The following is a 53,473-nucleotide window of genomic DNA, read 5'->3' as shown; positions in this document are numbered from 1 at the left end:
CCCCACCGGCGGCCCCCGGTCAGCCGGTCGCGTGGGGTAGGTGTCGCCGTCCATGAGGGTCAAGGACAAGGTCGTCGTCATGACCGGCGCGTCCAGCGGGATCGGCCGGGCCACGGCCGTCGCCTTCGCCGCCAAGGGCGCCGCGGTCGTGCTGGCGGCCCGCCGCCGCCTGACAGCGCCCGGCGACAAATCCGCTCGGTTCCCGCACGCCGCAAGGCACCGCCGACCGGCTCGGCGACGACCCGCTGTCATTCGAGGCTGTCCCAGCGGCCGAGCACCGTGTCGACAGGGTGGGTTTCCCGCAGCCGAGCCAGTTCCACGGCTGTCAGAGAGGTCGCACCAGGAAAAGTGCCACCCACTTTCCAGCCGGCGTGAAGCACCGCGTCTTCCAGCGCCTCCGCAGGATTCCGAGTGGCGAGCCAGCTGTGGACGAACGATGCGAACAGCGCGTCTCCGGCGCCGGCGGTGCTCACGACTCCACGCGGAGCGACAGCCGCGGCCTTGATCAGAGCGCCGTCGGCCAGCCCCATGACGCAACCTCGTCCGCCAAGGCCGACGGCGGCGACCGAGCACCCAGGGTAACGGTGGAAGATCTTCTCCACCCACCTTCTGGGAGAGCATGGCAGCCGTTCGTGGCTGCAGAAGATGATGTCGGCGACCTCCAACCATGGTCGGTTGTACGCGTCGTCCACGTCCGTGATCAGATGAACGTCGACCGCGATCGGCACACCGCGCTCACATGCATGCCTCAACAAGGGCTGGACGAAGGCGGCATTGGTGAGTACGGCCAGGTCGGCACCGTGGACGAGGCGACGGAACACCTCGACGGGATACTCGACGGTATTGACTCCGGCGACATACGGGTGGCCGGAGCGTTGCCCGTCCGAGGCCACCAGCACAACGCCGAGAGAGGATTGCGGCGCTGTCACCGCCCCTGGTCCCCACAGTCCTCGGGCACGCAGTGAGGTTCTGATCGCCTGGCCCGCCAGGTCCCTTCCCACGAGGGTGCAGAGGCGGGCCTCGTCGCCGAGGGTGTGGAGGGTGCTGGCGATATGGCAAGCAGCCCCGGAAACCTCGGCTCGCATCCATTCGGGGAACCTCTGCGATGCGTACGGCAGAGGGAAATCCATCACCGGCATGGCCATGTACAGGCTGGTCACACCGGCTACGACTATCGTGCTGCTCATTTGTGCTCCTGGAAGGCCGCGTGGTTCGGCGAGCAGGTCGGATAAGGCAGGGGGACCGGGTCTGCGGTCGGCAGAGTGAGTGGCTGTGGCAGCCGCATCAGCCGGTACATCAGGCGCCGCATGTTCCGGTCGAAGTGACCTGGTGTCGAAGTAAGGCGTGCCACAACCGCAGCATGCCGTCCCGGATGGTGGGTGGCAGCGGCCCGGCGCAACTGGGCCGGCAGAGGCTGGTCCAGTCGCATGCGGGGTGTTGTCGACGCCAGGAGTCCTCCCGCCGACGCAGAATCCACGTCGTCTCCCGCATCGCCCACCAGTAAGACGGAGGCTCCGGAGACCGTCGCGTAGACCGCAGCCGAACCGTGGTCGCCCACCACGTGATCAGCGGCCACGAGGACGCCGCGCCAATCCGCCTCTGGTGGTACCAGCTCCAGCCCTTCCCGCAAGCAGTCGGCCAGCCAGGTACGGATCTGCCAAACGCCGTGGCCGAACCAGATGTTCGGATGGAGAAGCGCGGCGACGCGATAACGGTCGCGGGGGAGTTCGGACAACATTCGCCTCAGCAGCCCTGGGTGCATGCCGAAGAGAGAACTGGGTCCCCAGGTGGAGGTCACAACGACCAGCTCCTGCTCAGCCGGAACCCGGAGGGCGTGTCGATAGGCGCGGCGCCGCGGTGAACTGGCCACCAACCGGTCGTGGGAGGCGTCACCGACGACTTCAGCGACCGCCACGGCCTCGGGGCAGCTCCGCGCCAGCCGCAGCCGCTCTGCCTCGTGAGCGAGCACAATGGCCGACGGGATCACGGTACCGTCACGCACCAGTTCCTGGGCGCTCAGCCCGTACACGCCGCGGGCCGCGACTGCTCCGCCGCCCGATCGACGGCTGACCAGTTTGGTGTAGCCGGCTCCATGCGGGATGACGACGAGTGGTGCATGGAGATTCTCGATGCCCCCATAAGCGGCGCAGATGGCGAGGTCGAACCGCTCGCGGATGGCCAGGTGCCATGGCAGCGTCACACCACCGATCCTGATGAGCAGCTCGGCCACCCCATTGCTGAAGACGTCCGGCGCCATGGTGAAGACCACCTGGATCCGGAGGTCAGCTCCAAGAAGGCGGACAACGTCCAGCAGACGTTGGCCCGATGTCACCGTGTGCACGACCACCAGCACGGTCTTCCTCCTGCGGCCCGTCACCCAGCGCGGCGCATCCGGCCCAACCGGCACGCGGTACCCCTCTGAACACGACATCAGACTTTCGAACCCCCCTGTCCTCGACGGCGTGGTTTCACATCGCCGTATTCGCCTGGCCGAAATCCCCGTCTAATGGCACGTTCCAAGAATCCACGAGACACCTGGACAAAACCTTGCAACAACCATGACGCAGACAAGTCATGTAACAGGCGGCATATGGACCATGAACCGGGTCTGCGGGAAACTGTCAGCAGGGGTCTTTGCCCATGGGAAGGACACTCGTGGAGTTCCGAATCCTCGGCTCCGTGGAGTTGCGGGCCAACGGAGAGGCACGCGAGCTCGGCTCGGTCAAGGAACGGCACATACTGGCCATCCTGCTCTTGACTCCTGGACAGCCTGTGTCCATCGAAACGATGATCAACCGCGTATGGGACGACGCCCCGCCGGCGAAAGCCCGTGGAAACGTGCACAGCTATATCGCACGCCTGCGTGGCCGGCTGAACCACGGTGAAGCTGCGCCTCGGCTGAGTTATCGTTCCGGCGCGTACGTCCTGGAGGTCGATCGCCAAAGCGTTGACCTGCATCGTTTCCGTCGGCTGAAAGCTCAGGCCCGGGCAATCTCGGACAGCGGGAACCCCGACGACGCGCTGCGCCTGCTCAGGGAGGCGGAGGAACTATGGCGTGGCGATCCACTCTCCGGGTTGTCCGGGGAATGGGTCACGAAGTTGCGGACGAGTCTCGAGAGTGAGCATCGGGCGGCCATCGGCATGCGGCTTGCCATGGAACTCGAGATGGGTGGTCACGCGGAGTTGGTCGGAGAGCTGTACGGCCTGGTCCACCAGCATCCTTATGACGAGTCATTCGTCGAACATTTGATGGTCGCGCTCTATCGCTGCGGACGGCAGGGCGAGGCATTGGAGGCCTATCATCGGGCAGGTCACCGCCTCGTGGAGGACCTTGGAGCCGACCCCGGGCCTTCCCTGCGCGGCACCTACGAGCGCATATTGCGCGGCGATGCCGGCCTGGCCACACCCCCAGCACGCCACCACGTCGCCGCGGCACCGCTCAACGACAATCTACCCCGCGATATTCCGGACTTCACGGGACGGGAAACGGAACTGGCCCGTTTGTACGACGAAGTGGAGCATTCCTCCGCCTCGGTAATGATCAGAGCGATTGACGGGATGGCAGGTGTCGGCAAGACGGCGCTCGCCATCCACATGGCTCATAAGCTGGCGGACCGCTATCCCGACGGGCGGTGGTACTTGCATCTCCGCGCCCACGATCCCCACCAACCACCGGTCGATCCCGGCCACGGACTCGAAATGCTGCTCCGGCTTCTCGGGGATGACCCTCAACGGATCCCGGATGGGCTGGAGCCGCGTGCCGCACTGTGGCGCGCACGGCTCGCCGATCGCCGGATATTGATCGTGCTCGACGACGCAGCCAGCGCTGACCAGGTCAGGCCGTTCCTCCCGGGAAAGCCGGGCTGTCTCGTGCTGGTCACGAGTCGGCGACGGCTCACCGGACTGGAGGGTGCGCGGCCACTTTCGCTGGATGCGTTGATTCCGCCCGAGGCGGCGCTCCTCTTCCGCCGGATCGTGGGCCAGGGCCGACCACTCGACGCCGGTGACGTCAACCGGCTCGTCAGCCTGTGCGGGCATCTCCCGCTGGCGGTCACGATCATGGCGAACAAGCTTCGCCACCGGCCGGCGCGAGGCGTCGGGGACCTGGTGGCGAAGCTGTCGCAGTCCAAGGGCGGGCTGGCCGAGATGCACGCGGGAGACAGCAACCTGTCCACCGCGTTCGATCTGTCGTACCGGGAATTGTCATCGGAACGGCGGAGGGCGTTCCGCCGTATTGGCCTGCATGTCGGCGCCGACCTCACTGTCGGCGCGGCCGCCGCGCTGATCGGGTGCGATCGGTATCGGGCGGAAAGCGCCCTGGAAGAATTGATCGATCGCCATCTTGTGGAAGAACCAGAATCAGGCCGGATCCGTTTTCACGACCTCCTGCGCGCATACGCCCGGGAACGCGCCGTCGAGGAAGAACCCGCAGGGGAGCCACGACGAGCCGTCCGCCGCATGCTTGATTTCTACCTGTACACCGCGGACCGGGCCGATCGCATTCTCTATCCGCACAGACGCCGCGCCGACGTGCGTGTCCCCCACCCGCCTGACCCAGCTTTCGTTGACAGCCCACGTTCCGCAGCCGAGTGGCTGCGGGACGAGTGGGCCAACGTGCTGATGTGCGTGCACTACACGGCAGAGCATGGATATCCCGTGCATGCGATCCAGCTTTCGCGGGCTGTCGCGACGTACCTGGAGCGATCAGCGCACTGGGAGGACGCTGCCCGTGCACACGAACTGACCCGCCGAGTCTGCCGGCAGATCGGCGATCGCGAGGGAGAAGCGCGCGTCGAACTCGAACTCAGCTTGGTACGGAGCCGCACGGGTCATTATGCGGCGGCCTTGGAACACGCCATCAAGGGCATCAACGCCTTCCGCGCGTTGGGAGACCGGGGCGGCGAGGCGGACACGCTGGACCATCTCGCCCGCCTTTCCTGGCTCTCCGGACGGAACCGGGAGGCCCTGGAACACGCGCGGAAAGCGATCGCGCTGTTCCGGGCCATCGGAGACCGGCACGGTGAAGGCAACGCCTTGCTGCACTCGGGGATCGCACTGTCGTATCTCGGGCTCGCCGAAGAGGCGACGGCGGCCTTCGAGTCCTGCCTTGAGATCGCGAACGGCGGGGGCGACGTCGCCACGAAGGCAATGGTTCTGAACAATTTCGGCGAATTACACTTCAGCCGCGGCGACTACCGCAGTGCGCTCAGCCTCTTCAGGCAGGCGCTCGCCATTCTGCGAGAAGCAGGATGGCGTCAGAACGAGGCGGTCGGGCTCAACAACATCGCCAACTGCCATGAGCGTGAGGGACGACGCGACGAAGCCCTGCACTTCTATCGTGAGGCGTTGGCGATATGCCGGGAAACCGGCGACCGCCGACACGAGGCCCACACCCTGAGCAATATCGGATCGACCTATCTGGGCATGGACCTCAACGCCGAGGCACTGATTCATTTCCAGAAGGCACTCTCCATTGCACGGACCATAGGAGATCCGTACGAATCCTCGCGTGCGCTTCAGAGGATCGGCGACAGCCAGCGGCACAGCGGCCAGTTCGCCTTCGCCCGGGAGACCTACGAGCGGGCGTTGGCCCTCGCCCACGAGCTGGGCGACCCGTTTCTTGAGGCAAGCTCACTTACGGGGCTGGGCGAAGCCCTTCTCCGCATGCGCGACAGGAAGGCAGCCGAGCGCCCGTGGCGACAGGCCCTCACGATCTTCGAGCGTCTCGGCGCGCCGGAAGCGAGATCCCTACGGAAACGCCTCGACACACTCGGGACGACTGGTGCATAATTTACGAAAGTCCCGCTTACCAGATAAGTTGGACGTGTCCTTCGGGATGCATTTTCATCCACAACGATCCAGAAGAGGAGCTATGCCCTTTTTCGAGTGGCTTATTATGATGGGATGACCATCCCATCATACAGGGTCATCGCCGAGCGGTGGCCCTGCCTCTCTCTCTGACGAATCTAAGCATAACGGGCAAACCCATCAAGACGCGCCTTAATTCTGATATATCCGATAGATCCGTCCTGGCCTACCATGTCCAGTGCCGCCTCATACATCCGTCTTGCGTCGTCCCGCCGGCCCGTGCGTTCCGCCAGATCCCCCAGGCCTTCCAACGCCGCAGCCTGCCCTACCGACGATCCCAGCTTGGACATCGCATCGAGGGCGGCATGCAGTTCCTGGTCCGCCTCGCCGAAATTCCCGGAACTCGCCTGCGCATGGCCGAGGAAGATGCCCACACGGGCCCTGTTGTACGAGTCGTCCACGCGTCGTAGCAGCTGACGAGCCCGCTCCAGGTGGATCACGGCGTCCGTGGCACGGCCCTGCGCGAGGAGCACGCCCGCCAGATCGATCAGAGCCAGAGCAGTCTTCCGATCGACACCGAGCGTATGGTAGGCAGCGGTCACGTCCACGAGCCGGCTGATGGCCACGTCGAAGTCACCTCGCCTGGCGGCGACCAGCCCGAGCCTGCGCAGCGAACCGATTTCCCTCTCTTTCTCGCCGAGCCGTCGCCAGATCTCGAGGGCCTCTTCGAACCGCGTTACGGCCTCATCATGACGCCCGAGGGCATCGAGACTCAGCCCCAGGCGGTTCAGCATCTTCCCTTCGGCGTGCAGGTCACCGCAGGAGCGTGCGGCGGCCAATCCTGTTTCCTCCACCTTCACACGTTCCAGGTGATGACCCATGAAGAGGAAGAGAGCCCACATGGAGTCAGCGAGCTGCCATGCGGTCGCCTCCCGTCCCCGCTCGTGTGCCAGCGTGACGGCGGCGCTCAGGTTCGCGCGCTCGGACTCCAGCCACTCGATCGCATCCTCCGGCCCACCGAAGTCGGTCACCTCGGAGGGAGGCGGTTCGGCATCTCGGGGAAGTCGAGTACGGTATGGCCTCAACCGGTTCTCCGCGCGCGCGGCAGTGGCGAGATACCAGCCGAGCAATCGCCCGACAGCGAGATCCCGGACCTCCCTCTGGTCCTCTGCCTCCGCCAACTGGCAGGCGTGCAACCGGACCAGCGCGTGATGAAAGCGATAACGCCCGTCGGCCGTGTCGGTCAGCAGGTTCGCGTCGGTCAGCTCCCCCAGCAGCCGCCGCGACTCCATCCTCGAGATGTCGGCCAGCGCGGCTGCCGCATCATCGCCGAACATGTCTCCCGGGATGAGGCTCAGAAATCTGTACAGCCGGGCCGCGTCGGAGCGGAGCACGCGGTAGGAGAGGTCCAACGCGGAACGCAACGCGACATCATCTTCGATCGTCAACGCCGCCAGGGTCCTCTGTTGCTCGGTCAACGCAATGACCATCTCCCGGAGAGGCCAGCTTGGACGCGCGGCCAGGCGGGCCGCCGCGACGCTCAGGGCCAGCGGCAGCCGCATGCACAGCTCGACCAGTTCGGAGGCTGCCTCGCGCTGTTGTTCCAGCCGGTCGCTCCCGAGGGCGTCACGGAGAAGGGCCAGGCTTGACTCGGCGTCGAACCGATCAACGTACACGCCACGTACTCCCTGCAGCAGCAGGCCGGCCAGCCGGTATCTGCTGGTCACCACGGTGGTGCTTGCCGGCGAGGCCGGGAGCAGCGGCCGCACCTGAGCGGCGGTCATCGCGTCATCGAGAAGTACGAGAACCCGCTGGTCCTGGGTCACCGTGCGGTACAGCGCCGCCCGCTGCGCCAGGTCTCCTGGAATGAGGTCCGTTGGGACGCCCAGGGAGTGCAGAAAGTCGCCCAGCACGTCGCGAGGGGACGCCGGGCCAGTGCCGGAATGTCCGCGAAGATCGGCGTACAACTGCCCATCCGCGAAATCCGAACGAATCATGTGCGCCCAAGCAACAGACAGCGCGGACTTTCCCACGCCCGCGGGTCCCGTTACCAGCACGGTAAGCGGGACATCCTTCACCTCCTCTCGCAGGACGTTGAGCTGAGCCAAGGCGGCTTCACGGTCAACCAGGCGCGGCCGTGGCGGAAGCTGGCTGGGTGCCGGCAGCGAAGCCGGAGTATGGAAATGGACGCCACCGAATACGTCACGCGCCTGAACCAGCGGACCGTGAACCACTCCAGTTACATCGTTATGTACAATTTCGGACAGGTTTCGGTTCGCTTTCACGTCGTTTGGACACCAATCTCAGGCTCCGGTAGCCCCTGTACATGTTGAAGCGACTCGGGATAAAAGACATGTGCAACAATGACCGATTTCAAAGTGCACTGCAATCCATCGAGGATTCATATGCAGCAGGCGACTACCGTCCGCACGCGGCCAGGCGCGATGCGGGCTCCGCCGGCGACGCTCTACTCTGGAGGAAACCTCTACCCCGAAAGAGGCGTGATGGACCCGAGCACGATCCCGACTCTGGCAGCGATCGTCTCCGCAATAGTGGGAGGGGCCGCCGGAGAGGCTGGAAAGCACGCCTGGACCTCGCTGACCGCGCTTGTACGCCGCCGTTTCGGCGATGGCGATGCGGCCGTGGCAGCCCTGGAACAGACCGACACAAAGTCGCCGGAGGAGGTTGCCAAGGTGCTGGTGGACCAGGCGAAGGCGGATGCCGAGTTCGAGCAGGCCCTGATCGCGTGGACGACCAACACGATGCACCTCATTCAGTACAAGCATGACGTGCACAACACCATCGGTGGCGACGCTCGCATCAGTGGGCCGGTCATTCAGACCGGCGATGTCCTGGGTTCGATCAATTTCGGCAGGTCCTGATCAGCCCTCCGTGGCCCAGGAGTCCGAAGGGCCACGATTCTGGGAACCGCTCCCGCCGCCGACCACCGGGCGATGGGAGCGGCGTTGCTCATTCCCGGGCATTGCGTCACACCCTGCGGATCCGACCACCGGTCACCTGCCGGTGGTGAGGACCATGCGGTAGCGGGCGTCGCCGGACATCATGCGGTCGTAGGCCGCCGCGACGTCGTCCAGCGGGCGGGTCTCGATCATGGGCCGGATGCCGGTCAGGGCGGCGAAGCGCAAAGTCTCCTCGACGTCGCGTGCGGTGCCGGACGGGTGGCCGTGCACGGTCCTGCTCGACGAGATGAGCTGGAAGGGGCTGACCTGGATGGGTTCGGGCGTGGCGCCGAGCACGATGAGCTCGCCGTTGTCGCCCAGCCCGTCGATGGCGGCGCCCATGGCGGCTGAGCTGGCCGCGGTGGCGAGGACGACCTTCGCCCCACCCAGGGCCTGCAGCTGCCCGGCCACGTCACCCGCGGTGCTGTCGATGTAGTGGTGGGCGCCGAAGCGCTTGGCCGCGTCGGCCTTGTCGGCGCCCCGCGCGACGGCCACGGTCTCGAAGCCGAGCTTGTTCGCGAACTGCACGCCCAGGTGGCCGAGCCCGCCGACGCCGAGCACGGCGACGAGCTCGCCAGGACCGGCCGCGCTGTGGCGCAGCGCGTTGAACGTGGTCACGCCGGCACATCCCATGGGCGCGGCCTCGGTGGCGCCGAGCTCGTCGGGGATGCGGGCCAGCGCGGACACGGGTACGACCACGGCCTCGGCGTACCCGCCGGGGTAGGCCCAGCCGGGCACCTGCATGCGCGCGCAGTGGATGAAGTCGCCGCGGCGGCAGGCGGGGCACGTGCCGCAGTTGCCGCCGAACCAGCCGACGGCCACCCGGTCGCCGACGTTCCAGTCCTCGACGTCCTCGCCCGTGGCTTCGACGCGTCCGGCGATCTCGTGGCCGGTCACCAGAGGGAACGGCACGTCGGGAAAGGCGGCGTTGACGAACGCGGCGTCGGAACGGCAGACGCCGCACGCCTCGACTGTCAGCCTGACGTGACCGCGCCGCGGCTCGGGCAGCTCGCGCTCGACCACGTCGAACGCGCCGCCGGGTTCGGTGACCTGAGCGGCTCGTACGGTCAGCGGCTTGGCGGAAGTGTCCGTGGACATGGTGAACCCCCTGGGCAGGAGACTGTGTTGTGGCGGAACCGGTCCGCACCGGACCCATACCCAGGACACCACGCCACAGCCCTCGGCAAGGGCTCTGAGCAGGCCCTTCGCGGGCAGGTACCGAGAAGGCAGGTACGAGTATTACACCCGTCTGGAGCAGGGCCGCGTGGGCACGCCGTCCCCGGAGGTCGTCGAGGCCCTGGCGCGGGCCCTCCAGCTCGACCCCGCCGAACGCGAGCACCTCATCGACCTGCTGGGGCGGCCGGCGCGCCGGGCCCCGTCGGCCCCGCAACGGGTCCGTTCTGGCCTCTATCTGACGCTGCAGACGCTGGAGCACGTGCCCGCCTTCGTCGTGGGCCGGCGTACCGACATCCTGGCCGCCAACCGCCTGGCGCGCGAGGTCCTGACCGACTTCGACGCCCTTCCAGCACCGCAGCGCAACCTCGCCCGCTACTACCTTCTGGATCCCGTCGCCCGTGACCGGGTGGGTGACTGGGAACAGATCGCCGCCGAGACGGTCGCCATGCTCCGCCTCGAGGCCGGCCGCCACCCGGACGACCGGCGGCTGGCCGAGCTCGTCGGCGAGCTCACCCTGCGCTGCCCCGAGTTCACCACCTGGTGGAACGACCACCGGGTGCTGCGCCGCACCCACGGCACGAAGTGCTATCACCACCCGGCGGTCGGGGAGCTGCACTTCTCGTACGAGTCCTTCCAGCCCTCCGGCGACCCCGACCAGACGTTGTGCGTCTACAACGTCGAGCCCGGCTCGGCCAGCGCCGACGCGATCCGGCTGCTGAGCGGCCTGGCCGCGCCCGCGACGCCCTCCGCAGAGACCAGGTGAACGGCCATCCGGAGACGATTCCCGTCGACGCCGGCATGGGGCCCGCGACACCACCGTCACGCCCCCTGTAGTTATCAGTGATACTCGTCATTGATTCCATTGATATTATCAGTGATACGATCGTCGTGTTTCCATCGGAACGGACCCACGGGAGTACGACATGATCATCGTGACCGGCGCCACCGGACTGCTCGGGCGCCAGATCGTCGAGCGGCTGCTCACCCGCGTGCCCGCGGGCCAGGTGGGCGTCAGCGTCCGCGACCCCGGCAAGGCACAGGCCTTCGCCGACCAGGGCGTGCGCGTGCGGCGCGGCGACTTCGCCGAGGCCGCCACCCTGGCCCACGCCTTCGAGGGCGCCACGCAGGTGCTCATCGTCTCGATCGACGCGCTGGGTGAGGAGGCCGTACGGCGACACCGCGCCGCGATCGACGCGGCCGTCGCGGCGGGCGCCCGCCGCGTCCTCTACACCAGCCACATGGCGGCCGGTGCCTCCTCGCACTTCCAGGCCTGCCGCGACCACGCCGCGACCGAGGAGGCGCTGCGAAAGTGCGGCGTGCCGTTCACCTCGCTGCGCAACGGCTTCTACGCCGCCAACGCGGTGCGGCTCCTCGCCCAGGCCATGCGCTCCGACCACCTCGTGCTCCCCGCGGACGGGCCGGTCAGCTGGACCTCACACGAGGACCTCGCCGACGCGGCCGCCGCCGTCCTGGCCGGCGAGGGCCGCTTCGACGGCCCCACTCCTCCGCTCACCGCGGCCGAGGCACTGACCTTCGACGACGTCGCCCGCATCGCCGGCGAGGTCACCGGACGCACCGTCACCAGGGTCGTCGCGCCCGACGACGCCTTCCGGCGGCAACTGACCGAGCACGGCGTGCCAGACGAGTACGCGGGCCACCTGCTCGGCATGTTCGCCGCCGCCCGCGCCGGCGAGTTCGCCACCGTGGACCCGACCCTGGCCACCCTGCTCGGCCACGCACCCACCCCGCTGAGCGCCGTCGTACGCAAGGACCTGGCCACCGTCTGAGGGCCGCCGGCGGCCGAGGGCTACACGTCGGCGGCCAGGCGGTCGAGCCACTCGCCGAGCAGGTGCTGCTCCGCCTCGCTGAGCGTGCTCTGCTGCGGCAGCGCGGCGCGCAGTGCCCTGGCCGCGCCTGCGGGGCCGGGGTCCTGCACGGCCGGTTCGTCCGTGGTGACGGCGGTGACCATGGACTCGCGCATGGCGGTCAGCAGGGCCGGGTCGCGCCCGTCCTCGGGGAGTGACAGCCAGGTGAGCACGGCGCCGCGGGCGGTGGCGTGGATGATGGCGGCGGCGAGCGGTTCGTCGACGCGGAGCCTGCCCGCCGCGGCGATGCGGCGGATGCGCCCGTGGAGCATCTCCATGCCGGCCCTGTGCGCGGGTGAGTCCGTGCCGCGCCTCGGCTCGCCGTACAACATCGCGTAGAGCGCCGGGTTGGCGAGCCCGAACTCGACGGCGAGGTCCCAGCCCGCCCGCAGGTCGTCGACCGGGTCGTCGGGGGTGGGGACGGCGCGCTTGGTCTCGATGAACCGGGTGTAGCCGTGCTCGGCCACCGCGTCGAGCAGACCGTCCATGTCGTCGAAGTGGCGGTAGATCGCGGGGGGCTGCACGCCGGCCGCGGCGGCTACCGCGCGGGTGGTGACCGCCTCGCGTCCCTCGCGTGCCAGAAGGCCGGCCGCGGCCTCGACCACCCGCCGGCGGGTCAGCTCGCGTCCTCCGCCCTCCGGCGTGGAGCCCGGCGAGGTGTCCGCCCTTGTCCGCATGGATGCAACGATACCGCTGCGCCCGTATCGGTGTTCACTGTCATGTCGCGAGCAGTCGGTGATCGGCCGGGCGGACGCCGAGCTGGGCTACGCGTCGAAGAGCGCGTTCAGCACCGCGTTCAAGCGGGAGTTGGGGGAATCGCCGCTCCGCCACCGCTACCGCGTGCGCGGCGCGGCGCGGCCTGGGCCTCGGCGGCGCGGGAGAGTGAGGGCTTCCCCACGCCGCCCTGAAGGTGTCTGCGCAGGCAGGCACATCGGCTGGTCCCCGCGGTGTCCTGCCGCTGCTGTGCCGCTCATGGCGACTCTGCGAGAGCTCGAAGACAGGGTGGCGGGGGCGCCGCCTGATGTCCAGCGGCCGGTTCACCCGGCCTCTTTGCGGGCTCCCACCTGGGACGACGCTTGCCGATCGGCCGCCTGCCGCTGTAGGAAGGCCGTATGTCCGTCGAAGGTGAACGCCCGGCCGTCGACCACCGCGTGGAGGATGCGCTGTGGGCGGCGAGGAAGTACTACCTGCACGGCGTCACGATGGACACGATCGCCAGGGAGCTCGGCGCCTCACGCTCGACCGTGTCCAGGCTGCTCGCCTACGCGCGTGACGTCGGCCTAGTCGAGATCCGCGTGATGCCGCCCCGCACCCGGTCGACGCGGAGTGAGGCCGAGCTCGCCGGACGGTACGCCGTGCACGCGCACGTGGTGCCGGTGCCGACGACCGCCTCGACGGTGGAGCGGCTGGAACGGTGCGCCGTCTACACGGCACGGCTGCTCACCTCGGTGTTCGACTCCGACATGATCATCGGCCTGTCGTGGGGCACGATGGTCAACGCCATCAGCCGCTGCCTGGTGCCCAAGGAGACCACCAACTGCCAGATCGTGCAGCTCAACGGCCTCGGCAACGCGCGTACGACCGGCATGCACTACGCGGGCTCCATGTTGTCCGCCTTCGGGTCGGCGTTCGGCGCCTACGTGCAGCAGTTCCCCGTACCGCTGTTCTTCGACTCACCGCGGGCCAAGGAGCTGCTGCTGCGCGAGCGCAGCGTGCGCTGGGTCGTCGAGCTGCAGCAGAGCGCCGACGCGGCGCTGTTCAGCGTAGGCACCGTGACCGACGGGATGCCCAGCAGCCCCTACCTGAGCGGCTATTTCCTCGACGAGGGCGACTTCGCCTCGCTGGCGGAGGACGGAGCCGTCGGCGACATCGCCACCTCGTTCTACCGGCTGGACGGGACGCACGACGGCGTCAGGTTCAACGCCAGGACGAGCGGGCCCGACCTCGACCAGTTCCGGCAGATCAAGCACCGGATCTGCGCCGTGTCGGGCGACCACAAGGTCGACGCCCTGCACGCGGCGCTCACCGGCGGCTACGTCACCGAGCTCGTCATCGACGAGATCACCGCCCACGTTCTGTTGGAGCGACATCCGTGAGCGCGGCCGGTGAGCCGCCGTCGGACTCCTCGCCGCCCCCGCCGAACGGTACGTTGCGGCCCTCCCTGACGCCCAGCGCGCCGGCGACCGCGACGGCGCACATGACGACCATCAGCGCCGAGATCGCCCATGTGCCCTGCGTGCGCGCGGTCAGGAAGGCCGCGATGAACGGCAGGGTGCCGCCCGCGGCCGCCGCGGCCAGCTCCCGGCTCGCCGCCACTCCCGTGAACCGCATCCGGGTCGGGAACTGCTCCGGCAACATCGACGCCTGCGAGCCCAGCATCAGGTCGTTCGCGAACGTCAGCACGAGGAGCATGGCCAGCCACACCAGCAGCACGTTGCCGGTGTCGAGCAGCCAGAAGAACGGGAACGCGGCGACGGCGCACAGCACGGCCCCCGCGATGAACACCGGCCTGCGCCCGAACCGGTCGGACAGCGCGCCGCACAGCGGCAGCGTGACGAGTTTGATCGTGTTGGCCACGAGCAGCCCACCCGTGGCGACCGCCGCGGCCAGGCCGACGTTGTCGGTGACGTACGACAGCGCGTAGACGCTCGGGATGTACGTCGCCACGTTCGGCCCGACACTGACCAGGAAACCCTTCAGCAGCGACCCCGGCGCCTCCCGCAGCACCGCGACCAGGGGCGCGGCGCTCCGGTCGCCGGCCTTGACGGTCTCGGTGAACGCCGGCGTCTCGTCCACCCGTGACCTGATGTAGAGGCCGACGGGCAGGATCAGGATGCTGACGAGGAACGGCACCCGCCAGCCCCAGCCGAGGAACGCGTCCTGGGCCAGCCACGTGAACGGGGTGAACACGAGGGTGGCGAGGATGACACCGAGCGCGTTGCCCGTGGGCGGGATCGCGGCGAACAACCCGCGACGGCCGGGAGGCGCGTGCTCGGCGGCCATCAGCGCGCCGCCCGCGTACTCCGCTCCCGCGCCGAGACCCTGCGTGATCCGCAGCAGGACGAGGATCACCGGGGCGGCGACGCCTATCGACGCGTAGTCGGGGATCAGGCCGATCGCCGTCGACGAGACGGCCATCACCGTCAACGTCACGACGAGCACGAACCGCCGTCCGTACCGGTCGCCGAGGTGGCCGAAGAGCATGCCGCCGACGGGGCGGGCGAAGAAGCCGACCGCGAACGTGCCGAGCGAGGCCAGTGTCGCCGCGAGCGGGTCGCCTTCGGGGAAGAACACCTTGCCGAACACGAGCGCGGCCGCGGTGCCGTACAACATGAAGTCGTACCATTCGAGCGCGGTCCCGATCGTGCTCGCGGAGACCACGCGGCGGATCATCGTCCGCCTCCCGGCCCGCCGCTCGCGGCCGGGAGCCGCTCGGCCCGCGGGCCGAGGTAGGCGCCCTGGTCGAGCAGCCGCTGCTGGAGCGCGGGCACGTCGACCCGCCGCGGCGCGACGCCGGCGGCGACCGCCATCGCCGCGCCCAGCCCCGCCGCCTCGCCCATCGCGAACGACGGTGGCATCACCCGCACGGCGGCCAGCGCCTCGTGGGTCGCGGAGATGCACCGGCCGGCCACGAGAACACCGTCGAGCTCCACCGGGAGCAGGCTGCGGAACGGGATCTCGTAGATGTTCGCGGTCGGCGGGATGCCGTCCTCGAACGGCCCGTCGCCGCTGACCGGGCTGTGGATGTCGACCGGGTAGCCGGCCACGGCCACGACGTCGTCGAAATGTTTCCCGTCGACGAGATCCTCCAAGGTCAGGACGTACTCACCGACGATACGTCTGCTCTCGCGCACACCCACCGTGGCGGCGGTGTCGAGCAGCTTGGCCTCCTCCAGGCCGGGCAGGTTCTCGTGGAAGAACGTCATCAGCTGCCGCACCTGCCGCCGGCCGAGCACCTCGGCTCGGGTCAGGTCTCCGACGTCGGTGCCGTCCATGCCGAGGACCCTCGTGGTGTTGATCCGCCAGACGCCCGGCTCCAGCGTCTTGAACAGCTGGACGCCGCGGCGCGGGATCGGGAACCGGCCCTCCCCGCGGGCCCGCTCGACGATGCCCTGATAGGGGAACAGTTCGTCGGGGTGCGTGTCCTGGTAGGCCTGCACCTTGGCGTCGTCGACGTTCGACACCCGGAAGAACACCGTCATCGGCTGCACGGCGCCGTCGCTCGACCGGCCGTACTCGTAGGCGGCGCCCCCGCGCGCCGCCACGTCGCCGTCGCCCGAGCAGTCCACGGTGACCGTGGCGGGCACCACGGCCAGCCCGCTCTTGTTCGCGACGACGACGCCCGTGACCTGCCCGTCCGCCACCAGGGTGTCAGCGACGAAGCTGTGCAGCAGCAGCTCGACCCCGGCCTCCAGACACATCTCCATCGCGACCTGCTTGGCGGTCTCGGGGTCGAACGGCGTGACGGCTTCGTGCCCGAACACCATGAATCCGGAGTACTGGCTTCCCGCCCTGGTGCGCGAAGGGTGGACCGCTCCACCGGCGGCCTCCATCCTGCGGACGAACTCGTCGAAGACGCCGCGGATCAGCTGCGTGCTGCCGTCCAGCGAGAACGACGTCATGCAGGGGCCGACCAGCCCGGCGGTCAGGTTGCCGCCGAGGAAGCCGAACCGCTCGACGAGCCGTACGGACGCCCCGGCCCGTGCGGCGGCGATCGCGGCGGCCAGGCCCGCGGGCCCGCCTCCCACGACGAGAACGTCCGTGGGCTCACCGACCGGGATGTCGCGCGTATAGCGGAGGGTAGTCGAATCCATGCGCGCCACTGTGACTTCTGCGTGCACGGATGGGCAAGAAATATGCACGAACGTGCAGAGAGCACGTTTTGTACGGTCAAATCTCCAGGGCAGCGATGAGTTCCGGGCGCGTGCCGGGTCAGCATGTCCGACACCGCACGTACTGAGGAGGGACCATGACCACCAACGCGCTACCGCCCGTGGTCGACGCCGCCACCTGGCAGCATCGGCTCGACGAGCTCCGCGCCAGGGAGAAGGCCGCGACCAGGGAACTCGACGCCATCGCCGCCCAGCGCCGCCGCCTCCCCATGGTGGAGATGCCCGACTACACCCTCGAAGGCAAGAAGGGGCCGGTCCGGCTGGCCGACATCTTCGACGGCAGGAGGCAGCTGATCGTCTACAACCACATGTGGTTCCCCGGTGAGGAATGGCAGTGCTCGGGCTGCACGGGATTCACCTCCCAGTTCACCCGGCTGGAGTTCCTCGGCGACTACGACGCCCGGTTCGTCATCGTCACCCAGGGCCCCATCGAGGAGGCGCTCGCCTACAAGCGGCGGGTCGGCAACACGATGACCTGGTACTCGACCGCGAACAGCCTGTTCGGCGCCGACGTGGGCGCGCCTCCCGGCGGAGGCTTCGCGGTCAACGTGTTCCTGCGCGACGGCGACGCCGTCTACCGCACCTGGCACACCGAAGGCCGCGGCGTCGAGCAGCTCAGCCACACCTTCGCGCTGATCGACGTGCTGCCGTACGGGCGGCAGGAGGAATGGCAGGATTCGCCCGACGGCTGGCCGCAGTCACCCGCCTACAGCCGGTGGCCCGAATCCCCGGACATCGCCGCCCGCTACGGCCCCGCCTGAGGTTCCGGGCCCGCGGCGCGTCGCGCCGCTCAGTACAGTGTCGGCATGGCAGGCGAGCAGGTGAGTGCCCGGGTGGACAGCTGGATCTGGTCGGTGCGGCTGACCAGGACGCGCTCGATCGCGTCCGACGCCTGCCGGGGCGGCCACGTCCGGGTCAACGGGGTGCGCGTGAAGCCCGCGCACGCCGTACGCGCCGGTGACGAGATCCGGCTGCGGCACGAGGGACGCGAACGCATCGTGGTCGTCTCCCGGATCATCACCAAACGGGTCGGCGCCGCCGTGGCCGCCGAGTGCTACGTCGACAAGAGCCCTCCGCCGCCTCCCCGTGAAGAGACGGTGACGGTGGCCGTCCGCTCCCGTGGCGCGGGACGCCCCACCAAGCGCGAACGCCGCAGCATCGACAGGCTCCTCGGCCGCCGCGAGTGACCTCGGGCTGTGCGGCGCCGGGCGACCCGGCGTCGCGTCAACGGGTCGGCGGGCGGGGCCGGTTCCACCAGAGAGAGAGGGACAGGGCGGCCGTGACGAGGAGACCGCCGGCGGCGGCGAACGCGGCGGCGGTGTCGACCCGCTGGGTGATGACGGTGAAGGTGCCGGGCAGGGCGTCGAGGGCTTCCTGGAGCTGGTCGGCGTTCTCGGCGCGGTGGTAGGAGCCGCCGGTGGTCCGGGCTATCCGCTTGAGCGCGGGCTCGTCGAGCATGCGCACGTTGCGGCCCCTGTCGAACCCGCCGCGCCCGCTCATCCCGTCCCACCTGCCATAGCCCCGGCCGTCGAACTGCGAGTTCTCGCAGACCATGGGAGCCGGACTCGTGCTGCCGAAGCCGATGGGGAAGACGCGGACGCGCCGCAGGGCCGCCTCCTGAGCGGCGGTCTGCGGGTCGACGCCCTGCGTGTTGGCGCCGTCGGTGAGGACGACGATCGCGGCGCCGGCGTAGCCGGACTCCCCGCCGGGAGGGTTCGCCCCCGCGGGGGCGACCGACGGGTCGACCTCGGCGATGGCGTCGATCGACGCGAGCATGGCCTGCCCGATCGCGGTGCCGCGGCCCACGGTGAGACCGTCCAGCGCCTCGATCAGCGCGTCGGTGTCGTCGGTGGGAGACACGAGCAGACCCGCGCTGCCCGCGAAGGTGACCAGCCCGATGCGCGGCCCGCCCCGCTGCGACTCGATGAACTCCGCGGCGGCCTTCCTCGCGGCGGTGATGCGGTTGGGATCGACGTCCGTGGAGCACATGGAGCCGGAGGTGTCGAGCGCGAGCAGGATCGTCGCCGACGTCTGCGGCACCGGCACCGACGCCTGCGGCCGCGCGGCGCCCACCGCGAGCAGCGCCAGCCCGGTCACGAACAGCGCCGCCGGGATCTTCCGCGTCCAGCGGGTACGCCCCGGCAGCGCGGTGCGTACGAGCGCGATCGAGGTGACGCGCACGGCCGCCCGCCGGCGCCGCCGCCGCATCCACCAGCGGATGGCGAAGATCAGCGGAATGATCAGTACGGACAGCAGCGCCCACGGCCACGAGAACACCATCTAGATCACTCGTCCCGACCGGAGCACGGTGACCGCCGCTCCCGCGGCGAGCAGCGCAAGGGCGAGCCCGATCAGGGCGCCGGCGAGGGGCAGCGGCTCGTCGGAGACGGTCAGCCGCAGGTCGATCGTGTCGGCGATCCCGTCGAGCCGCGCGGTGTCGGAGGCGGGATGGTAGGCGCCGCCGGTGGTCTGCGCGATCACGGTGAGGGGTTCCTCCTCCAGCGAGGTCTGCAGGTGGTAGCCGTCGACCTTCACCGTGGTCCCGGCCGTGGTCCCGACCCCGACGGTGTGGACGTGCACGCCCGCCTTTTGAGCGGCCTCGGCGGCCCGTTCGACGTCGCCGCCCTGGTTCTGCCCGTCGGAGAACATGACGATCGTCGCCGACGGCCAGTAGCCGAGGTCGGGCGTCTCCCCGTCGCGGCCGACGGCCACCTCCTTGCCGCCGATCACCGACAGCGCGGCCGTGATGGCCGTGCCCAGCGAGGTGCCGCCGGTGAGCTTCAGCCGGTCGATGGCCTTGAGCGCGAGCGAGTGGTCGCGGTCGGGCCTGGCGGTGGTGAGCGCGCCCCGCTCGAACGCGACGACCCCGATGTCGACGCTGTCGGGCTGCGCCGCCACGAACGCGCGGGCCGCCCGCTGCGCGGCGGCCAGTCGGTTGGGGGCGACGTCGTCGGCGCCCATGCTGTTGGAGACGTCGATGGCGAGGATGACGGTGCCCGCGGTCCGCGGCACCGGCACCATGGCCGCCGGTCCCGCGGTGGCGACCGCGAGCACCGCGACGCCGGCGATCGTCAACCCGACCCCGAGGTACGCGCTCCGGCCGCCCCGCACGGCGATCCCGGCCGCGGCGAGTGCGGCCGCGCGCCGGCGCGCCGAGACGACGGCGGCCCAGGCGAGCGCCGCCGTCACGAACAGCCCGACGGTCAGCAGCAGCGGGGAGGACAGGGTCATGAGGTCTCCTTCCCCGGCACCATGCGCCGCCCGGCGGCCCCGGTCATGGTCGCCGGTCCCGGGTCCGGGCGACGACCTCGACGAGCGCCTCGGCCAGGTCGCGGTCGGTGTCGACGCGGTGCACGGGCACTCCCGCCCTGCGCATGCCGGCCGCCAGCCTGGCGTCGCGGTCGTCGACGGCCTCGCGGAAACGTACGCGCAGCAGCGGGTCGGCGGAGTCGACGACGAGCTGCTCGCCGGTCTCGGCGTCCTCGACCACGATCAGCCCGGCTTCCGGCAGCACGTCGTCGGTGGTGTCCACGATCCGCAGGGCGACCACCTCGTGCCGCCGGGCCAGGCGCCGCAGCGAGCGTTCCCAGTCGCCGTCGCCGATGAAGTCCGACAACACGACGATGAGGGCGCGGCGGCGGGCGAGCCGGCCGGCGGCGTCGAGCATCTCGGCCAGGTCGGTGGTGGCGCCGCCGCGGGTCTCCGAGGTGCGTCCCAGCTCGGCGCCGATCCGCAGCGCGTGCCGCCGTGAGGTGCCGGGCGGCACGACGCGCACCATCCCGGTGTCGAACAGCAGGGCGCCGACGCGGTTGCCGCCGCGGCCGAACAGCCGGGTGAGGACGAGCGCGAGCTCGGTGAGCACGTCGTGCTTGCCGCGTCCCGGCAGGCCGGCCACCATCGACGCCGACCGGTCGAGCACGAGCCACACCGTCAGCTCGCGGTCCTCGGTGAACACGCGCACGTGCGGCTCGTCCAGGCGCGCGGTCACGTTCCAGTCGATGTGCCTGGCGTCGTCACCGTCGCCGTACGCGCGCAACCCGGTGAAGTCGATCCCGGTCCCGCGGTACGTCGTGCGGTGGGCGCCCTGGAGCCGGCCGTCGAGCCTGCGGACGACCTTCCACTCCAGGCGGAGCAGGAGCTTGTCGGGGGCGGTGGCCATGGCTCAGCGGTTCTGCAGGACGACGTCGGGCGACCGGACCGCTCCGAGCACCCTGGTGATGATCGTGTCGGCGTCGACGTCGTCCGCGAGGGCCTCGTACGACAGGACGAGGCGGTGGCGCAGCACGTCGAGCGCGAGTTCGGCCAGGTCGTGTGGCAGGACGTAGTCGCGGCCGCGCAGGAACGCCAGCGCCCGTGCTCCCGTGACGAGCGCGATGGACGCCCGCGGGCTCGCCCCGTGGGTGACGTACCGTTCGAGTTCGCCGAGCCCGCCGGTCGCGGGGGAACGTGTCACCGCCACGAGCCGGACGGCGTAGTCGACGATCGCCGGGTCGACGTACACCTCCTGGGCGCGGGCCCGCATCGCGATCAGGTCGTCGGCCGTCACCATGGCCTGCGGCGGCTCCGGCGGGCGCAGCGCCCGGTCGACGATGGCCTGTTCCTCCGCCTGCGTCGGATAGTCGACGATCACCTTCATCATGAAACGGTCGACCTGCGCCTCGGGCAGCGGGTAGGTGCCCTCCGACTCGATCGGGTTCTCCGTCGCCATGACGAGGAACGGCTCGGGCACCCGGAAGGTCTCACGGCCGATCGTCACCTGGTGCTCCTGCATCACCTCCAGCAGGGCGCTCTGCACCTTGGCTGGAGCGCGGTTGATCTCGTCGGCCAGCAGCAGGTTGGTGAACACCGGGCCGAGTTCGGTCCTGAACTCGCCGGAGTGCTGGTGGTAGACCCGCGTGCCCACGAGGTCGGCGGGCACCAGGTCGGGGGTGAACTGCACACGCTGGAAGTTTCCGGCGATCGCGGCGGCCAGCGACCGTACGGCCAGCGTCTTGGCCAGGCCCGGCACGCCTTCGACGAGCAGGTGGCCGTCGGCGATCAGCGCGACGGCCATGCGCTCCAGCAGGACGTCCTGCCCGACGATCGTACGTTTGACCTCGAACAGCACGTGTTCGAGCGGATGAGCCGGCTCGGGGGACTTCGTCGAGGTCATCTGTGGTCCTTCTCGTGAGGCTTCGATCAGATCTCGGGCCCGTCGCCGGGCGGCCCGTCGCCTTCCGTGCCGCCCAGGGCCACGCCGATGGGCACCGCGAACGCGATGCCGGCGAACGCCTCGTCGCCTCCCGGGTCGGCGATGGAGACGACGATCCCGACGACCAGGCCGCGGGCGTCGAGGAGCGGACCGCCGGAGCTGCCCGGGTTGACGGACGCGTCGAACTGGATGAGCCCGCGCAGGTCGCCTTCTTCCTTGCTCCGTTCGGCGCTGCGGTTCAGGCCCGACACGACGCCGGTGGAGACGCTGTACGTCAGGCCGAGCGGATTGCCGATCGCGACGACGGGCGCGCCCACGGCCACGGCCCCGCCGAGCGTCGCGGGGACGACGATCTCCGGCAGCTTGGCGGGTTTGAGGGTCGCGACGTCGCGTGCGGGGTTCGAGGAGGCGACCGCGGCCTTCGCCCTGGTGCCGTCGGAGAAGGTGAGGTCGACCTCCTTGGTGCCCTTGATGACGTGGTGTGCCGTCAGGATCGTCCCGTCCTCGGCCGCGATCACCCCGGTGCCGAGCGACTTCCCGGCCTGGATGACCACCACGGACGGCCCGACCCTCTTGAAGACGTCGGGCACGGCGAGCGTCGCGCTGGGCGTCGGTGTCGGGCTCGGCGCGGGCGCGGCTGCCTCGCCGCTGCCACCGCCGCCCAGCCAGTACGCCAGCACCGCCACGACGACAAGGACGCCGCCCCCGATGACCATCCGCCGGGCCTTTCCGGCCACGGCTCCGTGAGCTTGCTGAGCCTCGGCCGCACCGGCCTCCCGCGGCACGCGCTCCATCGCCCCATAGTCATAAATTTCAGTCAAAAGTGCCACAAAGTCCGTCTAAGAACTCCATGAGAACCGCCCCGCCCGCTGGGCCTCCTGGACAGCCGCGACAGTCGTGCACCGCGACACCGGTTCGGGATACGCTGTCCGATCCCACCGCAATCCCGTCGTCCAGGACTTAACAGTGGAACTCCCCCCGCATCTGGCCAGCGTGCACGACCTCGTGAAGGATGTGGCACCCCTCGGCCTGCCGGACGAAGAGGAACGCATGAAGGTCGCCCGTTCGTGGGTCGATCTCGGCCTCGAGCTGCACAAGTCCTCGGGCGAGGTCGAGTCGGCCGCGCGGCGCGCCTGGACCGCCAACAAGGGCGGCGACGTCACGGCGTTCCAGGCCTCCTGGGAGGACGAGCACGGCCCTGGACGCCGGCTGGAGGCGGGCGGCAAAGGCGCGTTGCTGACCGGCCTGGGGACGATGGCGATCGTGATCCTCCGGGTGGTGTGGAAGGCGTACGTCACCTACGTCGTGGCGATCCTGGCCGCCTCACTGCTCGCCTCTCTCGCGGCGGGCCCGGCGAGCACGGTGATCCGGTACACCCGGGTCATGGGAGCACGTCGCACGCTGACACAGATGAGAACGAAGTTCCGGCAGCAGACGGCGCTGGTCGTCCGTGACACGCTTCACCGAGCCAGAATGCTCGCTTATGCGGCGGCGCCCGTGTTCGCGGCTCCGGTGTTCGTCTCGGCCACGAACCTGTGGGGACTCGGGACGTTGCGCTCGAACGAGGAGGCACAGCGTCTGACCGAGGAGGTGCTTCGTGAGACTCCCGCGGGCAGGGCAGCGCTCGCCTACGCCAAGGACCACGGCATCACCGTGGTCTACCAGGGGGACAGCCTCGAAGGCGCTCTCGGGGGCTACACGGACGCCCTGAATGTGATCGCCCTGGACTACGCGGGCCGGACGCCCGAGCAACTCGCCGAGGTGTTTGTCCACGAGGTGAACCATGCCCGTACTGACGGCGATCCGTACCCGATCGGGATGGATCGGGACGAGTACGTGAAGGCGGCCATCGAGGAGGAGGTCGACGGGGAGGTCAAGGCGCACGAGATGCGGATGCAGCTGGCGGCCGCCCGCGGAGAGCCGGAGGACTGGAGCAGCGACTACGGGTTCGCGTACAAGGACGCGGTCGGCCGGGAGAACGACCAACGGCAGCAGCAGCACCTGCCCCCTCTGTCCGCCGAAGCGGAGCGGCGCGTCGGGGACGAGGCCGGTCGCGAGGCGCTGCGCGAGTGGGCGCGGTCCGCCGGCTATGAGGAGCAGTTCGAGCAGCAGTGGAAGCGTCGCTATCTCCGGCCTGTGGCTGACGCTGCCACACCGGATTGGTGAGTTGTGCTCGCGCACCGACTAGGATCCGCGGATGGCTCGTGCACGTAACGACGATCAGGAAGTCGACCACACCAGCCTTCGAGCCGCCGCCGACGTGGTCCAGGAGGTGGCCGGACGCCTCGACGACCTCGCCGGGCAGACGTTCGCCGGCGCAGGCAGGCACCCGGTGAGCGACGTCATGGAGCCCAGTGCCGAGTTCGACGCCGAGTACGCGGACCTGCTGCGGATGATGCCGCAGGCGTACACGTCGATCGTCGAGCACCTGGGCCGGGTGGCCGACGGCATCATCGAGCACTCCGACAACCACAGGCGGGCCGAGCAGGCCAACAAGACGATCATCGAGGACGTCTGAGCGCGTCCGGGCCCGCCGGATTCAGCGGCTTCCTCGCAAGCGTGCCTGCGCGAACGTGGCCAGGACGGCGACGGCGCAGGCCGTAGCGGTGAGGGCGCCGTACCCTCCGGCGGACATGATGACGGTGGACAGGAGGCCGGCGCCCGCCGCGACGGTCCAGACGGCGGCGTCGACGGCGCCCTCGACGTGCGGCCGTTCGACCTCCGGCAGGTCCCTGGCCAGATGGCCGCTGCCGGCGACGAAACACAGGTTCCAGGCGTAGCCCAGCAGGAACAGGGCCACGGGCCGTACCGGCGGGAAGGCGGCGGATCCCGCCGAGACGACCAGCAGGAGCAGCCCGGCGAGCATCACCGGCCGGGCGCCGAAGCGGTCGAACAGGCGGCCCGTCACCGGGGACAGCGCGAACATGCCCAGCGTGTGCGCGGACAGCGTCAGCCCGACCGCGCCCAGCCCGTCGCCGTGCAGGTGCATCTCCAGCGGCGCGGCCGTCATCACCGCGACCATCACGACCTGCGCCGCCACCATGACGACCAGCGCGGACCGCGCGGCCGGCGTGCGGGCGAGCCGCCGTAAGGACATGCGCGGCGCGGCGGCGGAGGCCGCCCGCGCGGGCGCCGCGACAGAGGCCAGCGCCGCCACCGCGCAGGCGAGCGAGGCCAGCAGGAACGGCCCGGACCGCGACGTGAGCCCCATCCCCGTGGCCGTGTCGCCGGACGCGTCGAGCAGCAGCGGGCCGCCGACGGCTCCGAAGGCCGCCGCCCACACCACGACCCCGATGGCGAACCCCCGGCGATGCGCCGGATGCAGCTCGGCGGCGGCGTACCGTGACAGTTGCGCCCCCGCGTTGCCGAGCCCGAGCAGCGCCATCCCGGCGGTCAGGCCGATCATGTCGCCCGCGACGACCCCGGCGACCGCCAGGCAGGCTCCGGCCGCCGCCATGACGTAGCCGGTGACCAGGGCCGCGCGCCGGCCCGCGCGGTTCGTCAGCCGGGTCAGGACGAGCGCGCCCGCGCCGGTCCCGATGATGCCCGCCGTGGCCGGCACGCCCGCCCAGCCCGTCCCGAGCCGGTCCCCCGCGACCAGCGTGCCCGCCACGCTCGCGACCGCCATCGCCGCGTTCATCAGCGCGGTGCCCGAGCACAGCGCCGCCATCGGCCGTCTTGTGCGGGTCGCCCGGCCCGCTGGCACCTCCACAATCATGGTCTTCACGATAGGAACGCCGCATGCGCCGTTGAATGGGCGAACAACGGCATTCAGCGCTGTGCGCCTCTGGGTCACAAACCATCCGACATGCGAAGCTTTGCACATGGAAAGACCGCTGGATCAGACGGACTGGCACATCATCGGCGAGCTCCAGCGCGACGGGCGGCTCTCCTTCAACCGGCTCGCCCAGCGCGTCAACCTCTCCGCGCCCGCCGTGGCCGAACGCGTACGGCGGCTGGAGGAGTCGGGGGTGATCACGGGCTACCAGGCGCGCGTCGACCCGGCGAGCGCCGGGCAGCCGCTGACGGCCTTCGTCCAGATGCGCTGCGCGCACGGCCGCTGCCTGCTCAAGACCACGGCCGCCGAGGACCTGCCCGAGGTCACCGAGGTGCACAAGCTGAGCGGCAGCTGGTGCACGATGCTCAAGGTGCGGGTCGCCTCGATGCCGCACCTGGAAGGACTGCTCGAACGGCTGGGCGAGCACGGCGAGATGAACTCCCACGTCGTGCTCTCGACACCGTACGAAGGCCGCCTCGTCGAGCCACAGCCCTCGCGTGACCGTCCGGTGACCGCCTCGCAGGGCTGGACGCGCCGTCACCCGGGCGGTCGCGCGTGAACACCCGCCCCGACGACTGCGCCGACGCGGCTCTGCGGTGGCTGCGTCAGAGGTGAAGGCCGCGCGTCACATCGTCTCCAGCGCCATCATCATGAGGAGTACGCAGAAGGAGCACCCGCCGACGAGCACGACCCCCGAGGCGGCGAGCGCGAGCTTGGCCGTGAGCAGGCGCCGCACGACCAGATGGACCACCACGGTGCCCAGGAAGGCGAACAGCGGGAGCCAGGGCACGAACAGGCAGGCGCCGCCGACGAGGACGGCGCAGGCCAGTGCGACCGCCACCCTCGCGCCGCCCCGCAGGTCACGGCGGGTGACCGCGTAGGTGACGCCTCCGGCGAGAACGGCACTCACCGAGATCATCATGATGATGATGTCCACGAACATCCTCCGAATCGGCGGACTTATGGTCATCGAGTGTGACCCCACCGGAGGTCAAATAGTTCGATCTTGGGCGCCGGCCTCCGGCGACGGACGGCGGCCGGACCCGAGCACCTCCGCGACGTGAGCGGCCCATGCGATGGGATCGACCGCGAGGAACGGCTCGCCGGCCACGGTCGCGGGGGTCGCCCCGGTGAACGCCATGACGTCGCGGTGCAGGTGGGACTGGTCGGCGTAACCGGCGTCGGCCGCGACGAGGGCCGCGCCCTCACCCGCGACGAGGCGGTGGGCGGCGTGGTCGAAGCGCACCAGCTTCGCGGCGCGTTTGGGCGGCAGGCCGAGCTGCGCGCGGAACCGGGACCACAGGCGCTTGCGGCTCCAGCCGGTCTCCCCCGCGAGCGCGTCGATCCTGACGACGCCGCGGCCGCCGACGATGCGTCTCCAGGCCCAGGCCACCTCCCCGTCCACGGGCGGTCCCGCCGCGCGCCGACGGGCGATCAGCGCGTCGACCAGGGCGAAACGCTCCTGCCACGACGAGGCCTCGGCCAGTCGCTCGCGGATCCGTGACGCCTCACGGCCCCACAGATCGGCGATGGGCGCCACGGCGTCGTCGAGCTCGGCCGGTGAGACGCCGAGCACCGCCCGCGCGATCACCGGGGACAGGCGCACCTGCACACATTCGACCTTCTCGCCCCGTGCCCAGACCGCTCCCGCGGACCCGAGCCCCGGCCCGGCGACGATGCTGCCCCGCTGCCGCCGGCCCGGGGCGTGGTCGACGACGGGCGACCCATCGCCGAACTCCAGGATCAGCGTCACGGCCGGGTGCGGAACCATCCGGAGGGCGCCCAGGTCACGGACTCGGAACCCGGCCATGGTGGCCCCGCGAACCCGGCTGGGGCGCGTCGGGCACGCGACCTCCCACACTGCCTCGCCGTGCACGAACGTCCGCACCGTTTCATGCTAGGCGAGCCGCCCGAAGGGGGAACATTCGTCCAAGCCACCCGCGCGTACGGGTTGCGACAGTGGGCCTCATGACGATTCCCGACGGCGCACCGCGCGTGAACCCCGATGCCACTGGGAGCACGACGTTGTCCCTGGACGACGGCGACATCTATGTGTGCCAGGACGGCCGCCGCGACGCCCCCGCGCTTCTGCTCGTCCACGGATCCATGTCCTCGGCCCGCTCGTGGGACGCGCTGGTGCCGCTGCTGACCGGCTCCCATCGTGTCATCAGGGTCGACCTGCTCGGGCACGGCCGGTCGGCCAAGCCGGCCGACCGCGGCTACACGACCCCGGAGCAGGCCCGCAGGGTCGGCGTGGTGCTGGACCGGCTCGGCGTGGAGCACGCCGTGGTCGCCGGCCATTCCAGCGGCGGCGCGGTCGCCACCGCCCTCGCCGAGCAGCGGCCCGGCCTGGTGTCCGCGCTCGTGCTCATCAACACCGGGCCCAGCCTGGACGCCTTCGTCGCACCGCCCTCCCCCGCGATCACGCCGGCGCAGTGGCCGCCGGCCGACGAGCAGATCCGCCGGTTCGCGGCCCCCGCCTTCAGCCGCGCGGGCTTCGAGATCCCGGACGCACTGCTGGACGAGGTCCGCACCATGACGTTCCACACGCTCACCACGACGATGCAGGCCACCACCGAGTATCTGAAGGAGCGCACGCTCCCGGACCGGCTGAGGACGCTCGGCAGGCCGCTGCTGGTGATCTTCGGCGAGGACGACCGCAGGGGGCGATCCTCATCCGCCGCCGGCTACCGCGTCGTTCCCGGCGCGAAGGTCGAGCTGTTGCCCGGTCTCGGCCACACGCCCATTTTGGAGGACCCGTCGCGCACCGCCGCCCCTCTCCTGGCCTTCACCGCGGAACACGCCACGCGGCCGCACCGAACGGACGATGTCGTTTAGATTGCATGATGTTGCGGTTCGTGGCGTCAGAGACCGTGTTCTGACCTTCACGGCTCCCTCCTCCCGTTAAGGAACCTCCCATGAGTGTCCACGACGTCCAGACGATGCGGCAGGCGGTGCTCCGTTTCCTCGGCTCGCTCGACACCGAGCGCAGAGCCGCGGCGACGGCGGCGTTCGGCTCGCCCCAACGCACCCAGTGGTCCTATCTGCCGGGCCCTCGTCCGGGGCTGCCGCTGGCGGAGATGACCTCCGCGCAGCAGGACCTGGCGCTCGCCCTGCTCGACGCCGGCTGCGGCGTGACCGGTGCGCGCACGGCGAGAGGCGTGATCGAGCTTGAGCGCATCCGGCGCCGCCTGGCGACCGGCGTCGACGAGATCGACGGCGACCGCTACTGGTTCCGGGTCTTCGGCGACCCGCAAGGCGCCGACCCGTGGACGTGGCGGGTCAACGGTCACCACCTCGCCGTGCACATCACGGTCGTCGGCGACTCGATCTCCGCCACGCCGAGCTTCCTGGGCGCCGAACCCGCCATGGTGCTGTCCGGGCCGCGGCGGGGACTGCGGCTGCTCGCGGAGGAGGAGGACCTGGGCCGGGCGCTGCTCGCCGACCTCACGCCGCACCAGCGATCGATGGCGATCACCGGCGAGGTGGCTCCCGACGACGTGCTCACCCGCAGCGATCCCGTGGCCGGTCTCGACGGCATCCCCCGCGGGCTGTCGTACGCCGACATGGCCAAGCCGTCGAAGGACCTGCTGGAACGGCTCGTCCGCCGCTATTTCGAACGCGCCCCCGGCTGGTACGGCGAGACGTGCTGGCGCGAGGCGCTCGACGCCGGCCTCGACAAGGTGACGTTCGCCTGGATGGGATCCGACCAGCGCGGGCAGGGCCACTACTACTGCGTCGCCGGGCCCACGTTCCTGCTGGAGTACGACAACACCCAGGACGACGCCAACCACATCCACTCCGTGTGGCGCGACCTTCGTCATGACTGGGGCGAGGACCTGCTCGCGCGCCACTACGCCGAGCACCACTGACCCGCTCGGTCGCGGAGCTAGGCCGACGCTTCCGCCCGGCTTTTCAGCGCCTGGTTGAGCTGCTCGAACACCGGCTCGAACCGGCGCAACACCGGCCACATCATCCCGGCGGCGACCCCGGTGACGCTCTCCTGGTGCACCACGTGCGTGCCACCCCGATCCGGCGACAGGTCGAAGGTGTGCACCGAACTGACCACACCGCGCGCCAGCACGGTGGTGCGCCAGGCCAGCCGCCGTGGCGGGGTGGCGTCCTCCACCGTCGCGCGCATCGGCACGACGACGGGACCTCCCGGCCACAGCGCCGTAGGCAGGCTCAGCCGGCTCCCGGTCACCGCGGCCCCGCGCATCCTCGGCACCAGCGGATTCCACTCCGCGTAGGCGTCGAAGTCGCAGAGGATCGCCCATACCTGCTCGGGAGACGCCACGATGTGGATCTCCGTACGGATCTGGTGCACGCTTCACCTCGCGGGGTCGTCGGGGGGACCACACCCTACCCCGATGAACGATCTTGGTACAGGGAGCACCATGAGGTTCCTCATCGTCGGCGGCAGCGGCCACCTCGGCAGGGAAGTCGCCCGGCAGTGCGCCTCGGCCGGGCACGAGGTGAACGCCACCTACCTCTCCCGGCCGGGCACCGCCGAGGGCGTCGTGTGGTCGCCGCTCGACGTGCGCCGGCGGGAGGACGTCGACGCCGTGATCACCGCGGTCCGTCCCGACGTGGTCGTCAACGCCGCCTACCGTCAGAAGGACTGGGCGAGCACGGCGACGGGAGCGGCGCACGTCGCCCTCGCCGCCTCGGGGGCAGGCGCCCGGCTGGTGCACGTGTCCAGCGACGCCGTCTTCTCCGGCGCCGCGGTCCACTACGACGAGACGTGCCCGCCCGACCCCATCACCCCGTACGGCGCCGCCAAGGCCGCCGCCGAGACGGCGGCGAGCACGATCGCGCCGGGTTCGGTGACGGTCAGGACGTCCCTGATCATCGGTGCCGGCGACTCCCCGCACGAGGCTCTGGTGCACGCGCTGGCCACCGGCAGGACGACGGGAACGCTGTTCACCGACGACGTACGATGCCCCGTGCACGTCGCCGACCTGGCCGCGGCGCTGCTCGAACTCGCCGTCTCCGGCCATCACGGCATCCACCATGTCGCCGGTGCCGACGCGGTGACCCGTTACGAGCTGGGGCTGCTCATCGCCCGGCGCGACGGGCTCGACCCCGGCCTGCTGCCTCCGGGCCGGCGCGCCGACGCCGGCGTGCCCGGTCCGGCGGACGTGCGCCTGGAGTGCGGCATGACGCGGCGGCGGCTCCGTACCAGGCTGCGCGGCGCGCGGGAGTTCCTGAGGTGACATGACACCGGTGGACGCGCAACTCGCTGAATCGGCCAGGGTCCGTGATGAGCGCCTGCGCCTGGTCGAAGCATTGCAGAACCACCCCTGGTGGGATGGCGTTAGCAACCGCTAACCTGGCGCAGCTCTCGCTCTACGCCGCGGCGAAGAACGACGGAGCATCCGCGCGCCCCTCCGCTTGAGGACCGCTGACTTACTTAGCGATCAGTCCTGTAGTCCCAGGCAAACCCACAGCTGTCGCAGCACGCCAGCCGCAGCGATGGTTGTGGCCGGCCGACCGCCCGGCCCCAACGGGCCTCTACCCCGGCAACAGCCGCATCCGGCGGTGGTCGGCGACCACGGCGACCGCACCGTGTTCACCTGCGATCTGACCACAGGTGAACGTGTCGCCCGTGCCGTCGATCTCGACAGCGCCGCGTCGGAGGATCCGGATCCCGACGCCGAGCGGACCATGAGCTTGATCGCGCTGTGTCGCCTTCTCGAAGTGTCGGAATCAGAAGATTCAACGACACCCTCTGGTTGGACCCCGCAACCCCTCTCGAAAACCGGACATCGAGCGACGAACCGTGACGTCGGATGGCCGGTTCCGCGCACGAATTGACGACAGGATTTCCCGACAGGAAAACGGGCTCCACCCCTTCCCGAGGAGAGCCCGGTGCAGATCGTCTGCGCTATCTGACCGATACCGGCCGTCGCCTGATCACCATCAGTGCGGACCGTCAGGATGAACCCCAAGAGCCCAGCGGACAGGCGCCAGGAGACTGGGACGAGGACCTCACCTTGACGCTGTTCACCGGGACGCTGACGGTGTCGCTTTGGAGTCCACCCTTGCCGGACTGAGATGGGAAACCCACCGCCGGCGCCGATGCCCCTCGCGGCGTGCGGCCAGGGCGGCAGCCGATCACATTGAAAATGTATCTCCAGTTTGGTTTTATAGTCACACGCAACCCGAAAAAGGGAGAACGTGGACATGCGCGCCGTCATCATCGGAGCGGGAATCGCGGGCCTGGCCGCCGCGCTGCGGCTGCGTCAGGCAGGCTGGGAGACCTTGCTGGTCGAGCGGGCGCCTGAGCGTCGCCGTGGCGGTTACGCCGTCACCTTCGGGGGCATCGGCTACGACGGTGCCGAGCGGATGGGCATTCTGCCCGAGCTGAAGCGGCGCTCCTTCGTGACCCGTGAGCTGGTCTACCGCAAGACCAAGGGCGAGCGCCGGTTCGCGCTCAGCGGCCAGACCATCACCGCCGCCATGGGCAAGAAGGCGTTCAACATCCTGCGCGGCGACATCGAATCGGCGCTGTACGAGACGGTCAAGGACGCCACCACGATCCGCTTCGGCACCACTATCACCGCCGTCGAACAGGACGCCGACGCCGTGCACGTCACCCTCAGCGACGGCACGGTGGAGCACGCCGACCTGCTGATCGGCGCCGATGGGCTGCACTCGGCGACACGTGCCCTGGTCTTCGGCCCGGAGGAGAACTACCGGCTCGACATGAAGCACCGGGTTGCCGTCTACATGATGGAGGAGCGGCCGGCCGAACTTCCCGTGGGAACCACGGGTTCCATCAGCGCGGGTGGCCGCACGTTCGCGGTGATCAGCGTCGGCGACGACCGCACGGCCGTCTTCTTCGGCTACCGGACCGACCCCAGCCAGGGGAAGCCTTCCCTGGAGGAGGTGCGCGCCATCTACAACGACATGGGCTGGCTGGTCCCGCAGGCCCTGGAGGGCCTGGAGACCGCGGACTCGGTCTACTTCGACTCCATCAGCCAGATGGTGGTCGACCGGTGGAGCCGCGGCCGGGTGGTGCTGCTCGGCGACGCCGCGTGGTGCGTCACGCTGTTCGCCGGCTACGGCTCCTCGCTGGCCGTCGGCGGCGCCGACCTCCTCGGGGCGGCCCTGGAGCGCCACGGCGGCGACGTCCCGGCAGCGCTGGCGGAGTGGGAGGCGCACCTGCGGCCGGAAGCGGAGAAGAAGCAGAAACTCGGCCGCCGGGTCAAGGGCGTCTACGCACCCCCCAACCCGCTCCTCCTGGAGCTCACCCAGCTCCCGCTGCGGCTGTCGTCGTGGGGCCCGGTCCGCCGGATGGTCGAGCGCAAATTCCAGTTGGAAGGTTAAGGAGATCGACATGCGAGTACTGGTCATAGGTGGCACCCACCATGTCGGCCGCGCCCTGGTGGAGACCGCGCTGCGGCGCGGCGACACCGTCACCACCCTCAACCGCGGCCTGTCCCGCGCGCCCGCTCCGGGCGTGGAAGCCCTGGTCGCCGACCGCACCGACCCTGATGCGGTACGGCTGGCGCTGAGCGACCAGACATGGGACGCCGTGATCGACACCTGGGCCTGGGCGCCCAACGTGGTCCGCGACACGGCCCGGCTGCTGGCCGACCGGGCCGGGCACTACGGCTACGTTTCCAGCCGCGGCGTCTACGCCTGGCCCTGGCCGACCGGCGCGGATGAGAGCGCACCGCTGGTCGCCGGCGACCCCGGCAGCCGCGACAACGCCGACTACGCCGCGGCCAAGCGCGGCGGCGAACTGGCCGTGATCGAGTCCTTCGGCGAGCGCGCCCTGCTGGCCAGGGCGGGCATGATCCTCGGCCCGTATGAGGACGTCGGCCGGATTCCCTGGTGGCTACGGCGCCTGCAGCACGGCGGACCGGTCCTGGCCCCGGGACCGGCCGACGCGGCCGTGCAGTACATCGACGCCATCGACATGGCGTCCTGGATGCTGACGGCAGCCGAGCGCGGGATCGGCGGGGCGTTCAACCTCGCCGGGCCGCCCGGTCACACCACGATCGGCGCGCTGCTGGAGACAGCGCTGGAGGTGACCGGCTCCAACGCCGAGCTGGTGTGGGCTCCCGCAGAGGTGCTCGAGCAGGAAAACTTCCTGCTCGGCATGGAGTTCGGGCTGCGCTATCCGGGTGACTCCCATCCCACCGGCCTCCACGACGCCGACGTCTCCGCCGCGCTGGCCGCCGGGCTCACCCTCCGGCCGCTGCGCGAGACCATGGCCGACACCTGGGCGTGGCTGCAGCGCGAGGGGGATCCTGCTCCGCGCCCGGACGCCCCGTCCCCAGCCCAGTGGTTCGACCCGGACCAGGAGCGCCGCGTCCTGGACCTGGTTCGCGCACGCGACCACACATGAAAACATTCGATCAATACGTTCACAGAGACATCGGAGGGTTCGGCCCATGCCTCCCGCTTTCTCCGCCGCGGAAAAGGCCCGTATCACCAAGCTCCTGCTGGACAACGGCGAGCGGCTGTTCACCACCCAGGGCCTGCGCAAGACCTCCCTGGAGGACCTGGTCGCCGGCACCGGGATCGCCAAGAGCACCTTCTACGTCTTCTTCGACTCCAAGGAGGCGCTCTACCTGGACCTGATGCTCGCCCAGATGGCCGAGGTCAAAGGCAGGGTCATCGACCAGGCGCTGTTGAAGGAATCCGACACCCGCGCCGGGCTTCGGGCCTTCCTGCACGCCACCATCGCCGAGCTGCGCGACAACCTCTTGTACAGCAGGCTCGTGACGCATCCCGAGGAGATGGACGCCGTGGTCAGGAAGCTGGACCCGGAGCGCGTGACCGCCGCACCGGACAACCCGGTCACCGCTCTAATGTCCTTCCTGACCGAGCACACCGACGACCTTGTCACCGACGACCCGGCCGTGATCATCGGTGTGCTGCAGGCCGTCCTCATGCTGCCTCTCCATCGAGACCGGCTGGCCAGCCCCGACCTGTACACGAAGATCCTCGACCTGCTCATCGACATCATCTCCTCCGGCCTCACCCGGCCCGCGGGTGCGTGACGACCACGCTGAGGCCACGGCCCCTGGGCCGTACTCGTGCCATCAAGAGATCATGTCCGGCCAATAGCTCCCGAGCTCCCGTTCCATTTACCGCCGGAACCTACACTCGACCGGCCCGCGTTCGGCAAGATCGCCGCCAAGGCGCACTCCGGCGACGCCCCGACGGTCTCGGAGCTGTTCCAGCTCTGCCGCGACCTGCTCGACATCCACGCCGTCCGCAACTGGTGCCAAGCCCGCGGCCGGGCAGAGCCTTTCGCTTGTGCCGCCCAATCCGCCAGCCGGGAATTTGTGACTGACTGACTCTGGCAGCGCCGAGGAACCGCAAACGGTTCTCTGGAGGTAGCAGAATGTGATACACGCCACATGTGAGGAGTACGACGTGGCGACGCAGATCGCCGTCTCCCACCATTACTGGGCGGTGGACGGCCGGCTCGAGACCCGTTCGACGCCGCATCGCTACGTGTGGCCGGCCGAGCTCGACCTGATGGCACGGCTGGCCGGCATGACCCTGCGCGAGCGATGGGCGGGCTGGAAGCACGAGCCGTTCGCCGGCGACAGCCGCAACCACGTCTCGGTGTGGGAGAAGGCGTCGTGACTTCTTATCATCGCGGCATGACGCTGCCGAACCAGGAGCCGCGGCCCAGCCGGCGGGCGGTGCTCCTCGCCGCCGGTGGGCTGCTCGCCGGGTGCGCCGAGCAGCCCCAGATCGGCAAGGTCGACCTGCGCCTGGCCACCGGGCCGGCCGGGGCGGTCTACCGGCGCATCGGCGGCGTGCTGGCCGGCCACATCTCCGAGCAGGTGCCGGGCGCCACGGTGCGCACCGTGCCGAGCGGGGCGTCCACCGACAACATCCGCATGTTGCGGGCCGGGGAGGTGCAGCTCGGGCTGACCAGCCTGGACGCACTGATCAGCCCCGACGGCAGCGCGCCCGAGGGCCTGTCGGCGATATGCAGACTGTACGAGAGCCACCTGCATCTCGTGGTCATGGCCGGTTCGCCGATCGACGAGTTCGGTGACCTGAAGGGCAAGCGCGTCTCGCTCGGCGCGCGCGATTCGGGCACCGAGTTCACGTCGCTGCGGGTGCTGGAGCTCGGGCCGGTGGACGCCGACGGCCGCTACCTCAGCCAGGCCGCGTCGGCGGCGGCGCTGCGCGACGGCGAGATCGACGCGATGTTCTCCCTCACCGGTGTCCCGACACCCGCCATCACGGAGCTGGCCCGGCGGCACGCGATCCGGCTGATCCACCTGGACGAGCAGGCGCCCGCGCTGTTCACGAAGTTTCCGGGTCCCTACACCCCGGCCACGATCCCCGCGACCGCGTACACCGGGGTGCCCGCCACCCGCGCCGTCGCCGTGCCCAACGTGCTCCTCGCCCGCAACGACCTGCCCGGCGACCTGGTCCACGCCATCACCGACACGATCTTCACGCACACCGGCACGCTGCCCCCCGCCGCGCCGGGCGCCGCCGGAGCCGTTCCCGACGCCGTGCCCGAGGCGTGGCAGATCAACGTACGGACCGGGATCTCCACCGCGTCGATCCCGCTCCATCCGGGCGCGGCCGCCTGGTTCCGCGAACGCAAACGCTGACCCGGAGGCGGATCGGGGCGGGGTCCTCGGCTCAGGCGGGCGCCGGGGCCTCGGATGACGACGGCACCCGGGGCACGGCGGGCAACGCGACCACCGCGGCGAACCCGTGCCCCGACCCGTCCGGGCGCGGCAGCCCGTCCTCCAGCCGCAGCTCGCCCCCGGCCGCGCCCACCAGGTCGGCGCAGATCGCCAGCCCGAGGCCGGTTCCGGGCACGTTCTGGTGCCGGGGCGAGCGCCAGAACCGCCGCAGCGCCTGGGTTCGCTCCGACGGGTCGATCCCCTGCCCGTCGTCACGGACGATGATCGTGACCGCCCCTCCGGCCGCGGAGCCGTCACCGGCGTTCGCTGGATCGATCCGGGCGGTCACCTCCACCACCCGGGCGTCCGACAGCCGCAGCGCGTTGCTGATCAGCTCGTCCAGGATGCTGCCCAGCCCGCCCGACGGCTCCAGCAGCCGCAGCCCCGGCGGCACGTCGACCGTCAACGTCTGTCCCGCCGTCTCCGTCAGTGCCCGCCACCGCTCCACCCGGGTCGCCAGCACGGCGTCGAGGTCCACCGGCGACGCCGTCCGTATGCTCTCCATCCGCGCGCTGGCCTGCAGCGCGTTCAGCATGCGCTGCATGGCTTTCAGCTCGTCGACGGCGACACCGTACACCTGCCGCCCGCCGCCGTCCGCGCCGAGGTGCGGTTCCAGGCTCTCGACGGCGAGCCGGAGGCTGGTCAGCGGGTTGCGCAGCTGGTGCGAGGCGTCGGACACGAACGCCCGCTGCCGCTGCACGGCGTTCTCGACGGCGTCCATCATGGTGTTGAATGACTCCGCGAGCCGCCGCAGCTCGGCCGGGCCCGCCTCGGCGTCCGCGCGGATGGTGAGGTCGCCCTGGGAGATGCGGGAGCTGGCCGCGTCCAGTTCCCGCACCGGGCGCAGCACCCAGGCCGACACCGGCCAGGCGACGGCCATCAGCGCGATCAGCGGCAGCAGCCCGAGCCCGGCGAGCCTGGCCCAGCGGGTGAGGATGCGGGAGCGGGTCTTCGACAGGTCGGAGATCGTGACGACGGCGCCGACGACCTCGCTGTCGCGGCCCACGGGTTCGGCGACGACGAGCGCGGAGTCGTCCCACGGCGCCCATTCCCCTGAGGGTTCCGGCCGGGCTCCGGCCAGCGCCGCGGTGACGATGCGGGGCAGCGCCGGTTCGTCGCGCGCCGCCTCCTGGTACGCGCCGGCGGGCCCGAGCAGCACCGTGCCGGACGTGTCGATCACGGCGACGGGGATGCCGTACAGCTCGTGGTAGCGGGTCAGCTCCTGCTGGAGCGCCTCGGTCCTGCCGGTGGACAGGGCGGTCTCGGCCAGCGACGAGAACCGGCCGACGTCGTTGAGCCGGTCGACGTACGTCTCCTGGATCTCCCGCTCGGCCACGGTGACGCTGAGCGGCACCCCGAGCGCGGTGACGAGCAGCACCGCGAGAGGCACCAGGACGACGAGCAGGCGACGGTGCATGACGGGTCAGCCGGTCGGCTCCGGCCGGTCGGCCAGGAGCCGGTAGCCGACCCCGTGGATCGTACGGATGATCTCGGCCGGGCCGAGCTTGTGCCGCAACGCCGCGATGTGGGTGTCGAGGGTGCGGCTGGAGGACTCCCAGGTCGCGCCCCAGATCTGGTCGAGGATGACGTCGCGGCTGACCACGTTGGGCGCGCGTCTGGCCAGCAGCAGGAGCAGCTCGAACTCCTTGCGGGTCAGCGTCACGGGTGTGCCGTCGACGGTGACCTCGCGGGTGCCGACGCTTATCCGCAGCGGGCCGAGGACGACGGGTTCGTCCGGGTGGCTGAGCGCGCGGGCCACGCGGGTGCGCCGCAGGACGGCGTCGATCCTGGCGAGGAGTTCGGGGATGCCGAACGGCTTGACGATGTAGTCGTCGGCGCCGGCGCGCAGGCCGCGTACGCGCTCGTGTTCCTCCGAACGCGCCGTCACGGCGATGACGGCGGTCTCGGGGCGGTCGCGCAGCTTGCGGATCACGTCGAGCCCGTCGCCGTCGGGCAGGCCCAGGTCGACGAGGACCACATCGGTCGGGGCGGCGCGCACGGCCTCGGCGGCGGTGGCGATGCGGTGGACCTCGAACCCGGCCTGAGCCAGGACGGTCACCAGACCCCGCGCGACGCGGTCGTCATCCTCGATGATGGTGATCCGCATACCGGATTGTACGGCCCGGTCGAACGCTGGCGTTAGCCCGTTCTTGGGATTTCTTTGACATCCTGCGCATTCCTTGGGATTCCTTTGACACCATCCGCGCCCCTGCCAGCCCAGACTGAGGCCGCGCACTCACCGAAAGAACGCGAATGCGCAAGAGGGAGCCGCGACATGAGAACGTCCAGCAGATACCGGGTCACCGCGCGGATGATCGCCACGATCGGCGTCGTTTCGCTCATCGCCGCCTGTTCCGGCAACGGAGGAGGCGGCAACGCCGACGCCGGCGGCGACACATATCCGGGCGACAACATCACGTTCGTCGTGCCGTTCAGCGCGGGCGGACCGACCGACACCGTCACCCGCATGATCGCCGAGCCGATGGCCGCCAAGCTCGGCGGCAAGATCGTCGTCCAGAACGTCGAGGGCGCGGGCGGCACGGTCGGCGCCGGCGAGGTCGCGCGGGCCGAGCCCGACGGCTACACCCTGCTCATGCACCACATCGGCATGTCGACGGCGCCCGCCCTCTACAAGGACCTGGGCTACCAGCCGCTGGAGAGCTTCGAGACGGTCGGGCTCGTCACCGAGGTGCCGATGACGGTCGTCGCCCGCAAGGACTTCGCGCCCGCCACGCTCAAGGACCTCGTGACCCACGTGAAGGCGAACGCCGACAAGGTCACCCTGGCCAACGCCGGCATCGGCGCCGCATCCCACCTGTGCGGCCTGCTGTTCCAGACGGCCGCCGGGGTCAAGCTCCAGGAGGTCCCGTACGAGGGCACCGGCCCCGCGCTGACCGACCTCGTCGGCGGCCAGGTCGACTTCATGTGCGACCAGACCACCAACACCAGCGGCCAGATCAGCGCGGGCGAGGTCAAGGCGTACGCGGTCACCACGCCTGAGCGGGTGAAGAGCCTGCCCGACCTGCCCACCACGGCCGAGGCCGGGCTGCCCGGCCTGGAGGTCAGCGTGTGGCACGGCCTCTACGTGCCGAAGGGCACGCCGCAGGACGTCGTGCAGAAGTTGTCCGAGGCGCTGAAGGTGGCGCTCGCCGACCAGAGGGTCATGGACCAGATGGCCAAGCTCGGCACCACGCCGGTCCCCGCGGAGAGCGCGACCCCGCAGGCGCACAGGACCAAGCTCGAGGAGCAGCTCGGCACCTGGGGCAAGGTCATCGCGGACGCCGGCGTCGAGGCATCCTGAGATGGAGCGCCGCCGGTCCTTCCCCGACGTCCTCGCCGGGGCAATGTTCGTCCTGCTCGGCGGGGCGTTCGTGGTGGGGTCGCTCGGCTACGAGCTGGGCACCCCGCTGCGGATGGGCCCCGGCGCCTTCCCGCTGCTGGTCGGCGTGCTCGTGGCCGCGCTGGGCCTGGGGATCGTCGTCAAGGGGCTGGTCGCCGGCGAGGTGATCGTGTTCGGGCGGATCCCCTGGCGCGCGGTGGGCGTCATCACGCTGGCGCTCGTGTTCTTCGGCTTCACCGTACGAGGGCTCGGGTTCGTGCCCGCGTCGGCGGTGACCGCCCTGCTCACCACGCTGGCCAGCTCGCGCGTACGGCCCCTCATGGCGGTGGCCGTGACCGCCGGGCTGACCGTGGCCAGCGCGCTCATCTTCGTCGTCGGACTGCAACTGCGGCTTCCGCTCTGGGGCCCGTGGCTGGCGTTCTGACGCGACATCCGGATTGAGGCATGGAACTTCTCGACAACCTCGCCCTGGGCTTCTCGACGGCCCTCCTGATCCAGAACGTCCTCTACTGCTTCGTGGGAGTGCTGCTCGGTACGGCGGTCGGCGTGCTGCCCGGCATCGGGCCGACGGCGACGGTCGCGATGCTGCTGCCGATCACGTTCAACTTCGAGCCGGTGACAGCGCTGATCATGCTGGCCGGCATCTATTACGGCGCACAGTACGGCGGCTCGACGACCGCCATCCTGATCAACCTGCCCGGCGAGTCGTCGGCGGCGGTCACCGCGCTGGACGGGCACGAGATGGCCAGGCAGGGCAGGGCCGGCCCGGCGCTGGCCTCCGCCGCGATCGGGTCGTTCATCGCGGGCAGCATCGCCACGGTCGCCCTCGCCGTCGCGGCGCCGCCGCTGGCCCGCGTGGCGTTGCAGTTCGGCCCGGCGGAGTACTTCTCGCTGGTGCTGCTCGGCCTGATCGTCTCGATCGCGCTGGCGCGCGGCACGGCGCTCAAGGCCCTGGCGATGATCTTCCTCGGGGTCCTGCTCGGCACGGTCGGCCAGGACATCTACACCGGCACGCCGCGGTTCGTGTTCGGCCAGCGCGAGCTGTACGGCGGCATCGACTTCGTGTCGGTCGCCGTCGGCATGTTCGGCGTCGCCGAGATCCTGCGCAACTTGGAGAACGAGCAGACCCGCACGGCGGTCGTCAACAAGGTGAAGAACCTCTGGCCGACCCGCGAGGACCGGCGCAGGATCGTCGGCCCGATCCTGCGGGGCACCGGCCTCGGCGCCGCGCTCGGCGTGCTGCCCGGCGGCGGTCACGTGCTGGCCTCGTTCACCTCGTACGCGGTCGAGAAGCGCATCTCGAAGCGGCAGCGGGAGTTCGGGCACGGCGCGATCGAGGGCGTCGCGGGGCCCGAGTCGGCGAACAACGCCGCCGCACAGACGTCCTTCATCCCGCTGCTCACCCTGGGGCTGCCCGCCCACCCGGTCATGGCGTTGATGGTCGGCGCGTTCATCGTGCACGGCATCACCCCCGGCCCGAACGTCATCACCGACGAGCCGGCGCTGTTCTGGGGCCTGATCGCGTCGATGTGGATCGGCAACGTGCTGCTCGTGCTGCTGAACCTGCCGCTGATCGGCATGTGGGTGCGCATGCTGCGCATCCCGTACCAGGTGCTGTTCCCGATGATCATACTGTTCGCCTCGATCGGCACGTACTCGCTGGGGTTCAACGCCTTCGACGTGTACGCGATCGTGCTCTTCGGGCTCCTGGGGTACGTACTGATCAAGTGCGGCTGCGAGCCGGCGCCGCTGCTGCTCGGGTTCGTCCTCGGGCCGCTGCTGGAGGAGAACCTGCGGCGGGCGCTCATCATCTCCCGGGGCGACGCGACGGTCTTCCTGACCCGGCCGATCTCCGCCGTGCTCCTGGCCGTGGCCCTCGCGGCGCTCGTCGTCGCCGTCCTGCCGGCGATCCGCAGGCGCCGCGAGATGGTGTTCACCGAGGAGGACTAGAACGGACTAGAACCCTTCTCGTCGTCGGAGGGAGTCAGGAAGTCCTGGAACTCGCGGTGCCTGAACTGGTACGTGGCGCCGCTGACGCGCAGCAGCCGCGCCTCGCAGGCCCAGTCGAGGAAGGCCCACAGGCGCAGCGGCAGCAGGCCGCGCGTGGCCGCGACGACCAGGCCGATCATGGTGCGGGCCCAGGCGACCGCGCCGAAGGCCAGGCCGAAGGTCACGCCGCCGATGAGCGCGTACACCAGCGACTCGACGATGTCGTGCGTCATGACGAACACCAGGAGGGCGGCCACCCCGCCGGTGAGGCCGAACGCCAGCCCGATCACCGGGTTGCGGCGCAGTGCCTCCCGCGGGTGGGCCAGCTCCGTGTCCCTGCTCCAGCCCCCCGTGGCGATCCTGAAGGCGATCCCGAGCGCGAAGGCGAGGACGAAGGCCCCGGAGACCCCCGCGGCCAGCGGCAGCGGGCCGGCGTGGGCCAGTTGCAGCGGCGCCAGCCCGGTGAGCGCGCCGCACAGCCCGAACCCCAGCAGGGTGAGGGGTTCGGCCCTGATCGCCTCGGACACGGTCATGCGCTCGGCTCCGCGCCGGCCGGCCGCCGTCAACCCGATGACCACGCCCAGCGCCAGTCCCCCGGCGCCTCCCGCAGCGACGGCGAAGACGGGGCCGAAGACCCTTCCTCCGGTCAGCACGAGCCCGGCCAGGCCGCCGAGCACGCCGGCGGGCAGGCCCCCAAGGGCGCCCAGCAGGCCGCCGATCACGCGCCGCCGTCGAGGAACCTCGCTCCTCCCACCGGCGGCGGCCGGCCACGGCGACAGCGACAGGCAGATGGCGATGGCCACCCAGCCGGCCATGAGCGCCAACGTGAGCGGATCCGCCGGGCTGCCGGACTGGCCGGCTCCCGAACCGGCCCAGAACGCCAGCATCGCGATGACCGCGAAGACCGCGCAGCCCAGGCAGTGCAACACCCGGACCAGGCGCCGGCCGCCGATCGGCCACAGCAGGTGGGGGACGATGTCGATCGCCGTCAGGCCGGGCGGCGGACGGTCCGGCCCGGCGCCACGGGCGGCCTGCCGGCGCAGGTGGGCGGCCAGGTGCACGAGCCACGACCGGACCTGGTCCGGCTGGTACGGGGTCCCGTGGTCGGCACGGGGCGTGAGGACGGTCGCCGCCGGCACATACGCCTTCAACAGCCGCCTGGCGATCTTCGCCGCCCCGTCGGCGGGGTCGAGGCCGGGATCCGTGCGCAGCAGTTCGGCCGGGTCGGCCCCGGACTCCACGGCGGTCACGGTCAGCAGCAGCCGCCACGGCGTGGCGACGGCCAGGTGCACGGCCTTCGCCGCCGGTCCGGACAGCGCCGCGTGGACGGCGTCGCGGTGCGGGGCGCACGGATGCCCGTCCGGCCAGCGGGCGCGCAGGTACGCACCGATCTGCCGGCCGGTGAGGTTGTGCAGATGGATCCTGGCGGCGTTGTCGAGCACGGCACCGGCCGCGCGAAGCTGGGCGTGGCGATCGGCGCGGCAGGTCACGACGACCGTGCCCGGCCGCCGGCCGGACAGGTCGCTGTAGCGGTTGAGCTCGGCCAGCAGTCCGATCGCCCGGCGCGGCGGGCCGGGCGACGGCTCGGGGTCCAGCTCGTCCAGCCCGTCCACCACCGGCAGCACCCGGCGGTCCCGCACCAGCCGCTGCGCGTCCTTGGCCGCGAGCCCGAAGTCCTGCGCCAGCTGCTCGGCCAGCCACGGTTCGAAGGGCCTGCCCAGGGTCCATCGGGCCGCGTTCAGGCGTACCGGCACCTGCTGGCCCTGGTCGGGGCGTCCGCCGGCGGCCAGCACGGGCTCCAGCAGTTGCAGCACCAGCTCGATGGCGAGCACCGTCTTGCCGGCCCCCGACTCGCCCACGACCAGCAGGCGCTGGGGGCGCAGGCCGCTGAAGTACCGGCCGATCGACAGCAGGTCGTGCTCCGCCTCGCCGTCATCGCCGTACCCGCTGAAGGAGAGCGAGGCGATGGTGTAGCCGCCGAGCAGCCCCTTACGCGCCCTGTCCTCCTCCCTGAGCACGCGCCGCGCCAGCAGCTCGACCGCGGGGTCCTCGCCGCGGACGTCGGCGGGCTGCGCCGGGCCCGCCGGAGCCCCGGGCGTCTCGGGCGTGCGGGCGGCCGGTCCGGCCAGGGCCGTCCTGGCAGCCCGCCAGCGTTCGAGCTGCTCGGGGATCAGCTCGGCCGGGTAGTCGCAGTAGCGGAAGCAGGCGGTGACGAAGGCCCGTACGAAGTCCCAGCGCGGCAGCCGGTCGCCCTGCCGCAGGACGTACGAGGTCGTGCTTCTCGGCAGGGCGTCGACCGTGGTCCCGTCGGAGGTCGTCGTCTGGCCCCCGAGGGCACGCAGCCTGCTCAGGGACGGCTCGCCCGCCCACTGCCTGAGCAGGGCCAGCGTCCCCACGAACTCCGCCGTGCTGCCGGCCTCGGCGGGGTCGGGCGGCCGGAGCCGTTCCGCGGTCATCCGTCCGCCGTCCGCACCAGCGACCATCCGAAGCTCTCCCTGCCGCGCCGAGGCCACCGGCCGTCCACGCATCGGCCCTCCAGCGTCTGGACGTGGCGCGACTCCATCAGGAAGTTGCGGGCCTGGTCGGCCGCGACCAGGTCGCGGCCGACCGCGATGGGGACGAACCCGTGCCGGGGGATGTAGACCCATCGGCCGCGGTCCCAGTCATAGGGGTCGAACCAGCGGTGGCGGACCGTCCCGGACACGCGCACCTCCGGCCCTTCCCTGGTCAGGACGAACGATCCCTGCGAGCGCAGCAGGCTCATCCTGCTGACGTAGAACAGCTCCGTGCCGATGAAGGCGTTGATCCGCGCGTCCCAGTAGTCGTGCAACCAGCTCGACTCCCCGTCGCCCAGCAGCCTCGCCCGCCGGGCGAGCTGCCGTTCGAACCGGCGCTGGTTCTTGCGCTCCGCCTTTTTGATCACCTTGAACGAGCGCAGCCATCGCGGCGACATCGTCCTCGGCCCGCCCGCGCCGTCCATGAAGTGCTCCAGGAAGTCGGACGCGATCGGGTGGAAGTCCCGCCCGCCGTCGATGATCGAACGGAACAACGCGACCAGTTCGGGGACCGGCCGGCCCGTCCGCCGGCGTAAGCCTCGCAGAAACATGCGCGTTCTCTCCGTGATGAGGGTGGGGCCTGTGTCCTGCTCCATGTCCGGGCTCACGGGCATATCCGGCGGTATTCCTCCTCTCCCACGTGGCTCTCCCATTCCTCACGGGTGAGGGCGCGACCCGCGTTGGCGCATGCCGCGGCCACCAGGTCGGCGGGCCTGCGGACGTTCCAGAGCCGCGCGGTCCCGTCGCCGCCCACGGTGGCGACGGTGGTCCCGTCCGAACTGTAGGCGACGGAGCTCACGCCGCGGGCATGGCCGTCCATATGGGTGCCGAGCCGCCGGTTGACCCGCAGGTCCCACAGCAGCACGCCGCCCCTCGTGGATCCGGTGACGAGGACCCGGCCGTCCGGGCTGAAGGCGAGCGCGCTGGTCGCGCCGTCCTCGGGGATCAGGGCGACGCCGGCCGGGCGGCGTCGCGGCACGTCCCACAGCCGGACGGCGTCGTCGGCGGCCGTGTAGGCCAGCGTCCGGCCGTCGGGGCTGAACTCGAGGTCGTTGACGAGCCCGCCGGCGGCCGCGGGCGGTGAACCGGGGATCTCGCGGCGGGTGGGGACGTCGAAGAGGCGTACCCGGGCGTCGAAGCCGGCGCTCGCCAGCGTCGTGCCGTCCGGGCTGATCGCCAGCCCCGTGATGACGTCGGTGTGGCCGGGGACGCGGATGCGCGGCCCGGTCTCCCTGCGGCGCGCGACGTCCCAGAACACGATGGCCTGTTCCCGCTGGACGGCGACGAACCTGCCGTCGGGGCTGAGCACGGCCACGCCCTTGAGCGTCGGCTCGTGGGCGATCTCGCGGCGGCCGGCGACGTCCCAGAGCCGCAGGCCGTCCGTGCCGGACGTCAGCAGCGTCCGCCCGCCGGGGGTGAACGCGATCATGGCCACCGAGCCGCGAGCGTCCCGGGGCTCAAGCGGCGGACCGGCGGGCCGCTGCGTGGCGACGTCCCACAGCCGGATCGCGGAGTCCTTCCCACCGGCCGTGCCGGTGGCCAGGGTCCGCCCGTCGGGGCTCAGCGCGCCGGCTCCGAACGCGGGCATGGACGTCCCGGCCTGCTGGTGGACCTGCGGGTCCGCCAGACGTACCACGCCGTCGTAGCCGGCCGCGGCGAGCAGTTTCCCGTCGGGGCTGAACGTCACGCGCTCGACGGCGCCGACGTTGACGGCGAGCACGAGCAGACGCTCCCCGCCGGCCGTGTCCCACAGGATCGTACGGCCGCTGGCGCCCGCGGTGGCGAGCCGGGTGCCGTCCGGGTTGAAGACGATCGCGTTGAACCCGGCGGTGCGGTCCTTGAGCACCCTCGTCTGCCTGCCCGTGGCGACGTTCCACAACCGGGCGGTGCGGTCCCAGCTCACGGTCGCGAGGGTGGCGCCGTCCGGGCTGATGGCGACATCGAGGACGGCGGCGGTGTGCCCGGCGAACGGGGCGCCGAGCCGGCGGGAGGTGGCGGTGTCCCAGAGCCGGGCGGTTCCGTCCTGGCCGGCGCCGGCCAGCGTCCTGCCGTCCCGGCTGAACGTCACCCCGAAGATCTTGCTCGATCGCTCAGGGCGGTCGTCGGCCCGGCCCATCGCGGCCCCGCGCGGCCGGTGCGTGACCGCGTCCCACTGCTGGATCACGCCCGCGCTGTCGCCGGTCGCGAAGGTCTTCCCGTCAGGGTTGTACGCGAGCGCCGTCACGACACCCGGGTGCTTCAGCGGGGCGCCCCGCTCGCGGCGGGTGGCCACGTCGTAGAACCGGACGGTGCTGAGGCACGACGTGGCCAGCGTGCGGCCGTCGGGGCTGAAGGCCAGCAGGACGTCCGAGCACTCGTACTTCTTCCGGGTGATCGGCGCGCCGAGCTGCCGCCGCGACGCCGTGTCCCAGAGGCGCGCGGTGCCGTCGGCGCTCCCCGTCGCGACGATCGAGCCGTCGGGGCTGAACGCCAGCGCCGTGACGCCTCGCGTGTGCCCGGTGAGCGTGCCACGGCCGGTACGGGTGGCCGCGGTCAGCACCCGGTTGGCGGCTTCGTCCGTGGGCGCGATCCGCCACGCCGCCACAGCCAGCATCGACGACAGCGCGGTGTCGCCCGTGACCTCGCTCTGCGCGGCGAGCTGACGGGAGATCGCCACCTTGCGCTGGCGATCGGCCTCGTCCGCCGCGTTGACGGCGACGCCGGCCGCGAGCAGGGCCAGCACCGACAGCACCGCCAGGCCGGACATGACGAGGCGACGGCGGCGGCTCGCCCGCCGTGCCTCTCGCGTGGACGCCGCGACAAAGCTTTCGACGATGGGGCCGGGCGGAGGGAAGCTGTCGGGGTCGCGGTCCCAGTTGGGCCGGCTGTCCTGGACCGCCAGCAGCCGGGGGCCCCGATAGAGGAAGGCGGGGTCGCGGTGGTTGCCGGCCCACTGCGCGGCGGCGTCCAGGAGCTGGTCGTACACCGCCTGCGCGGCGAGGTCGGGTTCGAGCCACTGCCGCAGCGTGGGCCAGGCCGTCAGGAGCGCGTCATGGGCGATCTCGGCGGTGTCCTCGTGCAGGGTGAGCAGGCGCCGGTCGGCGAACGCGGACAGCAGCTCCGCGGCCCGGTCCCAGCCCTCCTCCGAGCCGGCCGACGCGGCGGCGCGCAGCTCGGCCAGCGTCGCCCGGCGCCGCGCCACCCGACCTCCCGCGGTGATCACCGTCATCCGCCGGAAGAACCTGAGCACGGCCTTGCGGTCCTCCGGCGCCAGCCCCGCGAGGGCCTCGTCGGCCGTACGCCGCACGGAGTCCCGCACCCTGCCGGAGTCCTCGTAACCCCGGAGGGTCAGGGTGCCGTTCTCGCGTCTCTCCCAGGTGTTGCGCAGCGCCTGCGAGAGCAGGGGCAGGGCTCCGGCCTCGTAACGGTCACCGGCGACCCGGCCGGCACGCAGCTCGTCCAGGATGATCTCCACCAGCCCGGGTTCGAGCTCCAGGCCGGCCGTGGCGGCGGGGCCGGTGATGGCCAGCCTGAGGTCCGGCTCCGTCATCGGCTCGACGATGACCTGGCCGTCCTGGATGGCCTCGGCGAACTGCGGGTAGGCGGCGCAGCGATCCCAGTAGTCGGCGCGCACGCCGACGACCACCGCGGCGCCGTCGCGGCCCTCCGCCATGGCGTGCAGGGCCCGTACGAACGCCTGGCGCTCGTGTTCGTCGGTCACCAGCGTGAACAGTTCCTCGAACTGGTCCACCACCAGCACGAAACGGCCGGCCCGCGCGACCGCCTCCCGGGGATCGTCCCGTAATCGTGCGGCGTGCGCGTCGGCGAACCCGCCGAACGCCTGCGCCCATGCCTGCGCGAGCGCGCCGAACGGCTTCGCCGTCGGCGTCATGAGCAGGCGCGGCCAGTGTCGCGATCCGGGGAGCGGCAACCGCCCTTCGGCCAGTGCCGGCATCAACCCTGCGCGCAGCAGCGACGACTTGCCCACGCCCGAGGCGCCCGAGACCAGGAGGATCGAGCCGTGCCGCGCCGACCGCCGTCCGAGGCGGTCAAGGAGGCTGAGGGTCGCCCGCGCACGCCCGAAGAACAACCCGGCCTTCCCGCCCTCGAACGGCACAAGACCCTGGTAGGGACACTCATCGCTGGAATGGCCGCCCCCATCTCGCTCCGCCATGGCGCTCATTCTGGCCAATCGCCGGTATCCCCATCAATCATGATTGCGACCGACAACCGACGCCATCCCGCCCATCCAATTTCGTCCAATGTCGTCTGAACTGTGGCTTGAACAGCCGAGACGCGGATTCGATGGTCTTGTTCATCCGCACCAGCCAGGGCGACGAGGGGAACGGGGGGTGTCGTGGTCGTGGATCCCGGTGCCGGGATGTCGTTGGGGGCCCTGCTGCGCATGTGGCGCCAGCGGGCGCTGCTGACACAGGAGCAACTCGCCGAACGGGCCGGTCTCAACGTCAGGACCGTACGCCGGCTGGAGAACATGGGGCTGCTGCGGCCGCGCGCCACCTCTGTCCTGCTGCTCGCGAAGGCGCTGGAGCTGGACGGCGCGGAGCTGGAGATGTTGTACGCCGCCGCTCGCGGCCGGCCCGCCGGACCCGACGAACCGCCGCCGGCCGACCCGCGACCGTGGACGGTTCCCCGGCAGTTGCCCGCCGACGTCGCCGTACCGGCCGTACGGGAGCGCGAGCTGGCGATCCTGATGGAGCACCACAGCGTCGTCTGCGTCGACGGCATGGCCGGCATGGGCAAGACGGCGCTGGCCGTGAGCGCGGCCCACCGGCTCGCGCCGCTGTTCCCCGACGGTCAGCTCTTCGTGGACCTGCATGCCCACGCCCGGGCCACGGCACCGGTCGATCCGGGCGCCGCCCTCACCCGCGTGCTGCGCGCCCTCGGCGTTCCCGGCGAGCACATCCCCTGGCATCTCGACGACCGCGCCGCGTTGTACCGGAGCGTGCTGGCCCAGCGGAGGATCCTGGTCGTCCTGGACGACGCCGCCGACGAACACCAGGCGAATCCGCTGCTGCCGGCCGCCCCGGGCTGCCGGGTCATCATCACCAGCCGTCGCCGCCTGGCCTGTCCCGGCGACGCCAGGAACCTGTCGCTGGACGACCTGCCGGTGCCGGAGGCGGTCGCCCTGTTCACCCGTCTGGCGGGGCGGGAACGGGACGCGGGCACATCCGTGGACGTCCTGGCCGAGGTCGTACGGCGCTGCGGGCTGCTGCCCCTCGCCATCCGCATCGCCGCCGCCCGGCTCCGGGCGCACCCCGCCTGGGACGTGCGGCATCTGCTCGACCGGCTGGCCACCGACCGGCTGGCCGAGCTGGTGGCCGGACGGCACAGCGTCGTCGCCGCTCTCGACCGGTCCTACGAACGGCTGCCCGCCGAGCACCGGCAGGTGTATCGGCTGCTGGGCTCGGTCGTCCGCCCGGTCTTCGGCCTCGACGCGGCCGCCACGCTGCTGGACGTGACGCCGGCGCAGGCGAGGCGGCTGCTGGACGAGCTGCTGGACGCCCATCTGCTGCAGGAGCCGGCCCCCGGGCGGTACCGGCTCCACGACCTGGTCCACGGCCACGCCTCGGCGTTGTGGTTGTCGGCCGCGCTCGGCGGCTCGGCGGAGCGCGAGATCTCGGCCTTCGAGCAAATGGCCGGTGTGCGCCTCGGCGCCGAGTGACCGCCCCGATCCTTCATGATCACCCGTGTTTCATGAAATTTCATTACACGGGAGATTGCGGGTCGGGGCATCCGCGCTGCTCACGGCCGGTACGGGCGGCACATGCGCGTTCCGGCCCGCCGGCCCTTGTTGACAGCCGACGAGGCCTCCCGTGAAGGTAACAGTCAACCGCCGCCTCCACGTCGACAGGTAACACGGCGGCTGGGAGCGCTCCCATCATCCCGGACCATTCCGCCGGACAGACGGAGAACGCACGATGCAACCGCACGGACCCGCCGTACCCACCCGCCGGACGCTCCGCGTCCTCACCATCGTGGCCGCCGCACTGCTCTGCCTGCTGCCGTGGGCCCAGTCCGCCTCGGCTCACGGCTCGATCATCGACCCTGCCTCTCGCAACTACGGCTGCTGGCTGCGCTGGGGCGACGACCACCTGAACCCCGCCATGCAGCAGGAAGACCCGATGTGCTGGCAGGCCTGGCAGGCCGACCCGAACGCCATGTGGAACTGGAACGGCCTCTACCGCAACAACGTCGGCGGCAACCACCAGGCGGCCGTACCCGACGGCCAGCTCTGCAGCGGCGGCCGGACCGAGGGCGGCCGCTACAACTCCCTCGACGCCGTCGGCGCGTGGAAGACCACCGACATCAGCACCAACTTCCGGCTCCACCTCTACGACCAGGCCAGCCACGGGGCCGACTACTTCCGCGTCTACGTCACCCGCCAGGGCTTCGACCCCGCCACCCAGCCGCTCACCTGGAGCAGCCTGGAACTGGTGCGCGAGACCGGCAGGTACGCCCCGAGCCAGGACATCACCTTCGACGCCAGCGCGCCCGGCCGCAGTGGCCGCCACGTCGTCTTCACGATCTGGCAGGCCTCGCACATGGACCAGGCGTACTACATCTGCAGCGACGTCAACTTCACCTGAGCCGCCCGCAGGAGAGGGCCCGGCCAGCGATCCGGGTGCCGTCACCGCCCGCCGCCCGCGACACCGCGGGCGGCGGGGCACGTCCATGCGTAGGGTGGACGGTCCCGCGCGAGGACGCGAGCCGGCCTGCCGGCCTCACACTTGGGTGCCGTGTCCCGTCGAACGGGTAAGGACAGATGCGACCGAGGGAGCCCGCGGCACCATGACCACCCCCTCCGAGCCGGCACCCGCCCGCCCCGGTCCGAACGAGATCATGAGCGAGCGGCGTCACCTGATCAACCTCGCCTACCGGCTGCTCGGATCCCTGGCCGACGCGGAGGACGTCGTGCAGGAGACGTACGCCCGCTGGTACGCGATGTCCCGGCAGCGGCAGGACGCCGTCGACATCCCCGGGGCCTGGCTGACGACGGTGGCCAGCCGCATCTGCCTGGACCTGCTCGGCTCGGCGCGGGCCCGCCGTGAGCGCTATGTGGGCTCATGGATTCCCGAGCCGCTGCCGGAACACGGCGAGTGGGACGCCGGCCGTACGGACGCCGCCGCGAGCGACCCGGCCGACCGGGTCACCCTCGACGAGTCGGTCAACATGGCATTCCTCGTCGTGCTCGAATCCATGACCCCGGCGCAGCGGGTGACGTTCATCCTGCACGACGTCTTCCGCTACCCCTTCGCGGAGGTGGCCCAGATCGTCGGGCGCACTCCGGCGGCCTGCCGCCAGCTGGCCTCCTCGGCCCGCCGCCGCGTCCGCGCCGCGCAGCCGCCGGCGGCTCCCGCGGCCCGGCAGGCCGGCCTCGTCAGGCAGTTCAGGCAGGCGTGGGAGGCCAAGGACATCGACGCCCTCGTCAACCTGCTCGACCCCGACGTGACGGGCATCGCCGACGGCGGCGGGGTCGTCGACGCCGTGGTCCGCCCGATCAGGGGCCGCGAGCGCCTCGCGCGGCGTTTCGTCGAGATCTCCCGACTCGCGCCCGACGTGGTCATCCTGGAGCGTACGGTCAACGGCCGCCCCGGACTGGTGGCCCAGCAGGACGGCGCCACCGTCGTGGTGTTGGCGTTCGACGTCGCGGGCGAGCGGATCAAACGCATCTGGGCCGTGCTGAACCCCGACAAACTCCGGCCGTGGACGACGGGCTGAAATTCGACCCGGCCGCGTTATCCGAATTTCCGGTACGCCGGAAATCCCGGCGGCCACAAATAGCGCCCCGGGCGGCGAATCACCAGGGCGGTCATATGGCTCCCGGTCATCTTCTTTCGTGGGCGAGCGGCCGCGAGGGCGCGAGGAGCGTGGACAGCGCCCAGCGTCCCGGGCCGAGTACGGCGACGAGCAGGAACCCCCAGCAGAAGAGCGCGGCCTTCTCCCCGCCGTTCTGGATCGGGAAGAGCGCCTGCGGCTGGTGGACGAAGAAGTAGGCGTAGGCCATGCTGCCCGAGCAGATCACGGCGGCGGCACGTGTGCCCAGGCCCAGCATGACGAGGACGCCACCGGCCAGCTGGATCAGCGCCGCCCACCAGCCGGGCCACTGCCCGATGCCGGGCGCCGCGCCGTACGGACCGCCGAGCACGCCGAAGAGCGTCGCCGCGCCGTGGCAGGCGAACAGCAGCCCCATCACGATCCGGTACAGAGCCAGGAAGAGCCCCTGATTCTTGATCAGTGAATCCACCGCGGTGTCCTTTCAAAAGGGGTTCGGACAATCATGGGAGCGCTCCCAACCAGGTTCTCCGGGAATGCCATAAATTGTCAACGCCGTGGCAATCGGGACGTCGGCCGACCGGCGCCGGATATCCGCGCCAAATGGCCGGACACCGCAATCGTCAATATGCCGGTCCGTGAAACTTTCATCCGCGCCGGACACCGTAGGACCCCGCGAGCCGGCGACGCGACGCCCTCCTCGCGGGCACCACGGCGGCACTGGTGGTGATCGTCGCGACGCGCGGGCGGCTCGGTCACCGGCCGCCCAGGAACCCACCCAGGAGGTCGCTCGTCAGGAGCGAACCGCCACGACACGGAAGAGAGCGTGGGACGGGTGGCCGATCCCACACCCGCCATATGTCGTTTTGGTGCAAACGGGACATCACGGGAGTGCCTTCTCAGCCGCCATGACGAGTGATCCACTTTTTCTGTCAATCGCATTGACAACGGCCTGGTTCCGGCCGATGCTTTCCTCGCTGCACGCCCGTTTTTTGACCACCGCGCCCATTATTTGGGCATCCGGGAGACGCCCACGCCGTGTTCGCGATTGATCGCCCGAGACCCGAGGCAGGACGCGCCCCAATGCGCCCCATGGAGGGCGGCGTGGGACGGGCAGCCCGCATCGGTGGCATACCGACCTGCCCTTTGCCGCCGGCGAGAGCGAGCGCGCCGTGAACGTTCTCACCGATTCGACGACCCGGTTGCTCTCCCGCTGGTGCGATCTGCCCTGCTCGCCGATCGCGTCCTCCCTCGCCCGTCGCTGGGTGTCGGCGATGCTCGTCTCCTGGGAGCTGCCCCTCTCCCCCGCCAACGAGGCGACGATCGCCGAGCTGACCAGCGAGCTGGTCACGAACGCGGTCCAGCACGCGGCCCCGCCGCCGTCCGGATCCTCCGGGATAAGGATCAACGTACGGGCCGGAGCCGCCACGATCTGGCTGGCGGTCTGCGACCACGACCCGACCC

Annotated in this window: 48 protein-coding genes and 1 pseudogene; 27 read left to right on the top strand and 22 right to left on the bottom strand. The window is 70.8% G+C overall.

The features are described 5' to 3' along the window. Nucleotides 1-52 precede the first annotated feature (52 nt). Nucleotides 53-154 (top strand): annotated as a pseudogene (locus E1267_RS11005) (SDR family NAD(P)-dependent oxidoreductase); the annotation flags it as partial. Nucleotides 155-248: 94 nt separating this feature from the next. On the opposite strand, the gene E1267_RS11000 reads toward E1267_RS11005, so the two are convergent. Both E1267_RS11000 and E1267_RS10995 read right to left on the bottom strand, forming a co-directional pair. Continuing rightward, the gene (locus E1267_RS11000) at nt 249-1,187 is read right to left on the bottom strand and encodes a carbohydrate kinase family protein (RefSeq protein WP_132332324.1); all 939 of its coding nucleotides are present in this window, start codon (nt 1,185-1,187) and stop codon (nt 249-251) included. Then, nucleotides 1,184-2,353 (bottom strand): hypothetical protein, encoded by a 1,170-nt coding sequence (locus tag E1267_RS10995; RefSeq protein WP_220449416.1) that lies wholly within the window; start codon nt 2,351-2,353, stop codon nt 1,184-1,186. Before E1267_RS10995 ends, E1267_RS11000 begins: the two co-directional genes overlap by 4 nt. A gap of 302 nt (nt 2,354-2,655) precedes the next feature. On the opposite strand from E1267_RS10995, the gene E1267_RS10990 reads away from it, so the two are divergent. Further along, entirely contained in the window at nt 2,656-5,790 is a 3,135-nt protein-coding gene (locus E1267_RS10990) for an AfsR/SARP family transcriptional regulator (protein WP_165959554.1), read from the top strand. Nucleotides 5,791-5,966: 176 nt separating this feature from the next. Here the strand turns inward: E1267_RS10990 and E1267_RS10985 are convergent, their stop codons facing one another. Then, entirely contained in the window at nt 5,967-8,093 is a 2,127-nt protein-coding gene (locus E1267_RS10985) for a tetratricopeptide repeat protein (protein ID WP_132332321.1), read from the bottom strand. Nucleotides 8,094-8,171: 78 nt separating this feature from the next. Between E1267_RS10985 and E1267_RS10980 the strand changes: the two genes are divergently transcribed. After that, a complete protein-coding gene (locus E1267_RS10980) occupies nt 8,172-8,690 on the top strand; it encodes a hypothetical protein (RefSeq protein ID WP_132332320.1) in 519 nt (172 codons plus the stop codon). A gap of 132 nt (nt 8,691-8,822) precedes the next feature. On the opposite strand, the gene E1267_RS10975 is transcribed toward E1267_RS10980, so the two are convergent. Next, the gene (locus tag E1267_RS10975) at nt 8,823-9,866 is read right to left on the bottom strand and encodes an alcohol dehydrogenase (RefSeq protein ID WP_132332319.1); all 1,044 of its coding nucleotides are present in this window, start codon (nt 9,864-9,866) and stop codon (nt 8,823-8,825) included. Between E1267_RS10975 and E1267_RS10970 the strand changes: the two genes are divergently transcribed. Continuing rightward, nucleotides 9,865-10,707: a helix-turn-helix transcriptional regulator gene (locus tag E1267_RS10970; protein WP_132332326.1), complete on the top strand. Its 843-nt coding sequence runs from the start codon at nt 9,865-9,867 to the stop codon at nt 10,705-10,707. The two genes, E1267_RS10975 and E1267_RS10970, sit on opposite strands and share 2 nt — an antisense overlap. Nucleotides 10,708-10,867: 160 nt before the next feature. After that, nucleotides 10,868-11,731, top strand: a complete 864-nt coding sequence (locus tag E1267_RS10965) for an NmrA family NAD(P)-binding protein (protein WP_132332318.1) — start codon at nt 10,868-10,870, stop codon at nt 11,729-11,731. A 20-nt stretch (nt 11,732-11,751) separates the two neighbouring features. Here E1267_RS10965 and E1267_RS10960 read toward each other — a convergent pair whose 3' ends face one another. Then, nucleotides 11,752-12,486, bottom strand: coding sequence for a TetR/AcrR family transcriptional regulator (locus E1267_RS10960; protein ID WP_132332317.1), 735 nt, complete (start codon nt 12,484-12,486; stop codon nt 11,752-11,754). A 435-nt stretch (nt 12,487-12,921) separates the two neighbouring features. Here E1267_RS10960 and E1267_RS10950 point away from each other — a divergent pair, with 435 nt between their 5' ends. Further along, nucleotides 12,922-13,905, top strand: a complete 984-nt coding sequence (locus E1267_RS10950; RefSeq protein ID WP_132332316.1) for a sugar-binding transcriptional regulator — start codon at nt 12,922-12,924, stop codon at nt 13,903-13,905. Here E1267_RS10950 and E1267_RS10945 read toward each other — a convergent pair. Together E1267_RS10945 and E1267_RS10940 are read right to left on the bottom strand one after the other, a co-directional pair. Beyond that, nucleotides 13,871-15,202 (bottom strand): MFS transporter, encoded by a 1,332-nt coding sequence (locus tag E1267_RS10945; RefSeq protein WP_132332315.1) that lies wholly within the window; start codon nt 15,200-15,202, stop codon nt 13,871-13,873. The genes E1267_RS10950 and E1267_RS10945 overlap by 35 nt on opposite strands. Then, a complete protein-coding gene (locus E1267_RS10940; protein ID WP_132332314.1) occupies nt 15,199-16,623 on the bottom strand; it encodes an FAD-dependent oxidoreductase in 1,425 nt (474 codons plus the stop codon). Before E1267_RS10940 ends, E1267_RS10945 begins: the two co-directional genes overlap by 4 nt. 155 nt (nt 16,624-16,778) lie before the next feature. On the opposite strand from E1267_RS10940, the gene E1267_RS10935 reads away from it, so the two are divergent. Continuing rightward, nucleotides 16,779-17,462 (top strand): DUF899 domain-containing protein, encoded by a 684-nt coding sequence (locus tag E1267_RS10935; protein WP_132332313.1) that lies wholly within the window; start codon nt 16,779-16,781, stop codon nt 17,460-17,462. Between the two features lie 45 nt (nt 17,463-17,507). Continuing rightward, a complete protein-coding gene (locus E1267_RS10930; protein ID WP_132332312.1) occupies nt 17,508-17,888 on the top strand; it encodes an RNA-binding S4 domain-containing protein in 381 nt (126 codons plus the stop codon). Nucleotides 17,889-17,925: 37 nt separating this feature from the next. On the opposite strand, the gene E1267_RS10925 is transcribed toward E1267_RS10930, so the two are convergent. The 5 genes from E1267_RS10925 to E1267_RS10905 are packed head-to-tail and all read right to left on the bottom strand — an operon-like array spanning nt 17,926 to nt 22,686. Then, complete coding sequence (locus E1267_RS10925) at nt 17,926-18,981, bottom strand: VWA domain-containing protein (protein WP_132332311.1); 1,056 nt, start codon at nt 18,979-18,981, stop codon at nt 17,926-17,928. After that, nucleotides 18,982-19,932, bottom strand: a complete 951-nt coding sequence (locus E1267_RS10920) for a VWA domain-containing protein (protein WP_132332310.1) — start codon at nt 19,930-19,932, stop codon at nt 18,982-18,984. Between the two features lie 43 nt (nt 19,933-19,975). After that, a complete protein-coding gene (locus E1267_RS10915) occupies nt 19,976-20,860 on the bottom strand; it encodes a DUF58 domain-containing protein (RefSeq protein ID WP_132332309.1) in 885 nt (294 codons plus the stop codon). A 3-nt stretch (nt 20,861-20,863) separates the two neighbouring features. Next, a complete protein-coding gene (locus E1267_RS10910) occupies nt 20,864-21,853 on the bottom strand; it encodes an AAA family ATPase (protein ID WP_132332308.1) in 990 nt (329 codons plus the stop codon). A 26-nt stretch (nt 21,854-21,879) separates the two neighbouring features. Beyond that, the gene (locus E1267_RS10905; RefSeq protein ID WP_132332307.1) at nt 21,880-22,686 is read right to left on the bottom strand and encodes a S1C family serine protease; all 807 of its coding nucleotides are present in this window, start codon (nt 22,684-22,686) and stop codon (nt 21,880-21,882) included. A gap of 172 nt (nt 22,687-22,858) precedes the next feature. Here E1267_RS10905 and E1267_RS10900 point away from each other — a divergent pair, with 172 nt between their 5' ends. Together E1267_RS10900 and E1267_RS10895 are read left to right on the top strand one after the other, a co-directional pair. Then, nucleotides 22,859-24,058, top strand: coding sequence for a DUF6782 family putative metallopeptidase (locus E1267_RS10900; RefSeq protein WP_132332306.1), 1,200 nt, complete (start codon nt 22,859-22,861; stop codon nt 24,056-24,058). 31 nt (nt 24,059-24,089) lie between these two features. Then, nucleotides 24,090-24,410, top strand: a complete 321-nt coding sequence (locus tag E1267_RS10895) for a hypothetical protein (RefSeq protein ID WP_132332305.1) — start codon at nt 24,090-24,092, stop codon at nt 24,408-24,410. 21 nt (nt 24,411-24,431) lie between these two features. Here the strand turns inward: E1267_RS10895 and E1267_RS10890 are convergent, their stop codons facing one another. Continuing rightward, entirely contained in the window at nt 24,432-25,610 is a 1,179-nt protein-coding gene (locus E1267_RS10890) for an MFS transporter (protein WP_132332304.1), read from the bottom strand. A 106-nt stretch (nt 25,611-25,716) separates the two neighbouring features. Here E1267_RS10890 and E1267_RS10885 point away from each other — a divergent pair, with 106 nt between their 5' ends. Then, entirely contained in the window at nt 25,717-26,229 is a 513-nt protein-coding gene (locus E1267_RS10885; RefSeq protein WP_132332303.1) for an Lrp/AsnC family transcriptional regulator, read from the top strand. A 66-nt stretch (nt 26,230-26,295) separates the two neighbouring features. Here the strand turns inward: E1267_RS10885 and E1267_RS10880 are convergent, their stop codons facing one another. Together E1267_RS10880 and E1267_RS10875 are read right to left on the bottom strand one after the other, a co-directional pair. Next, nucleotides 26,296-26,607: a hypothetical protein gene (locus tag E1267_RS10880; protein ID WP_132332302.1), complete on the bottom strand. Its 312-nt coding sequence runs from the start codon at nt 26,605-26,607 to the stop codon at nt 26,296-26,298. A 54-nt stretch (nt 26,608-26,661) separates the two neighbouring features. Further along, entirely contained in the window at nt 26,662-27,558 is an 897-nt protein-coding gene (locus tag E1267_RS10875; protein WP_132332301.1) for an AraC family transcriptional regulator, read from the bottom strand. 80 nt (nt 27,559-27,638) lie between these two features. On the opposite strand from E1267_RS10875, the gene E1267_RS10870 reads away from it, so the two are divergent. Further along, on the top strand, nt 27,639-28,508 hold the full coding sequence (locus tag E1267_RS10870) for an alpha/beta fold hydrolase (protein ID WP_132332300.1): 870 nt from the start codon (nt 27,639-27,641) through the stop codon (nt 28,506-28,508). Nucleotides 28,509-28,588: 80 nt separating this feature from the next. Further along, nucleotides 28,589-29,542: a DUF3500 domain-containing protein gene (locus E1267_RS10865; RefSeq protein ID WP_132332299.1), complete on the top strand. Its 954-nt coding sequence runs from the start codon at nt 28,589-28,591 to the stop codon at nt 29,540-29,542. 17 nt (nt 29,543-29,559) lie between these two features. Here E1267_RS10865 and E1267_RS10860 read toward each other — a convergent pair whose 3' ends face one another. Continuing rightward, the gene (locus E1267_RS10860) at nt 29,560-29,997 is read right to left on the bottom strand and encodes an SRPBCC domain-containing protein (RefSeq protein WP_132332298.1); all 438 of its coding nucleotides are present in this window, start codon (nt 29,995-29,997) and stop codon (nt 29,560-29,562) included. A 70-nt stretch (nt 29,998-30,067) separates the two neighbouring features. Here E1267_RS10860 and E1267_RS10855 point away from each other — a divergent pair, with 70 nt between their 5' ends. From E1267_RS10855 to E1267_RS10820, 7 genes are all read left to right on the top strand, one after another. Beyond that, entirely contained in the window at nt 30,068-30,886 is an 819-nt protein-coding gene (locus E1267_RS10855) for an SDR family oxidoreductase (RefSeq protein ID WP_132332297.1), read from the top strand. Between the two features lie 576 nt (nt 30,887-31,462). Continuing rightward, nucleotides 31,463-31,726: a hypothetical protein gene (locus tag E1267_RS10845; protein WP_132332295.1), complete on the top strand. Its 264-nt coding sequence runs from the start codon at nt 31,463-31,465 to the stop codon at nt 31,724-31,726. Nucleotides 31,727-31,856: 130 nt separating this feature from the next. Further along, nucleotides 31,857-33,002 carry an FAD-dependent oxidoreductase gene (locus E1267_RS10840; protein ID WP_132332294.1) on the top strand — a complete coding sequence of 382 codons (1,146 nt, stop codon included), beginning with the start codon at nt 31,857-31,859 and terminating at the stop codon, nt 33,000-33,002. A gap of 10 nt (nt 33,003-33,012) precedes the next feature. Further along, the gene (locus tag E1267_RS10835) at nt 33,013-34,029 is read left to right on the top strand and encodes an NAD-dependent epimerase/dehydratase family protein (RefSeq protein WP_132332293.1); all 1,017 of its coding nucleotides are present in this window, start codon (nt 33,013-33,015) and stop codon (nt 34,027-34,029) included. Nucleotides 34,030-34,075: 46 nt separating this feature from the next. Beyond that, a complete protein-coding gene (locus E1267_RS10830; protein WP_132332292.1) occupies nt 34,076-34,687 on the top strand; it encodes a TetR/AcrR family transcriptional regulator in 612 nt (203 codons plus the stop codon). A 379-nt stretch (nt 34,688-35,066) separates the two neighbouring features. Next, nucleotides 35,067-35,282: a hypothetical protein gene (locus E1267_RS10825; RefSeq protein ID WP_181957780.1), complete on the top strand. Its 216-nt coding sequence runs from the start codon at nt 35,067-35,069 to the stop codon at nt 35,280-35,282. A 17-nt stretch (nt 35,283-35,299) separates the two neighbouring features. After that, nucleotides 35,300-36,274, top strand: a complete 975-nt coding sequence (locus tag E1267_RS10820) for a TAXI family TRAP transporter solute-binding subunit (RefSeq protein WP_132332291.1) — start codon at nt 35,300-35,302, stop codon at nt 36,272-36,274. 31 nt (nt 36,275-36,305) lie between these two features. Here E1267_RS10820 and E1267_RS10815 read toward each other — a convergent pair whose 3' ends face one another. Then, entirely contained in the window at nt 36,306-37,769 is a 1,464-nt protein-coding gene (locus E1267_RS10815) for a sensor histidine kinase (protein WP_132332290.1), read from the bottom strand. Between the two features lie 6 nt (nt 37,770-37,775). Next, nucleotides 37,776-38,459, bottom strand: a complete 684-nt coding sequence (locus E1267_RS10810) for a response regulator transcription factor (protein WP_132332289.1) — start codon at nt 38,457-38,459, stop codon at nt 37,776-37,778. Nucleotides 38,460-38,627: 168 nt separating this feature from the next. Between E1267_RS10810 and E1267_RS10805 the strand changes: the two genes are divergently transcribed. From E1267_RS10805 to E1267_RS10795, 3 genes are read left to right on the top strand one after another with little or no spacing between them, the layout of a single operon-like run. Beyond that, on the top strand, nt 38,628-39,653 hold the full coding sequence (locus E1267_RS10805) for a tripartite tricarboxylate transporter substrate-binding protein (protein WP_165959553.1): 1,026 nt from the start codon (nt 38,628-38,630) through the stop codon (nt 39,651-39,653). Between the two features lies 1 nt (nt 39,654). Next, a complete protein-coding gene (locus E1267_RS10800; protein WP_132332288.1) occupies nt 39,655-40,116 on the top strand; it encodes a tripartite tricarboxylate transporter TctB family protein in 462 nt (153 codons plus the stop codon). Between the two features lie 20 nt (nt 40,117-40,136). Continuing rightward, nucleotides 40,137-41,642 (top strand): tripartite tricarboxylate transporter permease, encoded by a 1,506-nt coding sequence (locus E1267_RS10795; protein ID WP_132332287.1) that lies wholly within the window; start codon nt 40,137-40,139, stop codon nt 41,640-41,642. Here the strand turns inward: E1267_RS10795 and E1267_RS10790 are convergent. Genes E1267_RS10790 through E1267_RS10780 form a run of 3 tightly spaced genes read right to left on the bottom strand, consistent with a single transcriptional unit; the run spans nt 41,639 to nt 48,389 of the window. Continuing rightward, the gene (locus tag E1267_RS10790; RefSeq protein WP_132332286.1) at nt 41,639-44,164 is read right to left on the bottom strand and encodes an NACHT domain-containing protein; all 2,526 of its coding nucleotides are present in this window, start codon (nt 44,162-44,164) and stop codon (nt 41,639-41,641) included. The genes E1267_RS10795 and E1267_RS10790 overlap by 4 nt on opposite strands. Further along, on the bottom strand, nt 44,134-44,787 hold the full coding sequence (locus E1267_RS10785; RefSeq protein WP_132332285.1) for a hypothetical protein: 654 nt from the start codon (nt 44,785-44,787) through the stop codon (nt 44,134-44,136). The genes E1267_RS10790 and E1267_RS10785 overlap by 31 nt, the downstream gene beginning before the upstream one ends. A 53-nt stretch (nt 44,788-44,840) precedes the next feature. After that, nucleotides 44,841-48,389, bottom strand: a complete 3,549-nt coding sequence (locus tag E1267_RS10780; protein ID WP_132332284.1) for an NACHT and WD repeat domain-containing protein — start codon at nt 48,387-48,389, stop codon at nt 44,841-44,843. 207 nt (nt 48,390-48,596) lie between these two features. Between E1267_RS10780 and E1267_RS10775 the strand changes: the two genes are divergently transcribed. The 3 genes from E1267_RS10775 to sigJ all read left to right on the top strand — a co-directional run bounded on the left by E1267_RS10775 (nt 48,597) and on the right by sigJ (nt 51,955). Then, a complete protein-coding gene (locus E1267_RS10775) occupies nt 48,597-49,898 on the top strand; it encodes an ATP-binding protein (RefSeq protein WP_132332283.1) in 1,302 nt (433 codons plus the stop codon). Nucleotides 49,899-50,154: 256 nt separating this feature from the next. Then, nucleotides 50,155-50,823 carry a lytic polysaccharide monooxygenase auxiliary activity family 9 protein gene (locus tag E1267_RS10770; RefSeq protein ID WP_132332282.1) on the top strand — a complete coding sequence of 223 codons (669 nt, stop codon included), beginning with the start codon at nt 50,155-50,157 and terminating at the stop codon, nt 50,821-50,823. Nucleotides 50,824-51,025: 202 nt separating this feature from the next. After that, nucleotides 51,026-51,955, top strand: coding sequence for an RNA polymerase sigma factor SigJ (sigJ, locus tag E1267_RS10765; RefSeq protein ID WP_132332281.1), 930 nt, complete (start codon nt 51,026-51,028; stop codon nt 51,953-51,955). 106 nt (nt 51,956-52,061) lie between these two features. On the opposite strand, the gene E1267_RS10760 is transcribed toward sigJ, so the two are convergent. After that, entirely contained in the window at nt 52,062-52,481 is a 420-nt protein-coding gene (locus tag E1267_RS10760) for a DoxX family protein (protein ID WP_132332280.1), read from the bottom strand. Nucleotides 52,482-53,181: 700 nt separating this feature from the next. On the opposite strand from E1267_RS10760, the gene E1267_RS10755 reads away from it, so the two are divergent. Continuing rightward, the coding region (locus tag E1267_RS10755; RefSeq protein WP_425465073.1) for an ATP-binding protein at nt 53,182-53,473 on the top strand (292 nt) is incomplete at its 3' end.

The sequence above is a fragment of the Nonomuraea longispora genome (assembly GCF_004348345.1).
GTDB lineage: Bacteria > Actinomycetota > Actinomycetes > Streptosporangiales > Streptosporangiaceae > Nonomuraea > Nonomuraea longispora.
The sequence above is the reverse complement of the archived record's forward strand: the minus strand, read 5'-3'. Positions and strand labels throughout refer to the sequence as shown.

Coding starts and splice junctions, on each gene's coding strand:
- E1267_RS10890 (WP_132332304.1), bottom strand. CDS start 25,610: ATGATTGTGGAGGTGCCAGCGGGCCGGGCGACCCGCACAAGACGGCCG.
- E1267_RS10780 (WP_132332284.1), bottom strand. CDS start 48,389: ATGGCGGAGCGAGATGGGGGCGGCCATTCCAGCGATGAGTGTCCCTAC.
- E1267_RS10835 (WP_132332293.1), top strand. CDS start 33,013: ATGCGAGTACTGGTCATAGGTGGCACCCACCATGTCGGCCGCGCCCTG.
- E1267_RS10830 (WP_132332292.1), top strand. CDS start 34,076: ATGCCTCCCGCTTTCTCCGCCGCGGAAAAGGCCCGTATCACCAAGCTC.
- E1267_RS10800 (WP_132332288.1), top strand. CDS start 39,655: ATGGAGCGCCGCCGGTCCTTCCCCGACGTCCTCGCCGGGGCAATGTTC.
- E1267_RS10775 (WP_132332283.1), top strand. CDS start 48,597: ATGTCGTTGGGGGCCCTGCTGCGCATGTGGCGCCAGCGGGCGCTGCTG.
- E1267_RS10810 (WP_132332289.1), bottom strand. CDS start 38,459: ATGCGGATCACCATCATCGAGGATGACGACCGCGTCGCGCGGGGTCTG.
- E1267_RS10950 (WP_132332316.1), top strand. CDS start 12,922: ATGTCCGTCGAAGGTGAACGCCCGGCCGTCGACCACCGCGTGGAGGAT.
- E1267_RS10930 (WP_132332312.1), top strand. CDS start 17,508: ATGGCAGGCGAGCAGGTGAGTGCCCGGGTGGACAGCTGGATCTGGTCG.
- E1267_RS10855 (WP_132332297.1), top strand. CDS start 30,068: ATGAGGTTCCTCATCGTCGGCGGCAGCGGCCACCTCGGCAGGGAAGTC.
- E1267_RS10895 (WP_132332305.1), top strand. CDS start 24,090: ATGGCTCGTGCACGTAACGACGATCAGGAAGTCGACCACACCAGCCTT.
- E1267_RS10805 (WP_165959553.1), top strand. CDS start 38,628: ATGAGAACGTCCAGCAGATACCGGGTCACCGCGCGGATGATCGCCACG.
- E1267_RS10965 (WP_132332318.1), top strand. CDS start 10,868: ATGATCATCGTGACCGGCGCCACCGGACTGCTCGGGCGCCAGATCGTC.
- E1267_RS10915 (WP_132332309.1), bottom strand. CDS start 20,860: ATGGCCACCGCCCCCGACAAGCTCCTGCTCCGCCTGGAGTGGAAGGTC.
- E1267_RS10790 (WP_132332286.1), bottom strand. CDS start 44,164: ATGGTCGCTGGTGCGGACGGCGGACGGATGACCGCGGAACGGCTCCGG.
- E1267_RS10925 (WP_132332311.1), bottom strand. CDS start 18,981: ATGGTGTTCTCGTGGCCGTGGGCGCTGCTGTCCGTACTGATCATTCCG.
- E1267_RS10945 (WP_132332315.1), bottom strand. CDS start 15,202: ATGATCCGCCGCGTGGTCTCCGCGAGCACGATCGGGACCGCGCTCGAA.
- E1267_RS10820 (WP_132332291.1), top strand. CDS start 35,300: ATGACGCTGCCGAACCAGGAGCCGCGGCCCAGCCGGCGGGCGGTGCTC.
- E1267_RS10840 (WP_132332294.1), top strand. CDS start 31,857: ATGCGCGCCGTCATCATCGGAGCGGGAATCGCGGGCCTGGCCGCCGCG.
- E1267_RS10870 (WP_132332300.1), top strand. CDS start 27,639: ATGACGATTCCCGACGGCGCACCGCGCGTGAACCCCGATGCCACTGGG.
- E1267_RS10795 (WP_132332287.1), top strand. CDS start 40,137: ATGGAACTTCTCGACAACCTCGCCCTGGGCTTCTCGACGGCCCTCCTG.
- E1267_RS10980 (WP_132332320.1), top strand. CDS start 8,172: ATGACCGATTTCAAAGTGCACTGCAATCCATCGAGGATTCATATGCAG.
- E1267_RS10975 (WP_132332319.1), bottom strand. CDS start 9,866: ATGTCCACGGACACTTCCGCCAAGCCGCTGACCGTACGAGCCGCTCAG.
- E1267_RS10845 (WP_132332295.1), top strand. CDS start 31,463: ATGGCCGGTTCCGCGCACGAATTGACGACAGGATTTCCCGACAGGAAA.
- E1267_RS10865 (WP_132332299.1), top strand. CDS start 28,589: ATGAGTGTCCACGACGTCCAGACGATGCGGCAGGCGGTGCTCCGTTTC.
- E1267_RS10905 (WP_132332307.1), bottom strand. CDS start 22,686: ATGGAGCGCGTGCCGCGGGAGGCCGGTGCGGCCGAGGCTCAGCAAGCT.
- E1267_RS10785 (WP_132332285.1), bottom strand. CDS start 44,787: ATGTTTCTGCGAGGCTTACGCCGGCGGACGGGCCGGCCGGTCCCCGAA.
- E1267_RS10940 (WP_132332314.1), bottom strand. CDS start 16,623: ATGGATTCGACTACCCTCCGCTATACGCGCGACATCCCGGTCGGTGAG.
- E1267_RS10920 (WP_132332310.1), bottom strand. CDS start 19,932: ATGACCCTGTCCTCCCCGCTGCTGCTGACCGTCGGGCTGTTCGTGACG.
- E1267_RS10885 (WP_132332303.1), top strand. CDS start 25,717: ATGGAAAGACCGCTGGATCAGACGGACTGGCACATCATCGGCGAGCTC.
- sigJ (WP_132332281.1), top strand. CDS start 51,026: ATGACCACCCCCTCCGAGCCGGCACCCGCCCGCCCCGGTCCGAACGAG.
- E1267_RS10960 (WP_132332317.1), bottom strand. CDS start 12,486: ATGCGGACAAGGGCGGACACCTCGCCGGGCTCCACGCCGGAGGGCGGA.
- E1267_RS10770 (WP_132332282.1), top strand. CDS start 50,155: ATGCAACCGCACGGACCCGCCGTACCCACCCGCCGGACGCTCCGCGTC.
- E1267_RS10970 (WP_132332326.1), top strand. CDS start 9,865: ATGGTGAACCCCCTGGGCAGGAGACTGTGTTGTGGCGGAACCGGTCCG.
- E1267_RS11000 (WP_132332324.1), bottom strand. CDS start 1,187: ATGAGCAGCACGATAGTCGTAGCCGGTGTGACCAGCCTGTACATGGCC.
- E1267_RS10935 (WP_132332313.1), top strand. CDS start 16,779: ATGACCACCAACGCGCTACCGCCCGTGGTCGACGCCGCCACCTGGCAG.
- E1267_RS10910 (WP_132332308.1), bottom strand. CDS start 21,853: ATGACCTCGACGAAGTCCCCCGAGCCGGCTCATCCGCTCGAACACGTG.
- E1267_RS10815 (WP_132332290.1), bottom strand. CDS start 37,769: ATGCACCGTCGCCTGCTCGTCGTCCTGGTGCCTCTCGCGGTGCTGCTC.